The 55,169-nt window shown below is 67.3% G+C and carries 54 protein-coding genes and 1 pseudogene (2 of these 55 running past the window's edge); 27 read left to right on the plus strand and 28 right to left on the minus strand.

Translation table 11 applies throughout. The features are described from left to right. Positions 1–977 carry the 3' portion of a thiamine pyrophosphate-dependent enzyme gene (locus CHB86_RS17745; protein WP_089234422.1) on the plus strand. It extends 97 nt beyond the left edge of the window, so only the last 977 of its 1,074 coding nucleotides appear in the window; its start codon lies off the left edge, out of view; its stop codon occupies positions 975–977. Position 978: 1 nt separating this feature from the next. Next, positions 979–2,688 (plus strand): FAD-dependent oxidoreductase, encoded by a 1,710-nt coding sequence (locus CHB86_RS17750; RefSeq protein WP_089234423.1) that lies wholly within the window; start codon positions 979–981, stop codon positions 2,686–2,688. Between the two features lie 54 nt (positions 2,689–2,742). On the opposite strand, the gene CHB86_RS17755 is transcribed toward CHB86_RS17750, so the two are convergent. The 5 genes from CHB86_RS17755 to CHB86_RS17775 form a co-directional block, all read right to left on the minus strand. After that, positions 2,743–3,351 carry a trimeric intracellular cation channel family protein gene (locus CHB86_RS17755; protein WP_245838119.1) on the minus strand — a complete coding sequence of 203 codons (609 nt, stop codon included), beginning with the start codon at positions 3,349–3,351 and terminating at the stop codon, positions 2,743–2,745. A gap of 10 nt (positions 3,352–3,361) precedes the next feature. Next, a complete protein-coding gene (locus tag CHB86_RS17760; protein ID WP_089234424.1) occupies positions 3,362–4,033 on the minus strand; it encodes a TerB family tellurite resistance protein in 672 nt (223 codons plus the stop codon). A gap of 9 nt (positions 4,034–4,042) precedes the next feature. Next, a complete protein-coding gene (locus CHB86_RS17765) occupies positions 4,043–4,537 on the minus strand; it encodes a GNAT family N-acetyltransferase (protein ID WP_176442926.1) in 495 nt (164 codons plus the stop codon). A gap of 212 nt (positions 4,538–4,749) precedes the next feature. Next, on the minus strand, positions 4,750–6,894 hold the full coding sequence (gene scpA / locus CHB86_RS17770) for a methylmalonyl-CoA mutase (protein ID WP_089234425.1): 2,145 nt from the start codon (positions 6,892–6,894) through the stop codon (positions 4,750–4,752). Next, the gene (locus tag CHB86_RS17775) at positions 6,824–7,729 is read right to left on the minus strand and encodes a hypothetical protein (protein ID WP_141134922.1); all 906 of its coding nucleotides are present in this window, start codon (positions 7,727–7,729) and stop codon (positions 6,824–6,826) included. Before CHB86_RS17775 ends, scpA begins: the two co-directional genes overlap by 71 nt. A 295-nt stretch (positions 7,730–8,024) precedes the next feature. Here CHB86_RS17775 and CHB86_RS17780 point away from each other — a divergent pair, with 295 nt between their 5' ends. Beyond that, positions 8,025–8,471 (plus strand): DUF4174 domain-containing protein, encoded by a 447-nt coding sequence (locus tag CHB86_RS17780; RefSeq protein WP_089234509.1) that lies wholly within the window; start codon positions 8,025–8,027, stop codon positions 8,469–8,471. A gap of 16 nt (positions 8,472–8,487) precedes the next feature. Here CHB86_RS17780 and CHB86_RS17785 read toward each other — a convergent pair whose 3' ends face one another. The 7 genes from CHB86_RS17785 to CHB86_RS17815 form a co-directional block, all read right to left on the minus strand. After that, positions 8,488–10,053, minus strand: a complete 1,566-nt coding sequence (locus tag CHB86_RS17785; RefSeq protein WP_089234427.1) for a hypothetical protein — start codon at positions 10,051–10,053, stop codon at positions 8,488–8,490. After that, the gene (locus CHB86_RS17790) at positions 10,050–12,050 is read right to left on the minus strand and encodes an acetyl-CoA carboxylase biotin carboxylase subunit (protein WP_089234428.1); all 2,001 of its coding nucleotides are present in this window, start codon (positions 12,048–12,050) and stop codon (positions 10,050–10,052) included. The genes CHB86_RS17785 and CHB86_RS17790 overlap by 4 nt, the downstream gene beginning before the upstream one ends. A gap of 141 nt (positions 12,051–12,191) precedes the next feature. Then, complete coding sequence (locus CHB86_RS17795; protein ID WP_089234429.1) at positions 12,192–12,401, minus strand: hypothetical protein; 210 nt, start codon at positions 12,399–12,401, stop codon at positions 12,192–12,194. A gap of 310 nt (positions 12,402–12,711) precedes the next feature. After that, positions 12,712–13,104: a hypothetical protein gene (locus CHB86_RS17800; protein ID WP_089234430.1), complete on the minus strand. Its 393-nt coding sequence runs from the start codon at positions 13,102–13,104 to the stop codon at positions 12,712–12,714. Between the two features lie 40 nt (positions 13,105–13,144). Further along, complete coding sequence (locus CHB86_RS17805) at positions 13,145–13,540, minus strand: DUF6497 family protein (RefSeq protein ID WP_089234431.1); 396 nt, start codon at positions 13,538–13,540, stop codon at positions 13,145–13,147. Then, positions 13,537–13,884, minus strand: a complete 348-nt coding sequence (locus CHB86_RS17810) for a hypothetical protein (protein WP_089234432.1) — start codon at positions 13,882–13,884, stop codon at positions 13,537–13,539. The genes CHB86_RS17805 and CHB86_RS17810 overlap by 4 nt, the downstream gene beginning before the upstream one ends. 114 nt (positions 13,885–13,998) lie before the next feature. Further along, positions 13,999–15,531, minus strand: coding sequence for an acyl-CoA carboxylase subunit beta (locus CHB86_RS17815; RefSeq protein WP_089234433.1), 1,533 nt, complete (start codon positions 15,529–15,531; stop codon positions 13,999–14,001). 191 nt (positions 15,532–15,722) lie between these two features. Here CHB86_RS17815 and CHB86_RS17820 point away from each other — a divergent pair, with 191 nt between their 5' ends. Both CHB86_RS17820 and CHB86_RS17825 read left to right on the plus strand, forming a co-directional pair. Beyond that, positions 15,723–16,943: a multidrug effflux MFS transporter gene (locus CHB86_RS17820; protein ID WP_089234434.1), complete on the plus strand. Its 1,221-nt coding sequence runs from the start codon at positions 15,723–15,725 to the stop codon at positions 16,941–16,943. A 49-nt stretch (positions 16,944–16,992) separates the two neighbouring features. Further along, complete coding sequence (locus CHB86_RS17825; RefSeq protein WP_089234435.1) at positions 16,993–18,378, plus strand: helix-turn-helix domain-containing protein; 1,386 nt, start codon at positions 16,993–16,995, stop codon at positions 18,376–18,378. Between the two features lie 23 nt (positions 18,379–18,401). Here the strand turns inward: CHB86_RS17825 and CHB86_RS17830 are convergent, their stop codons facing one another. After that, complete coding sequence (locus tag CHB86_RS17830; protein WP_089234436.1) at positions 18,402–18,641, minus strand: HP1242/YdcH family protein; 240 nt, start codon at positions 18,639–18,641, stop codon at positions 18,402–18,404. A gap of 149 nt (positions 18,642–18,790) precedes the next feature. Between CHB86_RS17830 and CHB86_RS17835 the strand changes: the two genes are divergently transcribed. From CHB86_RS17835 to CHB86_RS17850, 4 genes are all read left to right on the plus strand, one after another. Continuing rightward, positions 18,791–19,969 carry a cation:proton antiporter gene (locus tag CHB86_RS17835; RefSeq protein WP_089234437.1) on the plus strand — a complete coding sequence of 393 codons (1,179 nt, stop codon included), beginning with the start codon at positions 18,791–18,793 and terminating at the stop codon, positions 19,967–19,969. Between the two features lie 96 nt (positions 19,970–20,065). Further along, a complete protein-coding gene (locus tag CHB86_RS17840) occupies positions 20,066–21,304 on the plus strand; it encodes an aspartate kinase (protein ID WP_089234438.1) in 1,239 nt (412 codons plus the stop codon). A 30-nt stretch (positions 21,305–21,334) separates the two neighbouring features. Next, positions 21,335–23,578: a phosphoenolpyruvate--protein phosphotransferase gene (ptsP, locus tag CHB86_RS17845; RefSeq protein ID WP_425445431.1), complete on the plus strand. Its 2,244-nt coding sequence runs from the start codon at positions 21,335–21,337 to the stop codon at positions 23,576–23,578. 272 nt (positions 23,579–23,850) lie between these two features. After that, complete coding sequence (locus CHB86_RS17850) at positions 23,851–24,153, plus strand: hypothetical protein (protein ID WP_089234440.1); 303 nt, start codon at positions 23,851–23,853, stop codon at positions 24,151–24,153. Here the strand turns inward: CHB86_RS17850 and CHB86_RS17855 are convergent. Next, on the minus strand, positions 24,132–24,662 hold the full coding sequence (locus tag CHB86_RS17855; protein ID WP_089234441.1) for a GNAT family N-acetyltransferase: 531 nt from the start codon (positions 24,660–24,662) through the stop codon (positions 24,132–24,134). The genes CHB86_RS17850 and CHB86_RS17855 overlap by 22 nt on opposite strands. A 60-nt stretch (positions 24,663–24,722) precedes the next feature. On the opposite strand from CHB86_RS17855, the gene CHB86_RS17860 reads away from it, so the two are divergent. Further along, complete coding sequence (locus tag CHB86_RS17860) at positions 24,723–25,328, plus strand: flavin reductase family protein (RefSeq protein ID WP_089234442.1); 606 nt, start codon at positions 24,723–24,725, stop codon at positions 25,326–25,328. A gap of 10 nt (positions 25,329–25,338) precedes the next feature. Here CHB86_RS17860 and CHB86_RS17865 read toward each other — a convergent pair whose 3' ends face one another. The 5 genes and pseudogenes from CHB86_RS17865 to CHB86_RS17875 all read right to left on the minus strand — a co-directional run bounded on the left by CHB86_RS17865 (position 25,339) and on the right by CHB86_RS17875 (position 28,704). After that, positions 25,339–25,686 carry a hypothetical protein gene (locus tag CHB86_RS17865; RefSeq protein ID WP_089234443.1) on the minus strand — a complete coding sequence of 116 codons (348 nt, stop codon included), beginning with the start codon at positions 25,684–25,686 and terminating at the stop codon, positions 25,339–25,341. Positions 25,687–25,822: 136 nt separating this feature from the next. Next, a pseudogene (locus CHB86_RS25355) lies at positions 25,823–25,909 on the minus strand (DUF5765 domain-containing protein); the annotation flags it as partial. 14 nt (positions 25,910–25,923) lie between these two features. Next, a complete protein-coding gene (locus tag CHB86_RS24705) occupies positions 25,924–26,070 on the minus strand; it encodes a hypothetical protein (RefSeq protein ID WP_176442919.1) in 147 nt (48 codons plus the stop codon). A gap of 93 nt (positions 26,071–26,163) precedes the next feature. Continuing rightward, positions 26,164–27,774 (minus strand): SulP family inorganic anion transporter, encoded by a 1,611-nt coding sequence (locus tag CHB86_RS17870; protein ID WP_089234444.1) that lies wholly within the window; start codon positions 27,772–27,774, stop codon positions 26,164–26,166. A gap of 234 nt (positions 27,775–28,008) precedes the next feature. After that, positions 28,009–28,704 (minus strand): hypothetical protein, encoded by a 696-nt coding sequence (locus CHB86_RS17875; protein ID WP_141134923.1) that lies wholly within the window; start codon positions 28,702–28,704, stop codon positions 28,009–28,011. A gap of 21 nt (positions 28,705–28,725) precedes the next feature. Here CHB86_RS17875 and CHB86_RS17880 point away from each other — a divergent pair, with 21 nt between their 5' ends. Then, on the plus strand, positions 28,726–29,595 hold the full coding sequence (locus tag CHB86_RS17880) for an S-methyl-5'-thioadenosine phosphorylase (protein ID WP_089234446.1): 870 nt from the start codon (positions 28,726–28,728) through the stop codon (positions 29,593–29,595). A gap of 111 nt (positions 29,596–29,706) precedes the next feature. On the opposite strand, the gene CHB86_RS17885 is transcribed toward CHB86_RS17880, so the two are convergent. From CHB86_RS17885 to mgtE, 3 genes are all read right to left on the minus strand, one after another. Beyond that, positions 29,707–30,519, minus strand: a complete 813-nt coding sequence (locus CHB86_RS17885; protein ID WP_089234447.1) for a TIGR00282 family metallophosphoesterase — start codon at positions 30,517–30,519, stop codon at positions 29,707–29,709. Between the two features lie 110 nt (positions 30,520–30,629). After that, positions 30,630–31,202, minus strand: coding sequence for a 5-formyltetrahydrofolate cyclo-ligase (locus CHB86_RS17890; RefSeq protein WP_089234448.1), 573 nt, complete (start codon positions 31,200–31,202; stop codon positions 30,630–30,632). Further along, positions 31,199–32,587, minus strand: coding sequence for a magnesium transporter (gene mgtE, locus CHB86_RS17895; RefSeq protein ID WP_089234449.1), 1,389 nt, complete (start codon positions 32,585–32,587; stop codon positions 31,199–31,201). The genes CHB86_RS17890 and mgtE overlap by 4 nt, the downstream gene beginning before the upstream one ends. Positions 32,588–32,694: 107 nt before the next feature. Here mgtE and guaD point away from each other — a divergent pair, with 107 nt between their 5' ends. The 5 genes from guaD to CHB86_RS17920 all read left to right on the plus strand — a co-directional run bounded on the left by guaD (position 32,695) and on the right by CHB86_RS17920 (position 37,968). Further along, positions 32,695–34,074 (plus strand): guanine deaminase, encoded by a 1,380-nt coding sequence (gene guaD / locus CHB86_RS17900; protein WP_089234450.1) that lies wholly within the window; start codon positions 32,695–32,697, stop codon positions 34,072–34,074. Between the two features lie 341 nt (positions 34,075–34,415). After that, positions 34,416–35,969: an acyl-CoA carboxylase subunit beta gene (locus CHB86_RS17905; protein ID WP_089234451.1), complete on the plus strand. Its 1,554-nt coding sequence runs from the start codon at positions 34,416–34,418 to the stop codon at positions 35,967–35,969. Positions 35,970–35,983: 14 nt separating this feature from the next. Then, positions 35,984–36,406, plus strand: coding sequence for an OadG family transporter subunit (locus tag CHB86_RS17910; RefSeq protein ID WP_089234452.1), 423 nt, complete (start codon positions 35,984–35,986; stop codon positions 36,404–36,406). Then, positions 36,403–36,798, plus strand: a complete 396-nt coding sequence (locus CHB86_RS17915; protein ID WP_089234453.1) for a biotin/lipoyl-containing protein — start codon at positions 36,403–36,405, stop codon at positions 36,796–36,798. Before CHB86_RS17910 ends, CHB86_RS17915 begins: the two co-directional genes overlap by 4 nt. 18 nt (positions 36,799–36,816) lie before the next feature. Then, positions 36,817–37,968, plus strand: coding sequence for a sodium ion-translocating decarboxylase subunit beta (locus tag CHB86_RS17920; protein WP_089234454.1), 1,152 nt, complete (start codon positions 36,817–36,819; stop codon positions 37,966–37,968). Between the two features lie 64 nt (positions 37,969–38,032). Here the strand turns inward: CHB86_RS17920 and choV are convergent, their stop codons facing one another. The 3 genes from choV to choX form a co-directional block, all read right to left on the minus strand. Further along, positions 38,033–39,094, minus strand: a complete 1,062-nt coding sequence (gene choV, locus CHB86_RS17925) for a choline ABC transporter ATP-binding protein (RefSeq protein WP_089234455.1) — start codon at positions 39,092–39,094, stop codon at positions 38,033–38,035. Next, positions 39,091–39,927 carry a choline ABC transporter permease subunit gene (gene choW / locus CHB86_RS17930; RefSeq protein WP_089234456.1) on the minus strand — a complete coding sequence of 279 codons (837 nt, stop codon included), beginning with the start codon at positions 39,925–39,927 and terminating at the stop codon, positions 39,091–39,093. The genes choV and choW overlap by 4 nt, the downstream gene beginning before the upstream one ends. A gap of 69 nt (positions 39,928–39,996) precedes the next feature. Beyond that, positions 39,997–40,920, minus strand: coding sequence for a choline ABC transporter substrate-binding protein (gene choX, locus CHB86_RS17935; RefSeq protein WP_089234457.1), 924 nt, complete (start codon positions 40,918–40,920; stop codon positions 39,997–39,999). Between the two features lie 114 nt (positions 40,921–41,034). Here choX and betI point away from each other — a divergent pair, with 114 nt between their 5' ends. Genes betI through betA form a run of 3 tightly spaced genes read left to right on the plus strand, consistent with a single transcriptional unit; the run spans position 41,035 to position 44,785 of the window. Next, a complete protein-coding gene (gene betI, locus CHB86_RS17940; protein ID WP_176442920.1) occupies positions 41,035–41,652 on the plus strand; it encodes a choline-binding transcriptional repressor BetI in 618 nt (205 codons plus the stop codon). Positions 41,653–41,666: 14 nt separating this feature from the next. Continuing rightward, complete coding sequence (betB, locus tag CHB86_RS17945; RefSeq protein WP_089234459.1) at positions 41,667–43,121, plus strand: betaine-aldehyde dehydrogenase; 1,455 nt, start codon at positions 41,667–41,669, stop codon at positions 43,119–43,121. A gap of 5 nt (positions 43,122–43,126) precedes the next feature. After that, on the plus strand, positions 43,127–44,785 hold the full coding sequence (betA, locus tag CHB86_RS17950) for a choline dehydrogenase (protein WP_089234510.1): 1,659 nt from the start codon (positions 43,127–43,129) through the stop codon (positions 44,783–44,785). A gap of 6 nt (positions 44,786–44,791) precedes the next feature. On the opposite strand, the gene CHB86_RS17955 is transcribed toward betA, so the two are convergent. Then, the gene (locus CHB86_RS17955) at positions 44,792–45,715 is read right to left on the minus strand and encodes a hydrogen peroxide-inducible genes activator (protein WP_089234460.1); all 924 of its coding nucleotides are present in this window, start codon (positions 45,713–45,715) and stop codon (positions 44,792–44,794) included. A gap of 212 nt (positions 45,716–45,927) precedes the next feature. Between CHB86_RS17955 and katG the strand changes: the two genes are divergently transcribed. Then, positions 45,928–48,102, plus strand: a complete 2,175-nt coding sequence (gene katG, locus CHB86_RS17960) for a catalase/peroxidase HPI (RefSeq protein WP_089234461.1) — start codon at positions 45,928–45,930, stop codon at positions 48,100–48,102. Positions 48,103–48,162: 60 nt separating this feature from the next. Here katG and CHB86_RS17965 read toward each other — a convergent pair whose 3' ends face one another. After that, positions 48,163–49,071: a LysR family transcriptional regulator gene (locus CHB86_RS17965; RefSeq protein WP_089234462.1), complete on the minus strand. Its 909-nt coding sequence runs from the start codon at positions 49,069–49,071 to the stop codon at positions 48,163–48,165. Between the two features lie 117 nt (positions 49,072–49,188). On the opposite strand from CHB86_RS17965, the gene CHB86_RS17970 reads away from it, so the two are divergent. The 3 genes from CHB86_RS17970 to CHB86_RS17980 are packed head-to-tail and all read left to right on the plus strand — an operon-like array spanning position 49,189 to position 51,270. Next, the gene (locus CHB86_RS17970) at positions 49,189–49,497 is read left to right on the plus strand and encodes a DUF1330 domain-containing protein (RefSeq protein WP_089234463.1); all 309 of its coding nucleotides are present in this window, start codon (positions 49,189–49,191) and stop codon (positions 49,495–49,497) included. Between the two features lie 19 nt (positions 49,498–49,516). Next, positions 49,517–50,476, plus strand: coding sequence for an LLM class oxidoreductase (locus CHB86_RS17975; protein ID WP_089234464.1), 960 nt, complete (start codon positions 49,517–49,519; stop codon positions 50,474–50,476). Positions 50,477–50,487: 11 nt separating this feature from the next. Next, the gene (locus CHB86_RS17980) at positions 50,488–51,270 is read left to right on the plus strand and encodes an SDR family NAD(P)-dependent oxidoreductase (RefSeq protein ID WP_089234465.1); all 783 of its coding nucleotides are present in this window, start codon (positions 50,488–50,490) and stop codon (positions 51,268–51,270) included. An 18-nt stretch (positions 51,271–51,288) separates the two neighbouring features. On the opposite strand, the gene CHB86_RS17985 is transcribed toward CHB86_RS17980, so the two are convergent. Continuing rightward, positions 51,289–51,714 (minus strand): Lrp/AsnC family transcriptional regulator, encoded by a 426-nt coding sequence (locus tag CHB86_RS17985; RefSeq protein ID WP_089234466.1) that lies wholly within the window; start codon positions 51,712–51,714, stop codon positions 51,289–51,291. A gap of 121 nt (positions 51,715–51,835) precedes the next feature. Here CHB86_RS17985 and CHB86_RS17990 point away from each other — a divergent pair, with 121 nt between their 5' ends. The 4 genes from CHB86_RS17990 to CHB86_RS18005 form a co-directional block, all read left to right on the plus strand. Then, complete coding sequence (locus CHB86_RS17990) at positions 51,836–52,885, plus strand: ornithine cyclodeaminase (RefSeq protein ID WP_281251223.1); 1,050 nt, start codon at positions 51,836–51,838, stop codon at positions 52,883–52,885. A 259-nt stretch (positions 52,886–53,144) separates the two neighbouring features. Continuing rightward, a complete protein-coding gene (locus CHB86_RS17995) occupies positions 53,145–53,894 on the plus strand; it encodes a sulfite exporter TauE/SafE family protein (RefSeq protein ID WP_089234468.1) in 750 nt (249 codons plus the stop codon). A 101-nt stretch (positions 53,895–53,995) separates the two neighbouring features. Next, positions 53,996–54,445 carry a DUF411 domain-containing protein gene (locus tag CHB86_RS18000; RefSeq protein WP_089234469.1) on the plus strand — a complete coding sequence of 150 codons (450 nt, stop codon included), beginning with the start codon at positions 53,996–53,998 and terminating at the stop codon, positions 54,443–54,445. Positions 54,446–54,572: 127 nt separating this feature from the next. Further along, on the plus strand, positions 54,573–55,169 hold the 5' portion of the coding sequence (locus CHB86_RS18005) for a GlxA family transcriptional regulator (protein WP_089234470.1). Its footprint extends 393 nt past the window's final position; only the first 597 of its 990 coding nucleotides appear in the window; its start codon is at positions 54,573–54,575; the stop codon falls past the right edge of the window.

A 55,169-nucleotide genomic window follows, 5' to 3' on the forward strand; every position in this document is an offset into this window, starting at 1 on the left:
AGGGCGCCTCGCTGCGCGACCGACAGCCCCGGTTCTGCGCCCTCGAGAGCGGCCACCGGGCCTGCCAGGGCTGCGGCGAAGCGCTGGCCGCGCGGCTGGTGATGGAATGCGCCGGTCCTGACGTGATGGTCGCCAATGCCACCGGCTGCCTCGAGGTCTTCACCACGCCCTGGCCGCAATCGGCCTGGCAGGTACCCTGGGTCCATTCCCTGTTCGAGAACTCCGCGGCGGTCGCCTCCGGCATGGAGGCGGCGATGAAGGCCAGGGGCAAGAATACCAAGATCCTCGCCTTCGGCGGCGACGGCGGCACCTACGACATCGGCTTCCAGGCGCTGTCGGGGATGCTGGAGCGGTATCACAACATCCTCTACGTCTGCTACGACAACGAGGCCTACATGAACACCGGCATCCAGCGGTCGTCCTCGACGCCCCACGCGGCCTCGACCACGACCTCGCCGGCCGGGCCCGAGCGAATGGGCAAGCGGCACCTCAAGAAGGACCTGCTCGGCATCATCGCCGCCCACCACATCCCCTATTCCGCCTCTGCCTCGGTCGCCTATCCGGCCGATCTGCAGCGCAAGGTGCGCTATGCGATGGGGATCAACGGGCCGACCTTCCTTGTGGTCCACTCGCCTTGCCCGCTCGGCTGGAAACACGACAGTCACCTGACCATCGAGGTCGCCCGGCGGGCGGTGGAATGCGGGCTGTTCCCGATCGTCGAGATGGAGCGGGGCGAGCTGGCAAACGTGATGCCGATCCGCGAGGTGCGGCCGGTGAAGGACTACCTCGCGCTTCAGGGCCGCTTCGGCCACCTGATGAAGCCCGACGACCCGCGCGCGGTTGAGGAACTCACCCACCTGCAGGCGCTGGCCGACTACAACATCACGTATTTCAACCTGCGCGGCGAAGGCGAGGATCCGGCCGACACGGTCGGCATCAGCCAGGTCGCACGCGACCGCGCAGCAGGGGAGGCCTGAGATGGTTGTCATCAACCGAGGCGCACATGCCGAACCCGGCACCTCGCTGGAATTCAAGACCGGCAACTGGCGGTCCAGCGAATGCCCCGTCCACGTCCATGCCAAGGCTCCCTGCCACGCCGCCTGCCCCGCGGGGGAGGACCAGCAGGCCTGGTTCGCCTGGCTGCAGGAAGGCCACGTCGAGGAGGCCTGGCGCGAGCTGGTCTCGAAGAACCCGCTGCCGTCGGTAACGGGCCGTGTCTGCCCCCACCCCTGCGAGACCGCCTGCAACCGCACCAGCATCGATTCCGCGCTGGCGATCCACAACGTCGAGCGCTGGCTGGGGGACGAGGCGGTGGCCAAGGGCTGGGCCTATCCGGTGGAGGCCCCGGCCGAGGACGCGCCCTGCGTCGCCATCGTGGGCGCCGGCCCCGGCGGGCTCTCGGCGGCCTATCACTGCCTGCGCAACGGGCTCCGGGCCGAGATCTTCGAGGCGCTGCCCGAGGCCGGCGGCCTGCTGCGCTCGGCGATCCCGCCCACCCGCCTGCCCCGACCGGCGCTCGACGCGGAGCTGAACCGCCTGCTGGCCCTTCCCGGCATCAAGCTCAACCTGCGTTGCAAGCTGGGTCGCGACGTCGGGCTCGACGAACTCAAGCACAGCCACGCCGCGGTGATCCTCGCGCCGGGCTGCGGCCTCAGCAAGGAGTGGAACATCGACGGCGCCGTGCCGACGGACCTGCACGAGGGGCTGCACCTGCTGCGCGAGTTCATGGACCACGGCGAGTTCCCGGAGGCCCGCCGCGTCGCCGTCCACGGCGGCGGCAACACCGCCATCGACCTCTGCCGGCTGATGAAACGTCACGGCGTGGAGCAGGTCACGCTGATCACCGCCTCCGCCCTGCCCGGGCCGGACACCGATCCGGAGGACCTCATCAACGTGGTCCCCCGAGAACTGGAGGAAGCGCTCGAGGAAGGTATCGAGATCATCGAGCACGCCACGGTCAAGCGTCTGATCATGAAGGGCAGCCGGATGACCGGCGTGGAGATTGTCGCCCTCAAGAAGCTGCTCGGCACCGACGGGCGGATGCACCGGGTACAGTTCGAGGGCACCGAGCGCGTGGTCTCGGTGGACATGGTGATCCCCTGCATCGGCGAACGCGTCGACCCTGAAGGCATGCACAACCTGATGAACCGCTGGCACTATCTCGACGCGCGCGACCGCTGGAGCCGCACGCCGCAGGAGAACGTCCACGCCATCGGCGACGCCCGCGGCGACCGTGGCACCGTGGCCGAGGCGATCGGGGATGGGCGGCTGGCGGTGGAGGCTGTCGCGGCGCGGCTGCAAGGCCGGGCCGACCCTGTCGAGGACACGCGCCCGGAGATGCCGGCAAGCGGCCTCAACCCGGTCTACTTCGGCCGCATCTCGCGCACCGCCGTGCCCAAGCTGCCGGTGGCGGAGCGGACGTTCGAAGCCGAGATCGAGGGCGACATCGGCCGTATGGCCGCCCTGCGCGAGGCCACGCGTTGCCTGAGCTGCGGCAATTGCCTGGCCTGCGACAATTGCTGGGTCATGTGCCCCGACAACGCGGTAATCAAGACGGCGGAGCTGGCCTCCGACGGGTCGCATTACGTGTTCGACCTGGATTTCTGCAAGGGCTGCGGCATCTGCGCCAAGGAATGCCCGACCGGCTTCATCCAGATGGCCGAGGACACCTGGCACGAAGGCGATTGAGCCTCGCGGGAGTGCGACAGGGGGCGTTCGGCGCAAGCCGCCGGGCGCCCCGTTCTAGTCCGGACGCTGCCGGGCCAGCACCAGCAGCCGCACGCCCAGCATGGCGGCAAAACTGATCGCCGCTGCCGGACCTTCGGGCGCGACCTCCAGCAGCAGCAGGTAGAGCGCGCCTCCGGCCAGCGAGATCGTGGCGTAGAGATCCTGCTTCAAGACCAGCGGGGTCACGTTGCACAACAGGTCGCGGATCATCCCGCCGACGGTTCCGGTGATGCAGCCGATGATCACCGCGATGATCGCCGAGGTGTCCGCCTGTTGCGCGACCCGAACCCCCATCAGCGTGAAGAGCGCGAGCCCCATCGCATCGAGCCGCATCAGCCACGCCAGCCGCCGGCCATTTCCCGCGGCCATCCGCGTGGCGACGAAATACCCGGCGATGGCGACCGGAACGGTGGTCACAATGAAGGTCAGGTCGTTGATCCAGAACACGGGCAGACGTCCCAGCAGCATGTCGCGCACCGTGCCGCCGCCAAGCGCCGCGGCGATGGCAAGCACCGTCGCGCCAAACAGGTCAAGCTCGTGGCGGACTGCCTGGATTGCGGCCGAGGCGGCCATGACGGCGGTGGCCAGGACCATCAGGCCGAGGCTGAGATATTCGAGCGTCACGAGGCCTCCCTCACGCGGAGATTTCTTCCCAGGCGCGGTTGATCGCGATCAGCCGCTGTTCGGCCAATCGCACGGCCTCCTCCGGCACGCCGCGCGCAATCATCCGGTCCGGGTGGCTTTCCCGCACCGCCCGGCTCCAGGCGCGGCGGATCTCGGCCATCGGCATGTCCGGCGTGACGCCGAGCACGTCATAGGGATCGGGCGCGGCATCGGGCACCGAGCGCGCTCGCAGGCTGCGGAACTCGCGCTCGCTCAGCCCGAAGATCGTCGCAACCTGGAACAGCACCTCGTTCTCGGCCTCGTGGTAGCTGCCATCCGCGGTGGCGATGTGAAACAGCCCTTCCATGAGGTCGTGCAGAACCTCGTGCCCGTCCTCGAAAAGCGAGGCGATCCGCCGGGCGTATACATCGTACCCGGCCACGTCCTGCCGGGCGAGATTGAAGACTCGGGCGGCGTTGGCCTCCTCGCTCTCGGGGATGATGAACACCTCGCGGAAGGCGCGCACCTCGTCGCGGGTCACCGTGCCGTCGGCCTTTGCCAGCTTGGCGCCGAGGGCAATCACCGCAATGGCGAAGGCGACGCTCCGCTCCGGCGGCGTGCGCAGCCGGTCGAAAACGTCGGACAGCGGCTCCCCGGTCGCCAGCGCAGACAGCGCGGCCGTTATGCGACTCCAGATCGACATGGGCGCACCCTATCCGGCCTGTTCGGGGTCCGACAGGAATTTCTGCATCAGCACAAGGTCGAGCCAGCGGCCGAATTTCCAACCGACCCGGGGCAGCCGGGCAACCTCCCGGAAGCCGATCGCGGCATGGAATGCGACGCCCGCGGGGTTCTCGGCGCTGACCCCTGCAAAGATGCTGTGCGCCCCGTTCGCGGCGGCATGGCTCTCCAACGCGGCCATCAGCGCACGCCCGGCGCCGTGACCGCGCCCGCCGGGGGCGAGGGCGATGCTGTGCTCCAGCGTGCGGGCATACCCAGGCCCGTTGCGGAACTGGAAGGAGGTCGCGTAACCGGTGATCCGCCCCTCGTGCTCCGACACCCAGACCGGTCGTCCACCGGCAATCAGTGTGGCGAATTCCTCTGCCGTCTTCTCCTCGGTCGAAAAGGAGATCGTCGTCTCGCGCACGATGGGGTTGATGATGTCCACGATGGCTTGCGCATCGGCCGGCACCGCCGCCCGCACGATCACCGGACACCCCACAGCGCAGGTACCAGCGCCGAAGCGCGGCTATCGGAAGGATGACGCCGGATACATGGCGCGGTTCCGGCCCCGAGCCGGAGCGCCGCAGCCGCGCGATCTTGGAATTCAAGCAAGCCCGCCTCCAAAGCAAGAGGCGCGCCCTTGCCGGGCGCGCCCCTTTCGTTTCTCCGTTTCCCGTGCCGATGGCAAGGGGCGGGTCAGGCAGCCGTCTCCTTCGGAGCGCCGATCAGGTTCAGGATATCCTGCGCGGCGGAGGGAATGTTCGTTCCCGGCCCGAAGATCGCCTTGACCCCGGCGTTGTAGAGGAACTCGTAATCCTGGTGCGGGATCACGCCGCCGCAGATCACGATGATGTCCTCGGCGCCCTGCTTCTTCAGCTCCTCGATCAGCCGAGGCGCCAGCGTCTTGTGACCGGCGGCCTGGCTGGAGATGCCGATGATGTGGACGTCGTTGTCGATGGCGTCCTGCGCGGCCTCTTCGGGGGTCTGGAACAGCGGGCCGACGTCGACGTCGAAGCCGATGTCGGCAAAGGCGGTGGCGATCACCTTGGCGCCGCGATCATGGCCGTCCTGGCCCATCTTGACCACTAGCATCCGCGGCCGGCGGCCCTCCTTCTCGGCGAAATCCTCCACCGATTTCTGGATCGCGGCAAAGCCGTCGTCGCCCTCATAGGCCGCGCCGTAGACACCGGCGAGCGTCTTGACCTCGGCCCGGTGCCGCCCGAACACCTTTTCCATCGCCATGCTGATCTCTCCAACCGTTGCCCGCGCGCGGGACGCCTCGACGGCGGCCTCCAGCAGGTTGCCGCCCTCGCTCGCCCGGCGGGTGATCTCCTCGAGCGCGGCCTGGCAGGCGGCCTCGTCGCGTGCCGCGCGGACCTTTTCGATCCGGGCGATCTGGCTGGCGCGGACGGCCATGTTGTCCACGTCGAGGATGTCGATCTCCTCTTCCTTGGCCAGCTTGTACTTGTTGACGCCGACGATCACTTCCTCGCCGCGGTCGATCATCGCCTGACGCTTGGCGGCGGATTCCTCGATCCGCAGCTTCGGCATGCCGGAGTTCACGGCCGCCGTCATGCCGCCCATCTCCTCGACCTCTTCCATCAGCGCCCAGGCCTTCTCCACCAGCTCGGCGGTCAGGGCCTCGACGTAGTAGGAGCCGGCCAGCGGGTCGACGACCTTGGTCACGCCGGTTTCTTCCTGGAGGATGATCTGGGTGTTGCGGGCGATGCGCGCCGAGAACTCGGTCGGCAGGGCAATGGCCTCGTCGAGCGCGTTGGTGTGCAGCGACTGGGTACCGCCGAGCGCCGCCGACATCGCCTCGTAGGCGGTGCGGATGACGTTGTTGTAGGGGTCCTGCTCGGCGAGGCTGACGCCCGAGGTCTGGCAGTGGGTGCGCAGCATCTTGGATCGCGGATCCTTGGCGCCGAACTCGTCCATCACCCGCGCCCAGAGCGTGCGCGCGGCACGCAGCTTGGCGGCTTCCATGAAGAAGTTCATGCCGATGGCGAAGAAGAAGCTCAGACGGCCGGCGAACTTGTCGACCTCCATGCCCGCCTTGATCGCGGTGCGGACGTATTCACGGCCGTCGGCGAGCGTATAGGCCAGCTCCTGCACGAGGTTCGCGCCGGCTTCCTGCATGTGGTAGCCCGAGATCGAGATCGAGTTGAACTTCGGCATCTCGTTCGAGGTGTATTCGATGATGTCGCCGATGATCCGGATCGAGGGATCGGGCGGATAGATGTAGGTGTTGCGGACCATGAACTCCTTGAGGATGTCGTTCTGGATGGTCCCGGAGAGCACCTTGCGGTCGTGCCCCTGCTCCTCGCCCACGACGATGAAGTTGGCCAACACCGGGATCACGGCGCCGTTCATGGTCATGGAGACGGAGATCTTGTCGAGCGGGATACCGTCGAACAGGATCTTCATGTCCTCGACGCTGTCGATCGCCACGCCGGCCTTGCCGACATCGCCCTCGACGCGGGGGTGATCGCTGTCATAGCCGCGGTGCGTGGCCAAGTCGAAGGCGACCGAGACGCCCTGCTGACCGGCGGCCAGCGCCTTGCGGTAGAAGGCATTCGATTCCTCGGCGGTGGAGAAGCCGGCGTACTGGCGGATCGTCCAGGGGCGGCCGGCGTACATCGTCGCCTTGACGCCGCGGGTGAAGGGTTCGAAGCCAGGCAGCGAGCCCATGTGCGCGAGGCCCTCGGTGTCCTCGGCGGTGTAAAGCGGCTTGACCCGGATCCCTTCAAGGGTGTCCCAGGTCAGGTCGTCAAGAGAGCGGCCGCGCAACTCCTTCGTGGCCAGTGCCGCCCACTCCTGTGGTAGCTGTTTTTCGGTCATCGGGCTGTCTTCCTTCTGTCCTGTCCACCGTGCGCAGCTCGCTGGCGTCTGCGGTCGCGATGAGGGTTGCACGCCCGTTCGCACCGGAGCGCAACCAGGCAAGATCTTCGGCGTAGTGTTCGGCGAAGGCAGCGCGCTGGACATCGTCGAACGGCTGCCATCGGCCGGTCACATCCACCGACAGGGGGCCGGGCAAAGAGCCGCTATGGTCGGATAATACCCTGCCCAGATGCGGTGTAGAAGGGCTCCGGCGATGCCAATCTCGCACGCCTGCCATGTGCCCTGCGACGCCCAAGGGCAAAGGCCGCCCCAGCATTGCGGCAAGCTGTCGCTCCGGCATGCCGGCCAGCCGCTCGAAGGGCAGCACGAGGACCTCCGCATGCGGAAAACAGCTCGCCACTTCTTCCACCAAACGGCGCCAGCGCAGGGGCTGCAGGACCAGCCGGTCGAGCAGCGCGCGCGAAGGCAACGGGTGACCGCAGACCACGGCCTGCGCCATTAGCGAGGCCCAGAACCGGTCGTAGGCGCGGATCGTCAGCACGATCCGGTCGCAACGGTCCTCGAACGCGGGAAGGAAACGGCCCAACCGCTCGCCCGGCCAAGGATAGAGCCGCTCCTGCGCGAAGCATTGCGCCGGCATCCCGATCATCGCCGGCTCGCTGACGATCAGGCGACCGACACCCTGCCGCGCCAACCGCTCCTGCCGCAGGCGCATCGCGCGCAGCGAGCGGCGGCCGATGCGCTCGTCGATGAGCGACACCGCCTCCGGCCTGCGCACAAGGGCGGACATCATGCCGCGGCGCGTATCCGGCGCCAGCCAGGCCGCAACGCCCATCCGGTGCAGGCTCGGCGCATTTCGCCGCAGGAAGTGCTGAAAGGTGGTGACGCCGGTTCGATGCGCACCGAGGTGGAGAGTTACATCCATATGGGACCACTGGCTTGGAACATGCGCCCATCCGGCGCCACCCAGCCATAGCCTGCCACGCATTTCCGGGCCGTTAAGGACGTCGCACCCGCCTGCACGCGGCGATTTTTCCTTAGATTTCCCGAACCCCTCACCTATATCATGATCGACACGAGGAGAGCCCGACTTGCGCCGCAAATCCCTGACAGCCTTGCTTGCCGGCCTGATGCTGGCCGTGGCGCTTCCCGCACAGGCGCAGGAAGCCGCGCAAGCCCCTGCCGCCGAAGCCGCCGCCGAAGGCCTGCAGATCATCGACGCGGCGACGGTCGATATCAGCGAATTCCTGTGGCTGAAGCGCGTCCTCGCCGTGTTTTCCGACACACCCGCCGATCCGCGGTACATCCAGCAGATGCAATTGCTGGCCGAGCGCCCCCGCGACCTGGTGGAGCGCGACGTTATCGTGATCACCGATACAGACCCCGCCGCCCGCTCCGAGGTCCGAAAGGAACTCCGGCCGCGCGGCTTCGCGCTCGTTCTGGTCGACAAGGACGGCGTGGTGAAGCTCCGCAAGCCCTCGCCCTGGTCGACCCGGGAAATCTCGCGCTCCATCGACAAGACGCCGCTCCGGCGCGACGAGATCCGCGAAGGCCGCGGCGGCACACTCACCCAGTGACTGGCCGCCGCACAGGTCATTGATCGGCCTCAGGCTGAGGGATGAAGCGCGCGCCCTCGGGCAGCCCCGGCACCCAGGCCTCAAGCTTGGCGCGCAGGGCTCCGGCGGCCTCGGGGGAGGTGGCGTAGAAGGCGACCTCCGGCTTGGCGGAATAGTGCCAGGGCCCGGAGAGCTCGAGCTGGCCGAGGCGCACCCAGTCCGGGCCGATGTCACCGCCGAACCAGTCGTCGTAGATCATCGCCAGTTCCACGCCATGCTGCTGTGCCAGCAGGTCGACCCAGTGCTCCGGGCCGCCGTTCTGCCGGTAGTCCAGCGCCGCGAGAGAGCCCAGCCCCCAGATGTCGAGCACATAGTCGGGATTGCCCCAGGCCACCCGGCCGAGATCGTTCACCGCCACGGGCTCGCGATGGAACTCCTTCGCAAATCGCGCCATCTGCGCCTGCTGGCGGTCGATGGTGCGCGTGGCGGTGGGGTAATGGTGGACGAAATGCGGGGCATAGACCGCGCCAGCGGCAATTACCGGAAGGACGGCGAGAAACCGTGCCAGCGGGCCAGACCGCGCTGCCAGCGCCAGAAGCCCCGCCGTAGCGGCGGCCAGAACGTAGCCCTCGTAGCGGTTCATCCAGCCGAGTTTGCCGGCAACGGCATGGGCGCCAAGGGCGAGGAACAGGACCAGCAGCAGCCAGCGACGCGGCGATTGGCGCAGTTCCGGCGCGGCGAAAGGCATGGCGGCGGTCGCACTGAGGGCCGCGATCATGATCCAGATATTGTGGCCCTCAAAGGCGCGGATCAGCCCGACGATGACCCCGGCGAGGTCGTTGGACAGCTCGTCGTTGCCGAGCTTCGCCTGGACCGAACTGGGCAACGGGTCGAGCCCGAGGCTCGAGAGAAACCACATGAAGAGACCGACGATGGCCAGCGCGCCCGCAGCGGACGCCAGACCGGTCAGCCACCGGCCGCGCAGCATCAGAACACCGGCTGCGAGAAGCGACAGCGCCAGCCCCTCGAACCGCATCGCGGGTCCGAGCAGGATGCCGAGGATGAGCAGCGGCGAGACGCGGTCTTCATCGAGGAGCACCAGCAGCCCGAATACGACCGCGAGGCTGGCCGCGGCGTGCAGGGAGTGCTCCATCCCGGCAAAGGCCAGCCCCGGCAGGTTGATGACCAGCGGCACGAGGATCGCAAGTGCCAGGCCCGTGCCGCGGCGCAAGTCCTCGTACCCCGCCTGCACAAGGATCCGCCCCCAGAGCCACCCGCAGGCGGCCAGCGCCGCGATATTCCAGGCCAGCGGCAGGAAGCGCTGCGCCTCGGTTCCGGCCAAGGGCACGAGCAGCAGCGGGTAGAGTGGCGAGGAGGCCGCCGAGGCATATTCCCCTGGGTTCACCCCGTAGCCCCCGGCGGCGATCTGCTCGGCCACCGCGAGGTGGATGTAGACGTCGTCCAGCGGGTATTCGAAGACACCGGCATTCAGATAGGCAGCGATCTGGAGGGCGGCGAAGCCCAGCAACACGCTCGCAAGGCTCACCGCCGGCAGCCGGAGCCGCCCGCGCGCCGCGCCCTCCAGTGTCGCCGCCTGGCTCATTCGAACTCCATGATCACGTCATCGACGGCCAGGCTGTCGCCGGGCCCCGCGTTGATCGCGCTGACGACCGCCTGTTTCTCGGCGCGCAGGATGTTCTCCATCTTCATCGCCTCGACGGTGCACAGCGCCTGCCCCTCCTGCACCTCGTCGCCGACCTGCACGTTCACCTTCACCACCAGCCCGGGCATCGGGCAAAGCAGCATCTTCGAGGTATCGGGCGGCAGTTTCTCCGGCATCAGCCGTGCAAGCTCGGCCTGCCGCGGCGTGTAACAGCGCACCTTCACGTCGGCGCCACGGAAGCGGATCCGGAAGCCGGCGGTGATCTTCTGCATCTTGAAGGCGTGCTTGACGCCGTCCACCTTGACCACTGCGAGGCTGTCGCCCGGCGTCCAGTCGCTCTGCATCTTGATGCAGCGGCCATCCTCGAACAGCACGTCGGTGCCCTTGCGATGCGCCTCGATGGCTACCGGGAATTCCTCGCCATCGACCGATACGATCCACTCCTTGCCGACCTGGCGCTTGTGGTTGTCGATGGTGCCGCTGATCCGCGTGCGCCGGATTTCCGCCACGCGGAAGGCGCCCGCCGCGACCGCAGCCACCATCTGCCGGTCCTCCGGCGAAAGCTGCACGCCGCCGAAGCCTTCGGGATATTCCTCGGCGATGAATGCCGTGGTGATGTTGCCCCCGATGAAACGCGGGTGATCCATCACTGCCGACAGGAACGGCAGGTTATGCCCGATGCCCTCGACCTCGAAACTGTCCAGCGCGTCGCGCATCACCTCGATCGCCGCGCCGCGATCCGGAGCCCAGCTGCAGAGCTTGGCGATCATCGGGTCGTAGAACATAGAGATCTCGCCGCCCTCGAACACCCCGGTGTCGTTGCGCACCGCGGCCTCGCCGTTCGCCACCTCCGCCGGAGGGCGATAGCGCGTCAGCCGGCCGATCGACGGCAGGAAGTTGCGATAGGGGTCCTCGGCATAGAGCCGGCTCTCGATGGCCCAGCCGTTGATCCCCACGTCCTGCTGGGCGATCTCGAGCTTCTCGCCCGCCGCCACGCGGATCATCTGCTCCACGAGATCGACGCCGGTGATCAGCTCGGTCACAGGATGCTCCACCTGAAGGCGGGTGTTCATTTCGAGGAAGTAGAAGTTCTTGTCGCCGTCGACGATGAATTCCACCGTTCCTGCAGAACAGTAATCCACCGCCCGCGCCAGTGCGCAGGCCTGTTCGCCCATCGCCTTGCGGGTCTCGGGGTCGAGAAACGGGCTCGGGGCCTCCTCGATCACCTTCTGGTTGCGCCGCTGGATCGAGCATTCGCGCTCGTTGAGATAGATCGTGTTGCCGTGCTTGTCGGCCAGCACCTGGATCTCGATGTGCCGCGGCTGGGTGACGAACTTCTCGATGAAGATCCGGTCGTCGCCGAAGCTGCTGGCCGCCTCGTTCTTGGACGACTGGAAGCCCTCGCGCGCCTCGTTGTCGGTCCAGGCGATCCGCATGCCCTTGCCGCCCCCCCCGGCGGAGGCCTTGATCATCACCGGATAGCCGATCTCGTTCGAGATCCGCACCGCTTCCTCGGCATCCTCGATCAGGCCCATGTAGCCGGGCACGGTCGAGACCCCGGCCTCCTGCGCCAGCTTCTTGGAGGTGATCTTGTCGCCCATCGCCTCGATCGCCCCGGCCGGCGGCCCGACGAAGGCCACGCCCTCGGCCTCAAGCGCCTGCGCGAACTTCATGTTCTCGGAAAGGAACCCGTAGCCGGGGTGCACCGCCTCCGCGCCGGTCTGCCGGATCGCGTCCATGACCTTGTCGATCACGATGTAGGACTGGTTGGCCGGCGGCGGGCCGATATGCACCGCCTCGTCCGCCATCTTGACGTGCAGCGCGTCGCGGTCGGCGTCCGAATAGATCGCGACGGTCTGGATTCCCATCTTCCGCGCGCTCTTGATGACCCGGCAGGCGATCTCGCCCCGGTTGGCAATCAGCAGCTTCTTGAACATCCTCGGTCCCTTCCCCGTTCTCCCATGGGCCGCGCGCGCGGCCCCTCCTGTCTGTCAGGCACGACAAGGGCCACCGGAGCGATCAGCTCCGATGGCCCTGCCATGCATCTTGCCTGGCCGGTGACCCGGCCGAATTTCTGGTCAGTTGATGGCGTCGCGCGCGTCGTTCGAAAGCGCACCGGCTGCAGCGCCGACAGCGACGGACGTGCCGAGATCGGTCCCGGTGAGCGCCGAGACGCCTGCGCCTGCGCCTGCCCCGATTGCGGCATTCTCCAGGTTGGAGTTGCCTTCACACGCTGCCAGGAGCGCGATGCCGGCCAGCAGAGACGCGAGCTTGATAGGTTTTGCCATCTCGTTTTTCCTTTCGAGGATTGTTGTTTCGGCGATCCTAGTCCGCCGAACGCAAAAGGAAATCGGATGCTGGCCCCGACGGCCAAATCCCGCCGATGCCGACTGCCGGAAAAGATCGGCGGCCGGGACAAAGCCCACGGCCGCCGTAAGTGAGAAAGGGTACCTGGATAGATCCCGAAAACGGCGGGTGTGCTGGGATGCGCCGTTCTCGAGACATTCGTGCAGCAAGCGGCCCACAGATCAAAGCACTTGCGCGCGGCGGCCCGGCAATCAGCCACTTCCCGCCGGAATCCGGTAGGGTTCGGCAGGTTCACGCCCATTCTTCGCCGTCCTCGTCGCCGTCTTCGATGATCTCGAAGTTATCCAGCATGTTCGGGTAGCTACGCTGCACCTCCGCCAGGTCGACACGCAGCAGCGCCTCGTAGGACGCCGGATCGAACGGCTCCTCCGCCGGCACCACCTCGCGCCCGAACAGCCAGCTGAGCCGGCCCGCGTCGAGATTGCCGCGCTCGAAGGGCGCGTCGCCGAACTGCTCCAGCAAGGCCAGCAAAAAGCCCTCGTCCGCGCGCCGATCCGCCGGCCTGCGGTCCGCATGACGTTTGCGCGCCTGGAGCGGCGTGGCGCCGGACTTGTTCTCCCGGCGAATGGTGAACTGGTAATCGGTTCCGGCCAGGCGGCTCGGAAATCCTCTGTGCTTCAGCATGCGCTGCCCTTTCCGGCCGCCTCTTTCTCCGGACCCCACCTCATTGCCAGACACATCCCATGTCGGTCAGCAGGTAGGCCCCTATGAACATCGTCGCTTCGGGATCGAACGTGCCCCGCTCGATGGCGCGGTCCATCAGGGTGATGTTCACCTGCTGCACCGCACCCGCTTCCGCCGCTTCGGCGCGCCCCTGCGTCTCGCAGAGCGCATCGAGATCGGCGGAAATCTCGTCATAGCCGACCTCCCCGTCCTCCGCACCGATCCGGGGCGAGATGTAGCGCAAGGTCAGCCAGGTCTCGCCGTCGGACTGGACCTCGACGATCCGGTCATGAAAGCTGACGACCAGCCCCGACGGCAGGCTCACCTCCTGCGCCGCAGCCGCCTGGCCTCCCAGCAGGATCGCAGCCGCCAGCGCGGCCCCGCGCGGATCCATCATCCGGCCCTCCCGGCACAGCGCAACCATCGCGCCCGGTTGCGGGGCTCCGCCAGCACGGCCTCGATCCGCGCCTCCAGCCCGGCCCGGTCGAACCCGCCCGCGGCCACCCTGCCTCCGGCCCGAACCTCGACGAAATCGCCGCGGTCGGTCACCTCAACCACCGGGGAAAAGCCCCGCTGCCCCTGAAGCGCGCGCCAGAGGTCCTGGCGGATCTGCGTCGCAAGCCGCTCCCGGCGCACCGTGGGGAACCGACCGGCCGCCACCACGTCGAACCGCGGCGGAACCTGGCGCGTCAGCACCAGGACCGCGCCATCGCGCAGCACATGCCAGCCGCCACGCCTCATGCGCCTCTCCCCTGCAGGGCCACCCGTCCGTCAGGCAACATCTCGTCCGACACCTTCTTCTTGGCTCAAATACCCCGGGGGTCCGGGGGCAGTGCCCCCGGCCTCGGCCTCATCTCACAACGGGATGTTGTTGTGTTTCTTCCACGGTGTCTCGCGCCGCTTGTTGCGCAGGCTGGCAAAGGCGCGGGCCACTCGGCGGCGGGTCGAATGCGGCTGGATCACCTCGTCGATAAAACCGCGCTCGGCGGCCACGAAGGGGTTGGCGAACCGCGACTCGTATTCCGCGGTGCGCGCCGCGATCTTCTCCGGGTCGCCCAGTTCCGAACGATAGAGGATCTCGGTGGCGCCCTTGGCCCCCATCACCGCGATCTCGGCAGTCGGCCAGGCATAGTTGATGTCGCCCCGCAGGTGCTTCGAGCTCATCACGTCATAGGCCCCGCCATAGGCCTTGCGGGTGATCACCGTCACCTTCGGCACCGTCGCCTCGCCAAAGGCGAAGAGCAGCTTGGCGCCGTGCTTGATGACCCCGCCGTATTCCTGGCCCGTCCCCGGCAGGAAGCCCGGCACGTCGACAAAGGTCAGCAGCGGGATTTCGAAGGCGTCGCAGAAGCGCACGAAGCGCGCCGCCTTGCGCGAGCTGTCGATGTCGAGACAGCCGGCCAGCACCATCGGCTGGTTGGCCACGACGCCGGTGGTCTGCCCCTCGATCCGGATGAAGCCGGTGATGATGTTCTTCGCGTAATCCTCCTGGATCTCGTAGAAGTCGCCCTCGTCCGCGACCTTCAGGATCAGCTCCTTCATGTCGTAGGGGGTATGGGCGTTGTCGGGGATAAGCGTGTCGAGGCTCTCCTCCACGCGGGCGGGCGAGTCGAAGAAGGGCCGCACCGGCGCCTTCTGGCGGTTGTTCGAGGGCAGGAAGTCGAACAGCCGCCGGATCTCGATCAGCGCTTCGACATCGTTCTCGAAGGCCCCGTCGGCGACCGACGACTTCCGGGTGTGCGTCGAGGCGCCGCCCAGCTCCTCGGCCGTGACGACCTCGTTGGTCACCGTCTTCACCACGTCGGGGCCGGTGACGAACATGTAGGAGGTATCCTTCACCATGAAGATGAAGTCGGTCATCGCCGGCGAATAGACCGCACCACCGGCACAGGGCCCCATGATCACCGAGATCTGCGGCACCACGCCGGAGGCCTCGATGTTGCGCTGGAACACCTCGGCATAGCCGGCAAGGCTGTCGACGCCCTCCTGGATCCGCGCCCCGCCCGAGTCGTTCAGCCCGATAACCGGCGCGCCGTTCTGCACCGCCATATCCATGATCTTGCAGATCTTCTGCGCATGGGTCGCCGAGAGCGAGCCGCCGAAGACGGTGAAGTCCTGGCTGAACACGTAGACCATGCGCCCGTTGATCGTGCCCCAGCCGGTGACCACCCCGTCACCGGCGGGCTTCTCGGCCTGCATGCCGAAATCGGTGCAGCGATGGGCCACGAACATGTCGAACTCCTCGAAGGAGCCTTCGTCGAGCAGCAGGTCGATGCGCTCACGCGCCGTCAGCTTGCCCTTCTGGTGCTGGTTGTCGATCCGGCGTTGCCCGCCACCCAGGCGCGCAGAGGCACGGCGGGTTTCCAGCTCTTCGAGAATGTCCTTCATGTCTCCGTCCCCTTGATTTGCTGGTCCAATGCCTATCAAAACGGGAGCCCATTCAGGAAGCGCCATTTTGAAAATTTGCAAAGTATTGGCAGATCAATGAGAGCAAAATGCAAATCTGGAAAGCCCTTGGCGCGGAGCGATTTTCCCTTGCCCCGATAGACTTCGCGCCGGCGAGCAGATAAGGCCCGAGCATGTATACACCGCCCACGGTCCGCATTCTGGACCGAACCACGCCGCCACATATCGTCACACTCGTCTTCCTCGCCGGATTGTCGGCGATGAACATGAGTATCTTCCTGCCGTCCCTGCCCGCGATGACCGAGCATTTCGGCACAGATTACGCGATCATGCAGCTCTCGGTCTCGCTGTACCTCGCCACAACCGCGGTCATGCAGCTGCTGATCGGGCCGATCTCGGACCGCTACGGACGCCGCCCGGTGGTGGGCATCTCGATCTCGGTGTTTCTGATCGCCACGCTGGGCTGCCTGCTGGCACCGAACGTGACCGTCTTCCTCGCCTTCCGGATGCTGCAGGCCATTGTCGCGGTGGGCATGGTGCTGTCGCGCGCCGTGGTGCGGGACATCTATCCGCAGGACCAGGCGGCCTCCCGCATCGGCTATGTTACCATGGGCATGTCTTTGGTGCCGATGTTCGCGCCGATGATCGGCGGCACGCTGGAGCAGCTCTTCGGCTGGCAGGCGATCTTCGTCTTCCTGATGCTGGCGGGCGGGCTGATCGGCTGGCTCGCCTGGGCCGACATGGGCGAGACCGCCACCAATACCGGCACCAGCTTCGCCCGGCAGGTGCGCGACTACCCCGAACTCCTCGCCTCGCCGCGGTTCTGGGGCTACGCGCTGGCGACCGCCTTTGCCTCCGGCGCCTTCTTCGGCTTTCTCGGCGGAGCGCCCTACGTGGCGGACGAGATCTTCGGCCTCTCGCCCTTCTGGACCGGGGTCTGCTTCGGCGCGCCCGCCATCGGCTACACGCTGGGCAATTTCATCTCCGGCCGGTTCTCCGCGCATTACGGCATCAACCGGCTGATCCTCTGGGGCACGCTGGCCACCACCGCTGGCATGGGGCTGTCCCTGCTGCTGGGATTTGCCGGGCTGCACGAGCCGATCATCTTCTTCAGCCTCGTCACCACCCTGGGGCTTGGCAACGGCATGGTCATTCCCAACGGAACCGCCGGGATGCTCTCTGTCCGGCCGCAACTCGCCGGCACGGCAAGCGGGCTCGGCGGGTTCATCCAGATCGGTGGCGGCGCCGCGCTTTCGGTGATGGCCGGGCATGTGCTCGAAGGCGCCACCACGCCGATGCCGCTGCAATGGCTGATGGCGGGCACATCGCTGGTGTCGCTGCTCTGCATCCTCTACGTGCGCCGCCGGGAGCGGATATTGCAGCTTGCCAGCTGATCTTTGCAAAGATTAGATCGGCTCAAACGCGAATTTGCAAAGAGCCCCGATGGCCCAGAAAAAGCTCTATGCCGGCGCCAAGCTGAACGAGATCCGGTCCAAGCTGGGACTGACGCAGAAGGTCTTTGCCGCCAAGCTGGGCGTCTCGCTTCCCTACCTCAACCAGATGGAGAACAACCACCGGCCGATCTCCACCTCGGTGGTGCTGGCTCTGGCGCAGGAGTTCGGGCTCGACGTGACCGAACTCAGCTCGGGCGATACCGAGAGGCTGGTCAGCGATATGCGCGAGGCCTTGGCCGACCCGATCTTCTCCGGCACGCCGCCACTGGCGGACCTGCGCCTCGTCGCCTCGAACGCCCCCGCGCTGACCCGCGCCTTCCTGGAGCTTCACAGCGCCTATCGACGGACCCAGGAACGGCTGATCTCGCTCGACGCCGCCCTCGGCCAGGACAGCGCCCGCATGGCCCGCACCCCCTGGGAGGAAGTGCGGGACTTCTTTCATTACATCGACAACTACATCGACGCGGTGGACCGCGCCGCGGAGCATTTCGCCGGGGACGACCCGATGGCCGCCGCCCGCGCCGCGCTCGACGACCGCGGCATCGGCATCCGGGTCGGCGAGGCAGCCAGCCTTCGCGCCTACAACGCCGATGCGCGGGTCCTGAACCTTTCCGCCCGCGCCAGCCCGGCGACGCAGAACTTCCAGCTACTGCACCAGGTCGCGCTGCTGACCCAGAACGACCTGCTGGAAGCGACGCTGGATCTCGCCCGCTTCCAGACCGAGGAGGCGCGCGCCATCGCCAAGATCGGCATGGCCAACTACTTCGCCGGCGCGGCGCTGCTGCCCTATGGCCGGTTCCGCGCCGCCGCCCGCGAGACGCGGCATGACCTCGAGCGGCTGGCCCTGCGCTTCGGGGCCTCGATCGAGCAGGTGGCGCACCGGCTCTCGACGCTCCAGCGTGGCGGCGACAAGGGCGTGCCGTTCTTCTTCGTGCGGGTGGATCAGGCGGGCACGATCACCAAGCGGCACTCGGCCGCGCGGATGCAGTTCGCCCGCTTCGGCGGCGCCTGCCCGCTGTGGAACGTGCACCGCGCCTTCGAGACGCCGGGCCACTTCCTGCGCCAACTTGCCGAAACGCCCGACGGCGAGCGATACATCCTGCTGGCGCGCGATGTGTCCAAGTCCGGCGGCGCCTGGGGCGAGCCCGACCGGCGCTTCGCCATCGCGCTCGGCTGCGACGTGGGGTTCGCGCCGGAACTGGTCTATGCCGACGGGCTCGACACCGGAAATCCGTCCGCCTTCGAGCCCATCGGGACGTCGTGCCGGATCTGCGAAAGGCGCAACTGCCACCAGCGATCGCTTCCGCCGCTGGAACACAGCCTCCGTGTCACGCCCGACCGGCGCGGCACCTTGCCTTACGAGATCGGCGAATAGGGCGGCTTACCGCCCGGGCCGGCTCACGCCTCCGCCAGCCTTCGGTTGATTTCGTCCTTCAGAAACGCGCGGCGCTTCTTCAACTGGTGCTCCGCCAGTTCTTCCATAGGCTTCACATAGGTGTCGGCCTCGTGGACGCGCTGGTTGAGCTTCATGTATTCCGCGGCCATCTCGGCAAACTCGGGATCTTCGCTCACGAGTTTGCCGATCAGGGCGATCTGCGACGGAAATTCCTCCGAAAGCTCATGGGGGACGTGGGACATGGCGTCTCTCCTCTCTTCTTATTCGAACAATTCTTGACGCCGCGACTCGGACGGCGTCGTTGACCTGCGTCAAACGCTGTCGAATTCGCCGGATGTGACGGGGAGCCGCCGTTACAGGCGGCCGATCTACATCCTAGACTGGCCGCGTCATGGAGACCGCCGTCACCTTCATCACCCTCGGCGCGCTGTTTCTCGCGGGCCTGCTCGCCGACCAGATCGGGCGGCGCACACGGCTGCCCCGGGTCAGCCTCCTGCTCGGCTGCGGCATCCTGGTCGGGAGCGGCGGGCTGGACCTGCTGCCGGACGAGGTCAAGGCGCTCTACGAGCCGCTCTCGATCATCGCGCTCACGATGGTAGCCTTCCTGCTCGGCGGCGCGCTGACGCTGGGAAACATCCGGGAGCACGGCACCGTCATCATCGCGATCTCCCTGACGGTCGTGGTGGCGACACTCCTCGTGGTCGGCGCCGGCCTCTGGCTGATCGGCGTCCCGGCCGGCCTGGCGTTCGTGCTGGCTGCGGTTGCCACCGCCACCGATCCCGCCGCGACCAACGACGCGCTCGACCAGTCGGGGGAAACCGGCGGATTTGCCGCCACCCTGCGCGGCATCGTGGCGATCGACGACGCCTGGGGCCTGATCGCCTTCAGCCTCGTGATGGTGGCGGTTGTTCAAGGCACCGGCGCTACCGAGACGGGGATGGTCTCGGGCGCGCTCCGCGAGATCGCGGGTTCGGTTGCGCTCGGCCTGGCCGTCGGCCTGCCCGCCGCCGCGCTGACGGGCCGGCTCAAGCCGGGCGAGCCCTCGCAATCCGAGGCGCTGGCCATCGTCTTCCTGACCGCGGGGATCGCGATCCGCTTCGAGCTGTCCTACCTGATCGCCGGGATGACGGCGGGCGCGATCATCGTGAACGCCGCCCGGCACCACGAGCGTGCCTTCCACGAGATCGAGGGGTTCGAATGGCCGTTCCTCGTGCTGTTCTTCATCCTCGCGGGGGCCACGCTCGACCTCGGCGCGCTCTGGCAGATCGGAACGCTCGGGCTGGCCTACGTCGCCCTGCGCGTCGCGGCTCGGCTCGCCGGAGGCTGGGTCGGGGCCTGGCTGGCCGGCGCCCCGAGGGAGCAGCGGCCGCTGATGGGTCTGTCGCTGCTGCCGCAGGCCGGCGTGGCGGTCGGCATGGCGCTGGTAGCCGCCGAGGCCTTCCCGGAATGGGGCGAGACCCTCACCGTCCTGGCCGTCGGCACCACCGTCGTCTTCGAGCTCGCAGGACCACCGGCAACGCTCTGGGCCGCGCGCCGCGCAAACGCGCCAAAAGGCCCCACCGACACGTGACCGTTCGCCCCTGCCCGCGTCCACGGCTACCCTTGCGTCTGCTGCGCCCTTCCCCTATCCCCGCTCGCGGACAACACGAAGGGATAGGCGGGCACCATGCCGCTTCTGGTGATGAAATTCGGCGGCACCTCGGTCGCCACACTGGACCGGATCCGGCGCGCGGCGAAGCGTGTCGGCCGCGAGGTCGCGAATGGATACGACGTCATCGTGATCGTCTCGGCCATGGCCGGCAAGACCAACGAGCTCGTGGGATGGGTCGAGGAGACCTCGCCGCTGTTCGACGCGCGCGAATACGACGCCGTCGTCAGCTCGGGCGAGAACGTGACCGCCGGCCTGATGGCCCTGACGCTCCAGGAAATGGACATCCCCGCCCGCTCCTGGCAGGGCTGGCAGGTGCCGCTCAAGACGACGAGCGCCCACGCCTCCGCCCGTATCGAATCGATCCCGACCGACAACATGAACGCCAAGTTCGCCGAAGGCATGAAGGTCGCGGTGGTCGCCGGCTTCCAGGGCATCTCGCCCGAGGGGCGGATCACCACGCTCGGCCGCGGCGGCTCCGACACCACCGCCGTCGCCTTCGCCGCCGCTTTCGGCGCGGAGCGCTGCGACATCTACACCGACGTGGACGGCGTCTACACGACCGACCCGCGGATCAGCACCAAGGCCCGCAAGCTCGACAAGATCGCCTTCGAGGAGATGCTGGAGCTCGCCAGCCTGGGCGCCAAGGTTCTGCAGACCCGCTCGGTCGAACTCGCAATGCGCTACAAGGTGCCGCTGCGGGTCCTGTCGAGCTTCGAGGAATATGACCCCACAGCAGGCACGCTGGTCTGCGACGAGGAGGAAATCATGGAAAGCAATGTCGTCTCGGGCGTGGCCTACAGCCGCGACGAAGCCAAGGTCACGCTGCTGTCGGTCGCCGACCGTCCGGGCGTGGCCGCCGCGATCTTCGGGGCTCTCTCCGAGGCCGGCGTGAACGTGGACATGATCATCCAGAACATCTCGGAGGAGGGTCGCACCGACATGACCTTCTCCTGCCCGACCAACCAGACGACCCGCGCCGACCGCGCCGTCCAGGAAGCCCGCGAGAAGGGGCTGATCAACTTCCACGGGCTGGAAGTGGACAGCGATGTGTGCAAGGTTTCGGTCGTCGGCATCGGGATGCGCAGCCATACCGGCGTCGCAGCGCAAATGTTCGAGGCACTTTCCTCGGAAGGTATTAATATCAAGGTCATTACAACATCGGAGATCAAGATCTCCGTCCTGATCGACCGGAAATATCTGGAACTGGCGGTTCAGGCGCTCCATGATGCCTTCGGGTTGGAGAAAGCGGGCTAACGCCGCCCCGCCACCCGCAGGGGATAGGGACTGGTGAGCGACAGGCAGACTTCAAGCAGGCGGCTGCTGGGCCGGCTGAAGCAGGCTCTTGCGGAGCCGGCCGAGGGCCAGGAACGTCTCGACCGCATCACCCGGCTGATCGCGGAGGAGATGCACACTCCGGTCTGCTCGATCTACCTGTTCCGGGACGAGGAAACGCTGGAACTCTGCGCGACCGAGGGCCTGAAGGCCGAGGCCGTGCACAAGACCCGGATGCGGATGGGCGAGGGCCTCGTCGGCCGCGTCGCTGCCTCGACCAAGCCGATCAACACCGGCAACGCGCCCTCCGAGGCCGGCTTCCGCTACATGCCGGAGACCGGCGAGGAGATCTATTCGGCCTTCCTCGGCGTGCCGATCCAGCGGCTGGGCGAGAAGCTCGGCGTGCTCGTCGTCCAGTCCAAGGAACAGAAGGCCTATGTCGACGACGAGGTCTATGCGCTCGAGGTCGTGGCCATGGTGCTGGCCGAGATGACCGAGCTTGGCGCCTTCATCGGCGAAGGCGCGGCCATGGCGGCGCCGCACCAGCACCCGGTGATGGTGCGCGGCAACGTCGGCCAGGAAGGCGCGGCGATGGGGCAGGTTTTCCTGCACGAACCGCGCGTCGTGGTGACCAACCCCTTTGCCGACGATGCGGAGGCCGAACTCAGCCGCCTCCAGCAGGCCGTGGACAAGCTGCGGATCTCGGTCGACGAGATGCTGACCGGCGCCGACGACGCCGACAAGGATCAGCGCGACGTGCTGGAAGCCTATCGCATGTTCGCCAATTCCAAGGGCTGGATGCGGCGCATGGAGGCCGACATCAACCGCGGCCTGTCGGCCGAGGCCGCCGTCGAGAAGGAACAGACCGCCGCGCGGGTCCGGATGCAGCAGGTGCCGGACCCCTATCTGCGGGAACGGCTGCACGACCTCGACGACCTCAGCAACCGGCTCCTGCGCCTGCTAACCGGCCAGGGGACCGACAGCGGCGTCGAGATGCCCGAGGACCCGGTGCTGGTGGCGCGCAACATCGGCCCCGGCGAGCTGCTGGCCTATGGCCGCGGGCTCAAGGCGATCGTGCTGGAGGAAGGCTCGGTCGGCAGCCATGCCGCCATCGTCGCGCGGGCCCTTGCGATCCCGCTGGTCATCAACGCCGAACGGATCACCACCGAGGCGCTGAACGGCGATCGCGTGCTGGTCGATGGCGACCAGGGCATCGTCCACCTGCGCCCGGAGGAATCCGTCACCGCCGCCTTCCGCGACAAGATGGCGATGATGACCAAGGCGCAGGAGCGCTACGCCTCGATCCGCCGCGTTCCGGCCACCACGGTCTACGGCCCGACGATCCGGCTGGACATGAACGCGGGCCTGATGGCCGACCTCCCCTCTCTGCGCTCGTCCGGCGCCGAGGGGGTGGGCCTGTTCCGCACCGAACTCCAGTTCCTCGTCCGCAGCAAGCTTCCGAGCCGGGGCGAGCTGGCCGCGCTCTACAGCCGCGTGCTGGACGCCGCCGAGGGCAAGCGCGTGGTGTTCCGCACCCTCGACATCGGCTCGGACAAGGTGCTGCCCTACATGAAACCGCAAGACGAGCCTAACCCGGCGCTCGGCTGGCGTGCGATCCGGGTCGGGCTCGACAAGCCCGGGGTCATGCGGATGCAGCTTCAGGCGCTGATCCGCGGCGCCGCGGGCCGGCCGCTGACCATCATGTTCCCCTTCGTGGCGCAGTTCGAGGAATTCCTCGCCGCCCGCCGCGCGCTGCTCGCGGAGATGGAGAGGGAGGACAGGCTCGGCCATGTCCTGCCCCAGAAGCTCGAGATCGGCGCCATGCTCGAGACCCCGAGCCTTGCCTTCGCGCCGAAACAGTTCTTCGAGGAGGCCGATTTCGTCTCGGTCGGCGGCAACGATCTCAAACAGTTCTTCTTCGCCGCCGACAGGGAGAACGAACGCGTCCGCCGCCGCTACGACACGCTCAACGTCTCCTTCCTGACCTTCCTCGAATGGATCGTCATGCGCTGCCGGGAGACCAAGACGCCGCTGAGCTTCTGCGGCGAGGATGCCGGCCGGCCGGTCGAGGCATTGTGCTTTGCCGCCATGGGGTTCCGGGCGCTGTCGATGCGGCCGGCGTCCATCGGGCCGGTCAAGCATCTGCTGCGCCGGTCCAACCTGGCGGAGGTGCGCGAGATCATCGACGAGGCGCGCGCCACCGGCATGCAATCGGTGCGGCCCGCGGTGATGGACTGGCTTCGCCAGCAGGGGTGACCGGGAAATCCGGCCCTGCCCGCGGCGCCTCGACTCAAACCTATCTAAAAAGCCAGTACCTCAACCCGCCCCGCACGGTTGAGATCGATCGCATCCCGCTCTAGTTTCCGCGCAGGAGCAGGATGCGCCGGACCGTCCGACCACCGGACACCGGCCCCTCATCCCCAGCCTGGTCCGAATAAAAAGAAGAACCGCGTCTGAAGCCATTTCGGACGTAGGGACGGACATTGGCCGAGAGGAACGGGGCGAGCATCCCCGAACATGACATTCAGATGACGAACGTGCTTGAGATCGAGATCCCGAGGAGCCGCAGCGAAACGGCGCGCCAGGTCCTGGAGCGTATCGCCTGGCGCGGCTACATCCCGCCCGAAGCGGGCCAGGACAGCACGGTCTGCTGGCACCTGCCCGCAGACCAGATCGACCTCATCCGCTCGGTCCTGCGCCGCAATCGCCGGCTCGCGGGGGAGTCCCCTGTACAATGGGGCTCGATCGATCGGGTCTGCGAAACCATCGAGGCCGAGTCCCGACGCACCGGCACCCGGCCGCACTACGGCTACGACAGCTTCAAGCCCTGATGGGACGGCGGCGTGCTGGCGCCCGCGACCCGCAGCACCTGGCCACTGATCCCGTTCCAGTCGCCGACGCCCAGCACCCTGTCCGGGTTGGTGGGCGGCGGCATCTCCACACCGTCGAGCCGGGTGAATCCGAACCGCCCGTAATAGGGCGCGTCTCCCACCAGCATCAGCCGCTCCCAGCCGATATGGTGCGCGCGGTCGATCACTTCGCGGATCAGCATCCCGCCGAGCCCTTCGCCCTGGTGCGTCGGGTGCACCGCGACCGGCCCGATCAGCGCCACCGGCCGCCCGGCAACGCGCACCGGCCAGACCCGGATCGCACCGGCCAGGATGCCGTTCTCGCGCGCCAGCAGGCAAAGCTGTGACACCGGGGCGACACCGTCGCGCAGGCGATAGGAGGAGAGGGCCTCCCGCCCCGGAGCGAAACACAGGTCGAAGAGCGCTTCGACCTCCCACCAGTCCGCGGCCTGCTCCTGTGTAAGGTTCACCTCTTGCACAGTCCTGCCCATCATTCATGCTGGAAACGGTACCGGAGCAGCGTTAGACCACTCGCAGAGGAGACTCCAGACATGTTCTACCGCCCCGAGGACGGCCACGGCCTGCCGCACAACCCTTTCAGTGCCATCGTTTCCCCGCGCCCGATCGCGTGGATCTCGACACGCGGGGCGGACGGGTCGGAAAACCTGGCGCCCTACTCCTTTTTCAATGCCGTGGCCTACGTGCCGCCGCAGGTGATGTTCGCGACCACCGGCAAGAAACACGACCGGGAGGGGACGAAGGACACGCTCGCCAACATCCGCGACACCGGGGTCTTTGCGGTGAACATCGTGGAATACGCGCAGCGGGAGATCATGAACCTCACCTCCGGCCCCTGGGACAAGGACGTGGACGAAGCCGAGATGGCAGGCATCGAGCGCGCGGAGTGCGAGACCATCCCCTGCTCCCGCGTCGCCAACGCTCCGGCCACGCTGGAATGCCGTCTGACCCAGATCGTCGAGCTTGGCGGAAGCAACAACCTCGCCGCCTTTGGCGAGGTGACCGGCATTCACCTGCGCGACGATTGCCTGCGCGACGGAATCTTCGACGTGACGCGCTACCAGCCCCTCGCCCGCCTCGGGTATCGCGACTTCACCCACGTCGCCGAGGTTTTCACGATGAAGCGCCCGGGCGAGTGACGCCGGCCGGTCAGGTTCCGGCCGGAGATGCCGGGCGGTTGGCCCGCATCACGCCGTAGCGCACCGTCGGGCTGAGCACAATCAGCAGGATGCCGATGGAGAACAGGCACCAGACGGCCGGCATTTCGCGCGGATCGCTGGTGGTGAGCATGGCCAGCACCGGCCCGGCCAGCGCGTGCAACAGCACGAAGCGCCAGGCGCCGTAGAACAGCGGAAACAGAAAGACCGCCACGAGATAGGCAGGAAACTGGACCTCGAACCCGGGAACGAACGCCAGCGGCTGGACCTGCGTGGTCAGCGGCAGCTCCCACCCGATATGCCACTCGCCCGACACCAGGCAGAGGCGCGTGCCGCACATGACGTCGACGCCCGGCCTGCAATTCCCGAGCGCCTCCAAGGGCAACAGCCGACCAAGCATCAGGAGCGTTGCGCCCCCCTGCCGCGACGAAGATCCACCGCTTCAGCCGGCGCGGGACAGGCTGCGGTGCGATCTGCATCGCGAAGGCGTTCAGCACCAGTGGCTGGAAGGCGAAATGCAGGTAGGAGAGAAGCGTCAGCCCCGGTTCGTCGGCAGCCCGCATTGATCCACGACCGTCTAGCCGGTGGCCTGAAGGGCTTCGATCACCGTGAAATAGGCCAGCGTGCCCCAGATCGCGAGAGGCTCGTTGCGGCTCCAGGCCAGGGTCGCGGCGGCACTGCCAACCACGACCATGGCCACCGATGCCGACGTGTTCCAGCACATCGCGGCCTCCGGGATCTTCCTGGCGGACCAGCCTAGCCTTGCAATGGCCTCGCCGTGAAGAAGGCAGGAGCCGAACGGCTCCTGCCCTTCACCTCAGTGGCCGGCGTGCAGCACGCCGGTCCGAACCTGGTAGTTGGCCGCGATCGCGTAATCCGGGTCGTCGTCGGAATCGACCATGAGCTGGCCGGCCTTCTTCAGAAGCTGGTGGCAATCGGGGCTCAGGTGGCGCAGCTCCAGCTTCTTGCCGGCATTCTCGTATTTCGTCGCCAGCGCCTCGATGGCGGTCAGCGCCGACTGGTCGGCCACGCGGCTCTCTGCGAAGTCCACCACGACCCGGCGCGGGTCGTTGGCCGGATCGAAAATTTCGCCGAACCCCTCGACGGAGCCGAAGAACAGCGGCCCCTGCACCTGGTAGACCTTGGCGCCTTCCGGGGTAACGTAGCTCTTGGCGTGGATGCGCGAGGCGTTCTGCCAGGCATAGGCCAGCGCAGAGACGATCACGCCGACGACCACGGCGGTCGCGAGGTCGGTCGCCACGGTCACCACGGTGACGAGCACGATCACCACCGCATCGGTAAGCGGCACCTTGCGCATGATGGTCAGCGACTTCCAGGCGAAGGTGCCGATGACGACCATGAACATCACCCCCACCAGCGCGGCCAGCGGGATCTGCTCGATCAGCGGCGCGGCAAAGAGGATGAACGACAGCAGGAACAGCGCCGCCGACACGCCGGAGAGCCGCGTGCGGCCGCCGGACTTCACGTTGATCATCGACTGGCCGATCATCGCGCAGCCGCCCATCCCGCCGAAGAAGCCGGTCACGGTGTTGGCAAGGCCCTGCGCCACACATTCCTGGCTGGCGCCGCCGCGCTCGTGCACGATCTCGCTGACGAGGTTCAGCGTCAGCAGGCTTTCCAGCAGGCCGATGGCGGCGAGGATCAGCGCATAGGGCAGGATGATCTGCAGGGTTTCCCAAGTGAACGGCACCATGGGAATGTGGAACTGCGGCAGGCCACCCTCGATCGAGGCCATGTCGCCCACCCGAGGTACGTCGATGCCGAAGGCAATGACGATGCCCGCCACAATGGCAATGCCCGCCAGCGGCGCCGGAAAGGCGTTGGTGAGCTTCGGCATGGCCCAGATGATGGCCATCGTCAGCGCGACCAGGGCGAGCATGACCACAAGCGGCCAGCCGGTCAGCCACTCGCCGCCCGACATTCCGTGCCCCGATGCCTCGGCCGTGCCCGGCACCTGGAACTGGCTGAGCTGCGCGAGGAAGATGACGATGGCGAGCCCGTTGACGAAGCCGAGCATCACCGGATGCGGGACCAGCCGCATGAACTTGCCCAGCCGGAAGATGCCGGCGAGGATCTGGATGATCCCCATCAGCACGACGGCCGCGAACAGGTACTCGACCCCATGCTCGGCCACCAAGCTGACCATGACCACCGCAAGAGCGCCCGTGGCGCCCGAGATCATGCCCGGACGGCCGCCGATCAGCGCGGTGATAAGTCCGACGATGAAGGCCGCGTAGAGACCGACCAGCGGATGCACCCCGGCGACGAAGGCAAAGGCGACCGCTTCCGGCACCAGCGCGAGCGCCACGGTCAGACCCGACAGGATCTCGGTGCGCAGATGGGTGGATCCGTCCCGTTCTCCGGCGGAGAACTGCGCAAGGTAGTTGCTGTCAGCCAGGGCTGCCATGATGGTTCGGGTCAAGAGGTGCCTCTTTCAAAAACATCGGGCGGACCAGGATGGCCCGCCAGCTTGGCGCGACCGGCGATCCGGTCGGCGGGGCATCGCCCGTCTCGGCAGCGCCGATGGCGCGCGGGGGCAACGCGGTTCGATGTTGGCGTTACCAGAGACCTGCGACTTTCAGAAGCAACCCTAACGGGAGGCCGCTATGCAAAAATTGCATAGCTGGTTTCCCTTTCGGTGTCACGGCTGGCGCTCGTTGTGGCGATTCACAAAGAGATACAACAAGATGATCCAGTTCGTCAGGAAGTCCGCGGCGATGCCTCCGACCGAGACGAAGAGCACCCACAGCGCCGGCTCTCCGGCCACGACCAGAAGCCAGGCCCCGACCGCCCGCAGCGCAAGGGAGACCGCCACGATCAACAGCGCGTCGGACGCCCCCTGCCCGCTGCCGGACCAGATCGAGGGGATTCGGTCAGTCAGGTCCGGTGCGAAACGCAGCACCACGAGGATTCCGAGCGCCAGACCAAGCAGCAGAATGGAAACGCCTTGCTGCACGACCTCGGGCGAGGGCGCGAACAGGACCAACGGCGCGAGAATACCGCCGACACCCCAGCCGACCGGCACGTCCACCGGAAGGACCTCGCGGCGGAGGAGCAGGATGTTGCGCATCAGGAAGACAAACAGCGCCGTCGCGACGGCGATATTCAGGGGCGCGACCGGCTGGCCGAAAGCCAGGACGTCGCGCCCGTTGAAGGCAGCGAAAACTGCGAGCAGCGCGAGGCAGGGGGCAATCCCTGCGAGGTCGGGCCGCGGAACAAGAACGATTGTACGAAATACCCACATGCGGCGGAGGTTGCCCCTGCAATCGGGCGAAAGTGCGGAGATTTCAGGAGCTTTCCACGCCCGGATTGCTGTCATAGGCTCCGCCCCGGACATGGATGTTATCGGAGCGTTAAGATGGAGACAATGATCGGCGTGATCGGAGGCAGCGGGCTCTACGAGTTCGAAGGGCTCGAGGACGCGGCGTGGCAGAGCGTCGACACCCCGTGGGGCGCTCCGTCGGACGAGATCCTGACCGGCCGGGTCGGCGGCGTCGCCATGGCCTTTTTGCCGAGACACGGCCGCGGCCATGTCCATTCGCCCTCGTCCGTCCCCTACCGGGCCAATGTCGACGCACTGAAACGGCTCGGCGTGACCGACGTGATCTCGGTCTCCGCTTGCGGCTCGTTCCGCGAGGAGATGGCGCCGGGCGATTTCGTGATCGTCGACCAGTTCGTCGACCGGACCTTCGCCCGCGAGAAGAGCTTCTTCGGCCCGGGTTGCGTGGCGCATGTGAGCGTCGCCCACCCCACCTGCCCCCGCCTCGGCGCGGCCTGTTTCGAGGCGGCGCAGGCGCAGGGGATCACCGTACACCAGGGCGGCACCTACCTGGCGATGGAGGGGCCGCAGTTCTCGACGCTCGCCGAATCGAGGATCTACCGCGAGCAATGGGGCTGCGATGTCATCGGCATGACCAACATGCCGGAGGCCAAGCTCGCCCGCGAGGCAGAGCTCTGCTACGCCTCCGTGGCCATGGTGACCGATTACGATTCCTGGCACCCCGACCACGGCGAAGTGGACGTGACACAGATCATCGAGACATTGATGGGCAATGCCGAGAAGGCGCGCGGCATGGTGGCCCGTCTGCCGGCCCTGTTGGGCGCCGAACGCCTGCCCTGCCCGCATGGCTGCGACCGGGCGCTGGAATACGCGATCATGACCGCGCCGGAGAAACGCGATCCGGCCCTCGTGGCGCGGCTCGATGCGGTGGCCGGGCGGATCCTCTGAGGCACCCCGTTCTGAGCGCGAGGATGACGCCGGGGCTCCCGCCCGTCGTCACGGCATCCGGGGATGCCACTCCTCCAGTTGGGCCGGGCCGCGGGCAAGGCCCGCGGCGCGTCAGGGCCCGGCCGGTGCGAGCCTGCCGCCCTGGCGCACCATCTCGACGCGGGTGGCCTTGCCGGTGGCATCGTCGGTCTCGACATAGAGCCCGCTGACCGTCGCCTCCCCGAGAGCCGGCGTGAACCGCGCCTTGGGCATGCCGGTGACGAAGCGGCGCATCGGTTCGGTCTTTTCCATCCCGATCACGCTGTTGTAGTCGCCGCACATGCCGGCATCGCTCTGGAAGGCGGTGCCACCCGGCAGGATCTGGGCATCGCCGGTGGGCACATGGGTATGGGTGCCGACGACAACGCTCGCCCGGCCATCGCAGAAATGGCCGACCCCCATCTTCTCGCTCGTCGCCTCGCAGTGGATATCGATCAGGCTGGCCGCCACCTGGCCACCGCGCGGATGCGCCCGGAGCACCTGGTCGAGGGCGGAAAACGGATCGGCGAAGGGACGTTTCATGAAGACCTGCCCCAAGACCTGCGCCACCAGCACCCGGCGCCCGCTGGCCGTGCGGAACACCGCCGCGCCGCGTCCGGGAGCGTCCTTGGCGAAGTTCATCGGCCGCAGGATCCGCGGCTCCGTCTCGATGAACTGGAGCATGTCCTTCTGGTCGAAGGCATGATCGCCCAACGTCACACAATCTGCGCCGGCGTCCAGCAGCGCCTTGGCGTGGGCGCCGGACAGGCCCATGCCCGAGGTCGCGTTCTCGCCGTTCACCACGACGAAATCCAGTTTCCAGTCGAGGCGCATCCGGGGCAGGCGTTCCGCGACCGCACTGCGCCCGGACCGCCCCATCACATCGCCGAGAAAGAGTATCCGCATGCGTCTTCCCTAGGCCTCCGGGCGGGGCTTCACAAGGGCATGCGCGATACGCCCGACCTCCGCTTGCCCACGCGCCGAAGGCGCGCCCGGCCCCAATGCGCCGAGACGCGTCAGCGTCGAGGTGCGAGGGGAACCGCCCCCGCCTCGGTCACGACCTCGTCGAGAGGCTGGTCGGTCGGCTCCAGCGGCAGCGCTTCGGCGCGTTGCGCGCCATAGGCAAAGCCGACCGCCCGGATCGGCCCGGCGGCACGCAGGGACTGGAGCGTCCGGTCGTAGAACCCTCCGCCATAGCCCAGCCGGTGGAATCGCGGATCGAAGGCCAGCAGCGGTACGATCAGCACTTTCGGCACCAGCCAGTCGCCATCGCACGGCACCATCACCCGGAAAGGGCCTTCCTCCAACGCACATCCCGGCCGCCATTCCTTGAAGACAAGCGGCTGCCCCGGCCCCTGGATCACCGGCACGCAGATCCGGTTTGCACCGGCGAGCGCCTCCATCGCGGGCAGCGGGTCCGCCTCGGTGCGGATCGGGAGGTAGCCGGAGAGCACCTGCCCCCGAATGCTCCCGAGAGCCCGCGTCAGCGCCTCCGACGCCGCGGCCCTGTGTGCCGCGTGGGCCTCGGCCCGCCGTGCCGTCGCGTCGCGCCGCGCTTGCGCCTTTTGCTCCGCGAGGGTGGGCGTCACAACAGGACGACGGCGGCGAGGCCGAGGAATGCAAAGAACCCCACGACATCCGTGACCGTGGTCACGAAAGTGCCCGAGGCGAGCGCCGGGTCGACGCCCAGCTTCTCCATCGTCACCGGCACCAGGATGCCCGCCAGTGCCGCGACCGCGAGGTTCACCACCATGGCGACCGCGATCACCGCGCCGATCTGGCCGGAGCCGAACCAGAGCAGGGCCACGATCCCCATCACGACGGCGAACACCAGCCCGTTCAGCAGCCCCACCACGAGTTCCCGTCCGACCACGCGCCAGACGTTGGAGCCGGTGAGGTCCTTGGTGGCGATGGCCCGCACCGCGACCGTCAGCGACTGGGTGCCCGCGTTGCCGCCCATCGAGGCCACGATCGGCATCAGAACTGCCAGCGCCACGACCTCGGCAATCACGTCGTCGAAGAGCGCGATCACCAGCGAGGCGAGAATGGCCGTCGCGAGGTTCACCGCCAGCCACGGAAGGCGCAGTTTCGTCGTTTCCATCGCGCTGTCGGAAAGCGAGCTGTCCTCGGCGACACCGGCGAGCAGCAGGATGTCCTCCTCGTGCTCGTCGTCGAGCACCGCCATGGCGTCGTCGATGGTGATCACGCCCACGAGGCGGTCGTCATGGTCGACCACCGGAACGGAGATCAGGTGGTACTGGTTGAACGCATAGGCAACCTCGCCCTCGTCCATGTCCACCGGCACGGTGCGGAACGAATGCTCGGTGATCGATTTCAGCGGCAGCTTGCGCGAGGAGGACAGCAACTTTCCCAGCGTAACGTAGCCCGTGGGCGTCATCGTCGGATCGACGAGGATGACGTGGTAGAACTGGTCCGGCAGGCGGGCGTCCTCGCGGCGCAGGAAGTCGATGGCCTGGCCCACCGTCCAGTGCTCTGGCGCCGAGACCACCTCGCGCTGCATCAGTCGGCCGGCGGAATACTCGGGCCAGCTCAGCGCCTGTTCGACGGCGATCCGCTCGGCGGCGGGCAGCGAGCCCAGGACGATGTCCTTGCGGTCGTCTTCCAGATCCTCGACGAGATCGACGATGTCGTCCGACTCGAGATCGAGGACCGCCTCGCTCAGGACCGAGTCGGGAAGCGATTCGATCACCTCGGCACGCACGCCCTCGTCGAGCTCCGACAGGATCTCGCCGTCGATGTCTCGGCCCCAGAAACGCAGCAGCAGCTGCCGCGTCTTGTCGCCCACCTGCTCCATGAGGTCGGCGACGTCGGCGGGGTGCATTTGGTCCAGCAGCTTGCCGAGACGCGCGGAATCGCCCGCGTTGATCGCGAGCAGGACCTGCTCGACGCGGTCGCGCTGCAGGGCATATCCTTCGTCGTCGCGTGCCGCCGGTTCGACGGTGTCTTCCGCCATCCCAAGCCCCCTTCCATCCTGTTCGGCCGCAGCATAAGCCCGCGTACAGCCGGTGCAACCTGCGGATCGGCGTTGCGGGCCCTGCGGCGGACACCTAGGTTGGATCCATGAACGAACCCTCCACTCTCGTGCTCGGCCAGATCCTCGATCTGCACACCAATCCGTTCGACGTCCCGCCGGACGAGGCGGCCCGTTATCTGCGCCGCGGCGGCATCCTGATCGAGAACGGCAAGATCGCGGCGACCGGCGATGCCGACGGCCTGCGCGCCGCCGCCCCGCAGGCGCGGGTGATCGACCATGGCGACGGGCTGATCCTGCCGGGCTTCGTCGACTCGCACGCCCATTACCCGCAGACGGCGATCATCGCCTCCTGGGGCAAGCGGCTGATCGACTGGCTCAACAGCTACACCTTCCCCGAGGAAATGCGGTTCGGCGACCCGGCCTATGCCGCCGAGATCGCGGAGCGGTACCTCGACCTTCTGGTCTCCCACGGCACGACCTCGGTCGCGAGCTTCTGCACCATCCACCCCTCCTCGGTCGAGGCGTTCTTCGCCGCGGCCGAGGCCCGCAACATGGCGGTGGTCGCCGGGCGCACCTGCATGGACCGCAACGCCCCCGACGGGCTGCGCGACGATGCGCAGACGGCGCATGACGAGAGCAAGGCTTTGCTGGAGACCTGGCACGGCCGGGGGCGCGCGGTCTATGCGATCACGCCGCGCTTCTCTCCGACCTCCACGCCGGAGCAGCTTGAGGCGCTCGGCGCGCTCTGGGCCGAGCACCCCGACTGCCCGATGCAGACCCACCTGAGCGAGCAGACCGACGAGGTCGACTGGGTCCGCGACCTGCACCCGCACCGTCGCGACTATCTCGACACCTACGAGGCGCACGGGCTGCTGCGCGAGGGCGCGATGTTCGGCCATGCGATCTGGCTCACGGACAGCGAGCGCGCCCGGCTGCGCGATCACGGCGCGGCACTGATCCATTGCCCGACCTCCAATACCTTCATCGGATCGGGCCTCTTCGACACCGCGCGCGCGATGGCAGAAGGCCAGCGCGTGGGGCTGGCCACCGACACCGGCGGCGGGTCGTCCTTCTCGATGCTGCATACCATGGCCTCGGCCTACGAGATCGGCCAGCTTTCCGGCACCGCGCTGCACCCGGCGCAACTTCTGTGGCTCGCCACTGCCGGCTCCGCCCGGGCGATGCGCATGGACGACAGGATCGGCACGCTGGCGCCCGGCTCGGACGCCGACCTCGTGGTGCTCGACCTCGCCTCCACCCCGGCGATCGCCCAGCGGCATGCCCGCTCCGAGACGATCTGGGAAGCGGTCTTCCCGACCATCATGATGGGAGACGATCGCGCCATCGCCGCGGTCTATGTCGCGGGCACCCAGATCGCGGCCGGCGGCAGCCAGCCGGACCACTCGCACAGCCGGCCCGTAAGCCCGCTGATCGCGGACAGCCTGGGGCTTCAGGGCGGCGCCTGAGCCGGCCGGAGCCAGATCCGCCGGATCTGCCAAACTGCGGCAAAACAGCACCCAAAACCGCGAAAATGGCCCGAAATCGCGGCAAAACGCCTCTTTTGCACGCATCTCGCTCATACCGAGCGGTCCGTATTTGCATGACCTTTGGTCTTTATATCGAGGCCGGATGGGAGTTTACTCGCGGCATCCAGGGAAACCGTGATCGCGGGTCGGTTTCTCGAGATCGCCGAGGCGATTCCGGGGTTCCGCGCGAGCGACGACTTCCCGCCGGGAGGACGGTTGGGCCATCCCCTCGGGCAACGCCGCTTCCTTCCCGGCTGCGGCCCTAACAAAGCAGTATGACCATGGCGATTTCCAAAGCTCTTGCGGACGAGTTGGAGAAACGGCGCGCCATTGCGCTCGAAGGCGGCGGGGCGGCCAAGGCCGAGGACCGACACGCCAAGGGACGCATGACCGCGCGCGAACGGCTGGACGAGCTCTACACCAAGGGGACGTTTCAGGAATTCGGCCTGCACGCGCAGCACAAGACGCGCCACTTCGGCATGGAGAAGAAATCCATCCCGACCGATGGCGTGATCGCTGGCTCCGGCTTCATCGACGGTCGGCCCGTCGCCGCCTTCAGCCAGGATTTCGGCGTCGCCGGCGGCTCGCTCGGCGAGATCCACGCCAAGAAGATCTGCCACGTGCTCGACCACGCGGTGAAGGCCGGTATCCCGGTCGTCGGCTTCAACGATTCCGGCGGGGCGCGCATCCAGGAGGGCGTCGGCTCGCTCTCGGCCTATGGGCAGGTGTTCTATCGCAACGTGCAGCTCTCGGGCGTGGTGCCGCAGATCTCGGTCATCGCCGGCCCCTGCGCCGGCGGCGCGGCCTACAGTCCGGCGCTCACCGACTTCCTGATCATGACCCGCGAGAACGCGCAGATGTTCATCTGCGGACCGGAGGTGATCCGCTCTGTGACCGGCCAGGTCACGACGATGGACGAGATCGGCTCGGCGCAGGCCCACGCCAGCGTGTCGGGCAATATCCACTTCATCGCCGAGGACGACGCCCACGCCGTGGCCATCGTGCACCGGCTGCTGTCGTTCCTGCCGTCGAACAACATGATGGACCCGCCGCACAAGATCGAAGCGGATCTCTCGGTCGAGGAAGATCCGACGCTGGACGAACTGGTCCCCGAAGATCCCAAGATGCCCTTCGACTGCCGGGTGGTGATCCGGCAGATCGCCGACGGCGGCGATTTCATGGAGGTGATGGAGAGCTTCGCGGCCAACATCGTGATCGGCTTCGGCCGGATCGGTGGCATCGTGGTGGGCTTCGTTTCCAACCAGCCGACGGTCAAGGCCGGCACGCTCGACATCGACGCCTCCGACAAGGCGGCGCGGTTCGTGCGGTTCTGCAACGTCTTCAACATCCCGCTCGTCACCCTGGTCGATGTTCCGGGCTTCCTGCCCGGCGTCAACGAGGAGCGGCGCGGCATCATCCGGCACGGCGCCAAGATGCTGTTCGCCTATGCCTCGGCCACGGTGCCGAAGATCACGGTGATCATGCGCAAGGCCTATGGCGGTGCCTATCTCGCCATGTGCAGCGAGGACATGGGCGCCGACCGGGTGCTGGCCTGGCCGACTGCCGAGATCGCCGTGATGGGTGCGGAAGGGGCGGTGAACATCCTTTACCGCAAGGAGCTGAAGGAAGCCGAGGATCGGGCCGCCAAGGCCAAGGAACTGGCCGACGAGTACCGCGCCGAGTTCGCGACGCCCTATCTCTCGGCCGGAGAGCTCTTCGTCCATGACATCATCCAGCCGCGGCAGACCCGCAGCGCCCTGGCGCTCACCCTGCGCGGCCTGATGTCGAAGCGCGAGACCCGGCCGCCGAAGAAGCACGGCAACATTCCCCTGTAGGCGGAGGCCAGAGCATGATCGACAATCTGGAACTGATCGGCACCGGCTTCGCCGTGGTGATGATGGTCCTGGCGGCGATCTGGGGCGCTTGCGCCCTGGTGGGCAGCTTCTTCATCCGCGCCGACAAGGCACGCGAGAAGGCAGCCGCCGATGCCGCCGCCAAGGCTGCCGCCGCCACCCCGGCGGCCCCCGCCGCCCCGGTGGCCGAAGGCGTGCCGCAGCACCACCTGGCCGCCATCGCGGCCGCCGTGGCCCATACCCTGGGCGCCGGGTATCGCGTGACCCATGTCGCGGCACCTGCACATCTGGTCTCCAACTGGCCGCTTGAAGGCCGGATCGAGACCTTCTCGAGCCGCCGCATTCGCAAGGACTGGGGTCCGACCCGGCCCACGCTTGGCGGCGAGACCCCCAATATCCTGAGAGGACAGAAGCAATGAAGCGCTTGCGGATCACTGTGGAAGGCGTCGCCTATGACGTGACAGTCGAGGACCTCGACGCGGGCGCCACCCCCGCCCCTGCGGCCGCCGCACCGGCCGCCGCCGCGGCCCCTGCCCCGCGCCCGGCCGCAGCGCCGGCTCCGGCCCCTGTCGCAGCAGCACCCGCCGCCGCCGCCGGACCCGGCGACGTGGCCAGCCCGCTGGCCGGCACTGTCGTCAGCGTCGACGTCTCCGTCGGCCAGGCGGTGAAATCCGGCGACAGCCTGCTGGTGCTCGAAGCGATGAAGATGAACACCAACATCGGCGCGCCGCAGGACGGCACCGTCGCCGCCATCAACGTGACCCCCGGCTCCACCGTGACCGAGGGACAGGTCCTTATCACCCTATCCTGACGAAGGGGGGCTCCTTCCATGGAAGGCACCGTATCGGAGACCTCCAAGCTCGAGCAGCTCTGGCAGCTGACCGCGATCAACGACGTCACGCTCCAGATGGTCGTGATGTGGGTGATCATCGCCGGGCTGTTCTACCTGGGGGTCTACAAGAAATTCGAACCGCTGCTGCTGATCCCGATCGCATTCGGGGCGCTGCTGGCGAACCTGCCCACCGAGGGCCTGATCAACGCGCCGGCGGGCGACCATGCCGGCGGCCTGTTCTACTACATCTCCAAGGGCGTGGAATACGAGATCTTCCCGCCGCTGATCTTCCTCGGCGTCGGCGCGCTTACCGACTTCGGGCCGCTGATCGCCAACCCGCGCACCCTGCTGCTCGGCGCGGCGGCGCAGTTCGGGGTCTTCGCGACCTTCCTCGGCGCCACGATCATCGGCTTCTCGCCGATGGAAGCCGGCGCCATCGGGATCATCGGCGGTGCGGACGGCCCGACCTCGATCTTCCTCGCCAACAAGCTGGCACCGCACCTGCTCGCGCCGATCGCCGTGGCCGCCTACAGCTACATGGCGCTGGTGCCGATGCTGCAGCCGCCGATCATGCGCGCGCTGACCACAGAGGAAGAGCGCAAGATCCGCATGAAGTCCCTGCGCACCGTGTCGCGCCTGGAGAAGCTGATCTTTGCCGGCATGGTCACCATCGTCGTCATCCTGCTTGTCCCCGCCGCGGCGGCGCTGATCGGGATGCTGATGCTGGGCAACTTCCTGCGCGAGAGCCTCGTGACGGAACGCCTGACCAAGGCCGCCCAGAACGAGCTGATCAACATCGTGACGATCTTCCTTGGCACCTCCGTCGGCATCACCATGACCGGCGAGCGGTTCCTGAACCTGGACACGATGAAGATCCTCGGCCTCGGCGTGGTCGCCTTCGGCATCGCCACCGCCTGTGGCGTGCTGATGGCCAAGGCCATGAACGTGTTCAGCAAGAACAAGATCAACCCGCTGATCGGTTCGGCCGGCGTCTCCGCCGTGCCCATGGCCGCCCGGGTAAGCCAGGTCGAAGGCCAGCGCGCCGATCCGGGCAACTTCCTGCTGATGCATGCGATGGGCCCGAACGTGGCCGGCGTGATCGGCACCGCCGTGGTCGCGGGCTACTTCATCGCCTGGTACGCCGGCTGACACCTTACCACTCCGGAAGACCCGCCGCCCGCCTCCCCGAGAGGCGGGCGGTTTCCGTTTCAGGTCAGCCCTGCCAATGGTTTTCGCCGGTAGTCTCCCCGTCGCGCGGGTCGAGCACGCGGCGCAGCACCGTGTCCTTGGTCACCTGGCCGATCACCTGCCCGCCGTCCTCGACGGCGATGGTATCCGGGCCGTCCAGAAGGATACGCATCACCTCTTCCACCGGTGTCCTTGCGGCGATCCGCGGGCCGGAGGCCTCGCCCACCGCCGGTTCCATCACGTCGCGGGCCCGCAGCACACCGAGCGGGTTCATATGGGCCACGAAATCCGCCACGTAGTCGTTCGCCGGGTTGGAGAAGATCTCCTGCGGCGTCCCGCACTGGACGATCCGTCCGCCCTCCATGATCGCGATGCGGTTGCCCAGGCGGAAGGCCTCGTCGAGGTCGTGGCTGACGAAGATGATCGTCCGGTGCAGCCGCTCCTGCAACTCCAGCAACTCTTCCTGCAGGTGGTTGCGGATCAGCGGGTCGAGCGCGGAGAAGGGTTCGTCCATCAGCAGGATCGGCGCTTCGGTGGCAAAGGCCCGCGCCAACCCCACCCGCTGCTGCATCCCGCCGGAGAGCTCGCTCACCTTGTTGTCGGCCCAGTCGCTCAAGCCCACGAGTTCGAGCTGTTCCTCGACCTTGGCCGCCCGCTCGGCGCGCGGCATTCCGGCCAACTCCAGCCCGAGCCCGACGTTTTCGCGCACGCTGCGCCAGGGCAGCAGCCCGAATTGCTGGAACACCATCGCGACGCATTCGCGGCGGATGCGGCGCAGGTCCGCCGGAGAGGCGCCGACCACCTCCGAGCTCCAGTCGCCGTCCCGGATCGTGACCTGGCCACGAACCACGGGGTTGAGTCCGTTGACAGATCTCAGGAGCGTGGATTTGCCCGAGCCGGACAGGCCCATCAGCACCAGGATCTCCCCCTGCGCGACCTCCAGCGAACAATTGTGCACGCCCAGCACCTGGTCGGTCTCCGCCTGGATATCGGCGCGCGACTTGCCCGCATCCATCAGCGGCAGCGCCACCTCCGGCCGGTCGCCAAAGACGATGGAGACGTTGTCGAACGTAACAGCCGCGCTCATCCGCGCCTCCCGGTCTGCAAAACCCTGTCGAGCATGATTGCAACGACCACGATCACGAAGCCGGATTCGAAGCCGAGCCCGGTGTTCACCTGGTTGAGCGCACGCACCACCGGCACGCCGAGCCCGTCGGCGCCGACCAGCGCCGCGATCACCACCATCGAGAGCGACAGCATGATCGTCTGGTTCAGCCCGGCCATGATCTGCGGATAGGCATAGGGCAGCTCGACCTTGAGAAGGGTCTGCGTCGGCGTCGCGCCAAAGGCCGTGGCCGCCTCGAGCAGGGGCTTGGGCGTCCGCGACACCCCGAGATGCGTCAGCCGGATCGGCGCCGGCAGAACGAAAACGACCGTGGCGATCAGGCCGGGCACCATGCCGATACCGAAAAAGACGATCGCGGGGATCAGATAGACGAAGGTCGGCAGGGTCTGCATCAGGTCCAGAACCGGGCGCAGATAGGTATAGAACCGCGGGTGATGCGCCGCTACGATCCCGATCGGCACCCCGATCGCCATGCAGACCACGCAGGCCGACAACACAAGCGTCAGGCTTTCCGTCGTCTCCTCCCAGTATCCCTGGTTGAGGATGAACAGGAACCCGAGGAAGACGAACAGGCAGGTCTTCCAGTTGCGCTGCAGCAGGAACGTCAGGGCGACGAAGCCGAGTACGACGGCCAGCGGCGGCGGGGTCTGCAGGACATACAGAATGCCGTCGATCAGCGCCTCCAGCATGTCCGACAGGCCGTCGAAGAACCACTCGCCGTGCAGTTGCAGCCAGTCGAAGACATCGGAGGCCACCTTGCCCACCGGGATCTTGTTGTCGGTCAGCCAGTCCATGCGTGCCCTGCTCCTCCGTGTCGTGAGAAAGAATGGCCCCGGCGATGCGCCGGGGCCGGTGCGCCCGGATTACATGCCCAGGGCCGACTTCACGGCCGCGACCGCGTCGCCGCCGTCGAGCGTGGTCACGCCATCGAGCCAGGCCGTGAAGACATCCGGGTTGGCCGCCAGCCAGGCCGTGGCCGCATCCGCGGGTTCCTCGCCGCCGTCGAGGATCGCGCCCATGATCTCGTTTTCCATCTCGAGGCTGAAGACGAGGTTGGAGAGCAGCTTGCCCACGTTCTCGCATTCGCCGACATAGCCGGCGCGGGTGTTGGTGAAGACCGAGGCGCCGCCGAGGTCCGGACCGAAGAAATCGTCGCCGCCGGTCAGGTAGCCCATGTCGAAATTGGCGTTCATCGGGTGGGGTTCCCAGCCGAGAAAGACGATGGGCTCGTCCCGCTTCGTGGCCCGCTCCACCTGCGCCAGCATCCCCTGCTCGGAGCTTTCCTTGACCTCGAAGCCGGAGAGCCCGAAGGCATCGGCGTCGATCATCGACTGGATCAGGCGGTTGCCGTCGTTGCCGGGCTCGATGCCGTAGATCTCGCTGTCGAGCGCGTCTGCGTGGGTCGCGATATCGGCGAAATCCTTGATCCCGAGATCCATCGCCGCCTTGTTCACGGCCAGCGTGTATTTCGCGCCGCTGAGGTTCTCGCGCACGGTGTCTACGGTGCCAGCCTCGCGATAGGGGGCGATGTCGGCCTCCATCGTCGGCATCCAGTTGCCGAGGAACACGTCGATGTCGCCTTCGGCCATCGAGGTGTAGGTCACCGGCACCGAGAGGACCTTGATGTCGGTCTCGTAGCCGAGCGCCTCCAGCACGACGGTCGTCGCGGCAGTGGTGGCGGTGATGTCGGTCCAGCCGACATCCGAAAAGGTCACGGTTTCGCAGGCGGCGTGGGCAAAGGTCCCTGCCGAGATCGCGATCGTGGCAAGCAGCATCGTCTTCTTCATGGTTCGGTCTCCCCTGTTGGCATGTTCGATCGAGCGTTGTTGATTGACGAGTCAATCAAGCTTCTTCTATTCTCTCCCGTGTTTCAACCATAACCTTGGAGCCAGGGACCGGCTATGCCCAGGATCGGAATGGAGCCCATCAGACGCGCCGCGCTGGTCGAGGCCGCGATCCATGAAATCGGCGCCTCCGGAACCCTCGATGTCACCGTCAGCCAGATCGCCAAGCGGGCCGGCGTATCGGCGGCACTGGCGCATCACTACTTCGGCAACAAGGAGCAGCTTTTCCTCGGCGCGATGCGGCACATGCTTTCGCTCTACGGCACGCAGGTCCGCGAGGGGCTCGCCGTTGCCGACGGACCGCGCGCGCGGCTCGAGGCGATCGTCCGCGCCGGGTTCACCGCCGAGAACTTCCAGCAGGAGACCATCGCCGCCTGGATGAACTTCTACGTCCTGGCCCAGATTGCCCCCGGCGCGCAGAGGTTGCTGTCGGTCTACCACCGGCGGCTCCACTCGAACCTCGTGCACGACCTGCGCCCGCTTGTCGGCGACACCGCGCCGAAGGTCGCTGCCCACATCGCCGCGCTGATCGACGGGCTCTACCTGCGTCACGCCCTGAAAACCGACCTGACCACCGGCACCGGCGCCACCGCCGAAGTCCTGCGGGCGCTCGATACCGAACTGGCCGCGCTCGGCACCTCCACGCCGCTGCCCGGCACCAGCCCAGACATCTGACCGAAAGTTTCCCCATGACCACCGCCCCCACAGCCAGCCATTACATCGACGGCAGCTACGCCGAGGACGCAGCCGGCACGGCCATCGACATCATCTATCCCGCGACCGGCGAGACCATCGGCCGGGTCCACTCGGCCACGCCGGATATCGTGGAACGCGCGCTCGCCAGCGCCCGCCGGGCACAGCCGGAATGGGCGGCGATGACGGGCATGGAACGCGGCCGCATCCTCCGCCGCGCCGCGGACATCATCCGGGACCGCAACCGGGAGCTGTCGATCCTCGAGACCTACGACACCGGCAAGCCGCTGCAGGAAACGCTGGTCGCCGATGCGACCTCGGGCGCCGATGCGCTGGAGTATTTCGGGGGCCTCGCCGCGAGCCTAACCGGCGAATACATCCCCCAGCCCGGCGGCGATTTCGTCTATACGATCCGGCAGGCGCTCGGTGTCTGCGTCGGCATCGGCGCCTGGAACTACCCCACGCAAATCGCCTGCTGGAAGGCCGCCCCGGCGCTCGCCTGCGGCAACACGATGGTGTTCAAGCCGTCCGAGACCACGCCGCTCTGCGCCCTCAAGATCGCCGAGATCCTGACCGAAGCCGGCGCGCCTCCCGGGGTCTTCAACGTGGTGCAGGGCCTGGGTGATGTAGGGGCCGCGCTGGTCAACGACCCGCGTGTCGCCAAGGTCTCCCTCACCGGCTCCGTGCCCACGGGCCGCAAGGTCTATGCAGCCGCGGCGGCGGGGATGAAGCACGTCACGATGGAACTCGGCGGCAAGTCCCCGCTGATCGTCTTCGACGACGCGACCCTCGACGACGCCGTGAGCGGCGCGATCCTCGGCAATTTCTACTCCTCCGGGCAGGTCTGCTCCAACGGCACGCGGGTCTTCGTGCAGAAGGGGATCCGGGACGCCTTCCTCGCTCGCCTCTGCGAACGGCTCGCGACCGCGAAGCTCGGCGACCCGCTCGACGAGGCCACCAATTTCGGCCCGATGGTCTCGGAGGCGCAGCTCTCCATCGTGGAGCGTTACATCGCCAAGGGCATCGAGGAAGGCGCGACACTTGCCTATGGCGGCAAGCGGCAGCCCGGCCCGGGCTTCTTCCTGGAGCCCACCGTCTTTGCCGGCGTCACCGACGAGATGACCATCGCCCGCGAGGAGATCTTCGGCCCCGTCCTGTCGCTGCTCGAGTTCGACGACGAAGAGGAGGTGATCTGCCGCGCGAACTTCACCGAGTTCGGGCTGGCCGGCGGTGTCTTCACCAATGACCTCACCCGCGCCCACCGCGTCGTGGCGCGGCTGGAAGCCGGGACCTGCTACATCAACACCTACAACCTCGCACCCGTGGAAGCGCCCTTCGGCGGGGTCAAGGCCTCCGGCGTCGGGCGGGAGAACTCCAAGGAGGCCATCGCCCATTACAGCGAGGTCAAGACCGTCCATGTCGCGATGAACGGCGTGGAGGCGCCGTTCTGATGACCATGCAGGCGGAATACGTGGTCGTCGGCGCGGGGTCGGCGGGCTGCGCCATCGCATACCGGCTGGCCGAGGCCGGCAAGCGCGTGCTGGTGATCGAGCACGGCGGCACCGACCGCGGGCCGTTCATCCAGATGCCGGCGGCGCTGTCCTATCCGATGAACATGCCGGTCTATGACTGGGGCTTCAAAAGCGAGCCGGAGCCGCACCTCGGCGGCCGCAGCCTCGCCACGCCGCGCGGCAAGGTGATCGGCGGCTCCTCCTCGATCAACGGCATGGTCTATGTACGCGGCCATGCCTGCGACTACGACCACTGGGCCGAGAGCGGCGCGGATGGCTGGGCCTTTGCCGACGTGCTGCCCTATTTCAAGCGGATGGAGAACTGGCACGACGGCGGCCACGGGGGCGACGAGGCATGGCGCGGCCACGACGGTCCGCTGCACGTCACCCGGGGCGAGCGGGCGAACCCGCTGTTCGACGCCTTCGTGCAGGCGGGCCGGCAGGCGGGCTATGAGGTCACGGACGACTACAACGGCGAGAAGCAGGAGGGCTTCGGCCCCATGGAACAGACGGTCTGGAAGGGCCGTCGCTGGTCCACCGCCAACGCCTATCTCCGCCCGGCCCTGAAGCGCCAGAACTGCGAGCTGATCCGCGGCCTCGCGCTTCGTCTCATGATCGAGGAAGGCCGCGCCGTGGGCGTCGAGATCGAGCGGGGCGGCCGGGTCGAGACCATCCGGGCCGAACGCGAGGTGATCGTCGCCGCCTCTTCGATCAATTCGCCCAAGTTGCTGATGCTCTCCGGTATCGGCCCGGCCGCGCATCTTGCCGAGCACGGCATCACCCCCGTGGCCGACCGCCCGGGCGTCGGGCAGAACCTGCAGGATCACCTGGAGGTCTATCTCCAGATGGCGTCGAAACAGCCGATCACGCTCTACAAATACTGGAACCTGTTCGGAAAGGGGCTGATCGGGGCACAATGGCTGCTGACGGGCCGGGGCCTCGGCGCCTCCAACCAGTTCGAGAGCGCGGCTTTCATCCGCTCGCGTCCCGGCGTCCGCTACCCGGACATCCAGTATCACTTCCTGCCCATCGCCGTGCGCTACGACGGCAGGGCGGCGGCGGAGGGGCACGGGTTCCAGGCCCATGTCGGCCCGATGCGCAGCCCCTCGCGCGGCGCGGTCACGTTGCGGTCCGCCGATCCCAAGGAGTCGCCGCGGATCTTCTTCAACTACATGTCCACCGAGCAGGACTGGGAGGATTTCCGGGCCTGCATCCGCCTCACGCGGGAGATCTTCGCGCAGGAGGCCTTCGCGCCCTTCGTGAAGTCCGAGATCCAGCCGGGCGCTGCTCTGCAAAGCGATGACGAGCTCGATGGGTTCATTCGCGAGCATGCCGAGAGCGCCTATCACCCCTGCGGCACCTGCCGAATGGGACGGCGCGACGATCCGATGGCGGTGGTCGACCCGGAGACGCGGGTGATCGGCGTGGAGGGCCTCCGGCTCGCCGACAGCTCGATCTTTCCCCGGATCACCAACGGCAACCTCAACGGCCCCTCGATCATGGTGGGCGAGAAGGCGGCCGATCACATCCTGGGCCGCACCCCGATGGCGCCGGAAAATGTCGAACCCTGGATCCACCCGCACTGGCAGATCGCGCAGCGCTAGGCCACATCAGGCGCCGGCGAGCGGCGAGGCGTCCTCCCGGCTCGCGGTCCCGGCCTGCCGGACGATGGAGGCGACCTGGCGGAGCTGGTCCGACAGCGGGTTAGACTTGCGCCAGACCATGCCGATCGTGCGCGTCGGGCGCGGCCGCCCGAGCCGCGCCAGCGACACGGCGGCCGAGCGGGTCTCGATCGGCACGGCCATTTCGGGGATCAGGGTCACCCCAATGCCCGCCCCGACCATCTGCACCAGCGTCGACAGCGAACTGCCCTCCATCAGCTCCCGCGGCGCCGAGGAAGAGAGCTTGCAGAAGGACAGCGCCTGGTCGCGAAAGCAATGGCCCTCCTCCAGCAGCAGGAGGCGCATCTGCTGCAGCATCTCGGGCTTCGGGACCAGCTTGTCCGCATCCTCCAGCGGGCGCACGAGCACGAATTCTTCCTCGAAGAGGGCAACCTCCTGCAGCACCGGCTCCGAGATCGGCAGCGCGATGATCGCCGCATCCAGTCGCGCTTCGAGGATGTCGGACACCAGCGTTCCGGTGATTGCCTCCCGCGGGCGCAGGTCGAGCCCGGGATAGGCCGCGGAGAGATCGCCGATCAGCCGCGGCAGCAGGTAGGGCGCGACCGTCGGGATGACGCCGATTCGCAGCCGGCCGGCGAGCGGGCTTTGCGAGGCGCGGGCGAGGTCGCGCAGGTCGTCCACCGCGCGCAGGATATCCCGCGCACGGGCCGCGAACTCCTCGCCAAGGCCGGTCAGGCGGGTCTGCCGCCCGCCGCGTTCCACCAGAGGCGCACCGATCAATTCCTCCAACTCGCGGACCTGAACCGACAGTGCAGGCTGGGTGATCGCGCAATCCTCCGCGGCGCGCCCGAAATGTCCGTGACGGGCCAGCGCCTCGAAGTAGCGCAGGTGTTTCATCGACAATCCATTCATATGGTTTTCTTATGACATCGGTTAGAAAATGCAATTACACTTTATCGACGACGCCTGCTATTGGATGCCTGCGATTGGAACAAGCCACGCAGTTCCGGGGGGACCAGGAAGGCAAATCGACCGGGCCACAGCGCAGCCATTCCCGGCTGAGGCGCGCCCCTGTCATTGCCGGAGATCCCCGCCGAAGCTGCACAGCACAGAGGAACCTTGAAATGGACGGAAACGATATGGAATCGGGCGGCAAGTGCCCGGTCATGCACGGCAGCAACACTGCCAGCGGCAAGTCGGTCATGAGCTGGTGGCCCAACGCGCTCAACCTCGAGATCCTGCACCAGCACGACACCAAGACCAACCCGATGGGCAAGGACTTCAGCTATCGTGAGGCGCTGAAGGACCTAGACGTCGAGGCGCTGAAGAAAGACCTGCACGCGCTGATGACCGACAGCCAGGAATGGTGGCCGGCGGACTGGGGCCATTACGGCGGCCTGATGATCCGCATGGCCTGGCATTCGGCCGGCTCCTACCGCCTCGCCGACGGCCGTGGCGGCGGCGGCACCGGCAACCAGCGTTTCGCCCCGTTGAACTCCTGGCCCGACAACGTCAGCCTCGACAAGGCCCGTCGCCTGCTGTGGCCGATCAAGAAGAAGTACGGCAACAAGATCAGCTGGGCCGACCTGATGATCCTGGCCGGCAACATCGCCTACGAGTCGATGGGCCTGAAGACCTTCGGCTTCGCCTTTGGCCGCGAGGACATCTGGCATCCCGAGATCGACACCTACTGGGGCGCCGAGAAGGAATGGCTCGCGCCGTCCGACGAGCGCTATGACGACGTGTCGAACCCCGCGACCATGGAAAACCCGCTGGCCGCGGTGCAGATGGGCCTGATCTACGTGAACCCCGAGGGGGTTAACGGCAAGCCCGACCCGATGAAGACCGCCGCGCAGGTCCGCGAGACCTTTGCCCGGATGGCCATGAACGACGAGGAAACCGTCGCGCTGACCGCCGGTGGCCACACCGTCGGCAAGACCCACGGCAACGGTGACGCCGCCCTGCTGGGCGCCGATCCGGAAGCCGCCGGCGTCGAGGCGCAGGGCATGGGCTGGGAAAACCCGAACATGGGCGGCAAGGCGGCCAACGCCGTGACCTCCGGCCTCGAGGGCGCCTGGACCAGCGAGCCGACCAAGTTCGACATGGGCTTCTTCGAGATGCTGTTCGGGCACGAGTGGGAACTGCGCAAGTCGCCCGCGGGCGCCTGGCAGTGGGAGCCGGTGGACATCAAGGAAGAGGACAAGCCGGTCGACGCCAGCGACCCGACCCAGCGTCACAACCCGATGATGACCGACGCCGACATGGCGATGAAGGTCGACCCGATCTACAACGAGATCTGCCAGAAGTTCATGGCCGATCCGGCGTACTTCAAGGACACCTTCGCCCGGGCCTGGTTCAAGCTGACCCACCGCGACATGGGCCCCAAGGCCTGCTACATCGGCCCCGACGTGCCTGCGGAAGACCTGATCTGGCAGGATCCGATCCCGGCCGGCCCGACGGGTTACGACGTCGCGGCGGTCAAGGCGAAGATCGCGGCCAGCGGCCTGAGCATGGGCGACATGGTCGCCACCGCCTGGGACAGCGCGCGCACCTTCCGCGGCTCCGACAAGCGCGGCGGCGCCAACGGCGCCCGTATCCGGCTGGCTCCGCAGAAGGACTGGGAAGGCAACGAGCCCGAGCGTCTGGCCCGTGTGCTCTCCGTCCTCGAGCCGATCGCGGCCGAGTCCGGTGCCAGCATTGCCGACGTGATCGTGCTGGCCGGCAACCTCGGCGTGGAGCAGGCGGCAAAGGCCGCGGGCTTCGACATCGAGGTGCCCTTCGCGCCGGGCCGCGGTGACGCGACCGACGAGATGACCGATGCAGAGTCCTTCGAACCGCTGGAGCCGCTGGCCGATGGCTACCGGAACTGGATGAAGAAGGACTACGTGGTCAGCCCCGAGGAGCTGATGCTCGACCGCACCCAGCTGATGGGCCTGACCGCCCCCGAGATGACCGTCCTGGTCGGTGGGATGCGGATGATGGGCACCAACCACGGCGGCACCAAGCACGGCGTCTTCACCGACCGCGAAGGCGCGTTGACCACCGACTTCTTCGTCAACCTGACGGACATGGCCAATGTCTGGAAGCCGGCCGGCAAGGGCACCTACGAGATCCGCGATCGCAAAACGGACGCGGTGAAGTGGACGGCGACCCGGATGGACCTGGTCTTCGGCTCGAACTCGATCCTGCGCTCCTACGCAGAGGTCTATGCCCAGGACGACGCCGCCGAGAAGTTCGTGACGGACTTCGTGGCCGCCTGGACCAAGGTAATGAACGCCGATCGCTTCGATCTGGCCTGATCTCCTCGCCCCGCGCGGTCGCCACGACTGCGCGGGGCACCCCTGCCCGGGGCTCCCGCCTCAGCCCGCGCGCCAGGGCGGCGTCCGACCGATCCGGTCTATCAGGAAATCCATGAAGACCCGCACCTTCGGCGACAGCACGTTGGCCTTTGGATAGACCAGCCAAAGAACCGAGCCGTCCGCGACCTCGATCTCCGGCAACACCCGCACCAGTTGCCCCTCCACGAGCTCCCGATACACGCTCCAGAGCGAGTTGACCGAGATGCCGGCCCCGGCCAGCGTCGCGCCCCTCTGGCTCGCCCCGTCGTCCATCACCAGCCTGCAACGCTCCGGCCTCGGGTCGAACGCGCCCGCCGGCTGGCCATTGCGCATGAGCGGCCGGGGCACCCTGTCCCGGAAGGCGACGAGGCGATGGGTTTCCAGATCCTCCACCGTCTCCGGCGTGCCGTACTCCGCGAGGTATCCGGGCGAGGCGCAGAGAATACGGGTTTCATCGGCGAGCTTGCGCCCCTTCAGGGCGGTCTCGGCCAGCGGCGCGCTGCGCAGCGCCAGGTCGAAACTCCCCTCGATCAGGTTGAACTGCGTATCCGAGAGCCGCATGTCGAGTGTGATGCCGGGCTGCGCCTCGAGGAACTCCGTCACCAGCGGCATGATGTAAAGTTGCGCGAAACTGCTGGGGGCCGCGAAGCGGAGGGTGCCGGTGGCCGCGACACCGCGCTGGCCGAGCGCCGCGCGTGCGGCGGCTTCCTGGGCGAGGATCTCCCTGGCGAAGGGCAGGAACTCCGCGCCGTCCTGCGACAGCGAGACCCGGCGCGTCGACCGGTGCAGCAGATCGGCGCCGACGCTCTTTTCAAGCCGCGCCAGACGCGCGCTGGCCACGGCTGGGGCCAGCCCCAGATCGCGCCCCGCCGCCCCAATGTTGAGCTTTTCCGCCGCGAGCACGAAGAGGCGCAGGCTTTCGATGTCCATCAGGATTATGTCCGATTTCCGAATTCTGAACCGGCATTATCTCCGTTTATAAGGATATCGGCAAGAAATAGGTTCGGCCTCACACCGCATGGTACCGCCCAACCCGGAGGCCCCAACATGACTGCCTATTCCGTTCTTGAAGTGACGCCGACCCGCGAAGACTGGATCCCCGACTACCTGCCCACCGCGAACCGCCTCGTCGAAGCGCATGGCGGCCGGTATCTCGCCCGGACGACCAAGCACCGCCAGCTCGAAGGCGGCGACCGGACCAACGCCCTGCGCATCGTGATCGAATGGCCCTCGCAGGAGGCGGCGGAGCGCTTCATGGCGGATCCGAAATACCGGAGCCACCTCGCTGCCCGCACCGCCGGATCGACCAGCTTCCACTTTCTGATCGACGGCAAGGACGACCTCGCCGGACTCTGAGAGGCAACTGGAGAGAGACATGCCCGACACCATCCCGACGTTCGGCCCGCTCAACCGGGCCTATGACGCGGCCTTCCGGCCCGGCCGTCTGAGCCTCGGGCTGGTGGTGCCGCTCGAAGCCTATCCCCAGAGCGCGGTGCCGACGATGCAGGACCATCTGCGGCGCGCGCAACTGGCGGAGGAACTGGGCTTTGCCGCGCTCTGGCTCCGCGACGTGCCCTTCAACGTTCCCTCCTTCGGCGACGCCGGGCAGACCTTCGACCCCTTCGTCTATCTCGGCCTGCTGGCCGGACGGACCGAGCGCATCGGGCTCGGCGTGGCCAGCGTGATCCTGCCCCTGCGCCATCCTGCGCATGTCGCCAAGGCCGCGGCGAGCGCCGACGTGCTCTCGCAGGGTCGGCTGCTGCTCGGAGTCGCCTCGGGCGACCGACCGGATGAATACCCGGCGATGAACATGGGGTTCGAGGATCGCGGCTACCGCTTCCGCGAGGCGATGGGCTACATCCGTCAGATGGCGGCCTCCTACCCGGCCTTTGCCTCCGGCCACGGCAGCCCGCGCGGAATGGACATGCTGCCCAAACCCACCGCCGGCCGCCTGCCGCTTCTGATCACCGGCAACAGCCGGCAGCACCCGGATTGGGTGGCGGAGCATGCCGACGGCTGGATCACCTATCCCCGCCCCGCCGCTGCCCAACGCGAGGCCGTCGCGGACTACCGCAATCGCCTGCAGGCCGCCGGCCAGCCCGACAAGCCGGTGATACAATCGCTCTATATCGACCTTGCCGAGGATCCCGACCTGCCGCCGCAGCCCATCCACCTCGGCTTCCGATCCGGCGCGCGCGCCCTGCGCGACTACCTCGCGGCGCTGCGGGAAATCGGCGTCAACCACGTCGCCCTGAACCTGCGCTTCAACCAGGCCGACATCGAAACAACCATGGCGCGGCTGGCAGAGGACATCCTGCCCGATTTCGCCGCCTGAAAGGACTGACCATGACCAAGACCATTCTGATCACCGGCGCGACGGACGGCATCGGCCTCGAGACCGCAAGGCAGCTTGCGCAATCTGGGCACCGGCTCCTGCTCCACGGCCGCAACCCGGAGAAGCTCGAGGCTCTGCGCGCCGAGATGCCGGAGGGCACACGCGGCTTCCTCGCCGACCTGTCGCGCCTCGACGAGGTCGTTCGCCTCGCCGAGGAAGTGGCCGCGTCGGAGGAGCGGATCGACGTGTTCATCAACAACGCCGGCGTCTACAAGATGGCCGACCCGATCACCGAGACAGGGCAGGACGCACGCTTCGTGGTGAACACCCTCGCACCGCTCCTGCTGACCCGCCGTCTGCTGGACCGGATGCCGAAAACGGGGCGCGTCATCAGCCTGTCCTCGGCCGCGCAGGCGCCGGTCGATCTCGACGCGCTGAGCGGCACACGGCGCGTTGGGGACATGGACGCCTATGCACAAAGCAAGCTGGCGCTCGTCGTCTGGACCCAGGCCCTCGCCCGTGAACACCCCGAGGGGCCGGCCTTCATCGCGGTCAACCCGGGTTCGCTGCTGGCCACCCGGATGGTGCGCGAAGGCTTTGGCGTTTCCGGCAACGACATCGGCATCGGCGCCGACATTCTCAGGCGCCTCGCGGTGTCGGAAGAGTTCGAGGGCTGCTCCGGCATGTATTTCGACAACGATGCCGGGCGCTTTGCCTCGCCGCACCCTGCGGCCGCAGATCCCGCGCGCTCGGCCGCCGTCATGGCGACGCTGGAACGGCTCCTGCCCGCGTGAACGCTTGGCCGGAGGGGGTCAGACCGAGCTCAGCAGGATCGACGTCTCGCTGTTGGTGATCCCCTCCACGCCCCGCACCTCCCGCAGGACACGGTCGAAATCCGTGAGGCTGGCCGCGCCGAGTTCCGCGACGAGGTCCCACTTTCCATTGGTCGAGTGGAGCTGCAGCAGTTCCGGAATCCCGCGCAGCCGCCTGATCACGGCGGTCGTCGACTGCCCGGTGACCTCGATCATCATGATCGCGCGAACCCCGCCGTCCGCGCGGTCCTGCCGCGCGCGGATAGTGAAGCCCAGCACCGCGCCGCTTTCCAGCAACCGATCGAGCCGGTTCTGCACCGTCGCCCGCGACACCCCGAGGATCGTCGCCAGCTTCGACACCGGCGCACGCCCGTCTTCGCGCAGGATCGCGATCAGCGAACGGTCGAGGTCGTCGAAGACATGCATGACAGATTGTCAATCCAGGCTGCGCAATTTGCACAAGCTATACCGGCAAATCGCTCAGGCTGACAATGCAATCCATCACCGTTTGATGGCTAGAAAGGATATCCCAGTCCGGAGTCATCCTTTGTCCAAGCCCCCTTCCAGCCGCGCCTACGTGCCTTTCGTGTCGGTCGAGAACATGATGGCGCTGATCCATCACTTCGGCATCGAACAGGTGCTGACCCTGCTGGCCGACGAGATCGAGGCCGACTTCTGGCGGTGGGAGCTGTTCGACAAGACGCCCCGCGTCGCCTCGCATTCCAGCGTCGGGGTGATCGAGCTGATGCCGACCTCGGATGGTGAAACCTACGGGTTCAAATACGTCAACGGCCACCCGAAGAACACGCGGGAAGGGCTGCAGACCGTGACCGCCTTCGGCGTGCTGGCGGATGTCGATTCCGGCTATCCGATCCTGCTCAGCGAGATGACCCTGCTCACCGCCCTGCGCACCGCCGCCGCTTCCGCCATGGCGGCCCGGCACCTTGCCCCCAAGGGCGCCCGCAGCATGGCGATGATCGGCAACGGCGCGCAGTCCGAGTTCCAGTGCCTTGCCTTCAAGGCGATCTGCGGTATCGACACAGTACGGCTCTTCGACATCGACCCGGAGGCCACCGCCCGCTGCGCCCGCAACCTGGCGGGACGCGGGCTCGAGGTGGTGCAGTGCCGGTCGGGTCAGGAGGCCGTGGAGGGCGCCGAGATCATCACGACCTGCACCGCCGACAAGCAATATGCCACGATCCTGACCGACAATATGGTCGGCAGCGGCGTCCACATAAACGCCATCGGCGGCGACTGCCCCGGCAAGACGGAGCTGCACCGCGATATCCTGCTGAGGTCCTCGATCTTCGTCGAATACCCGCCGCAGACCCGGATCGAAGGCGAGATCCAGCAGCTCGAGCCGGACCACCCGGTCACGGAGCTGTGGCAAGTGATCACCGGGCAGGTCGCCGGGCGGACCTCCGAGCGGCAGATCACCCTCTTCGACAGCGTCGGCTTCGCCATCGAGGATTTCAGCGCGCTGCGCCTCGTGCTCCGCCTCATCGAAGGCACGGAGTTCTACACGGAGCTCGACATGATCGCCGATCCCGACGATCCGCGCGATCTGTTCGGCATGCTGGAACGCGCCAAACGGTAACGCGGCCGGGCTTGACTTGCGCGCCATCCGGACGCTACCGCTTGCCGGTACGCGGCTCGTGCGGCACGGAGATCATTGTGAACACCCAGTTTTTCGCCGAGGCCGGCCTGCCGACCCCACCCTGCCACATCAGCCGGAGCGACGCGGCCTAGGCCGCCGGATCGCCCCGGATGGATCATCTGAACACACCTTTCGCGCCAGCGCGTGCCTGCCGAGCCGCCCTTGGAAACGGTCGGTGCCCGTCCACCGGCGTGACGCAATGAACGCAGCGGATATCTGGAGTTTCCTGCCTCTGGCGATGGCGGGTGCGCTCTGCGTGGGTCTCGCCAAGGGGGGCCTGCCCGCCGTCGGCATGCTGGCCGTGCCGCTCCTCGCCTTCCGCATCGACCCGCTGACCGCGGCCGCGCTGCTGCTGCCGATCTACCTGATCAGCGACTGGGTCGGCGTCTGGCTCTACCGGCACCATTTCGACCTTCGAAACCTGAAGATCCTGATCCCGGCGGGCCTCTGCGGCGTGCTGGTGGGCTACCTGCTGGCGCCGCATCTCTCGACCGACGGCATGAGCATCGCGGTTGGGGTCATCGGCATCTTCCACTGCCTCCGCCACTGGTTCTTCACGCCGAAAAACGCGGCGCCGCGCCCGGCCCGCGTCGTGCCGGGCCTGTTCTGGGGCACGATGTCGGGCCTCACAAGCTTCATCAGCCACGCCGGCGCTCCGCCTTACCAGATTTACGTGCTGCCACAGCAATTGCCGAAGCTGGTCTTTGCCGGCACGACGCAGTTCGTCTTTACCGCGGTCAACATCGCCAAGCTGCCGCCCTACCTCGCTCTCGGCCAATTCCCGGAGATGGACCTCAAGGCGATCGCGCTGTTGGCGCTGACCGCGATCTTCGGGGCCTGGGGCGGCTCCAGGCTGATCCGGATCATTCCCGACGGCATCTTCTTCTCGGCGATCCGGCTCGCCCTGTTCGCATTGTCGATCAGCCTGATCTGGCGTGCCGTCACCTGATTGCCGAAGATCGACCGCGCGCTATTTTCCTCCAACACAGCTTGACCTTCCGGTTGGTGAAGGTTGCAGAACAGGGGAGCAACAAGATCGTGAGACACCAGATGAATCGCAGACATTTCATGCTCGCCACAGTCGGAACCGCGCTCCTGGCGCGCCCGTCGCTTGCCGCCACGCCGCAACTGGAGGTCTTCAAGTCGCCGACCTGCGGATGCTGTTCGGCCTGGATCGCGCATATGCGGCAGTCCGGGTTCGAGACCGTCGCCAGCGACATCGACGACGATGCCCTGTGGCTGCTCAAGGAGCGCACCGGGATCACCCCCGAACTCGCTTCCTGCCACACCGGGTTTATCGACGGCTACTTCATCGAAGGCCACGTGCCCGCCGCGGATGTGCAGCGCCTGCTGAGCGAACGGCCAGAAGCGCTCGGGCTGACCGTGCCCGGCATGCCGATCGGATCGCCCGGAATGGAGATGGGCGATACGCGCGAGCCTTACGACACCCTGCTCGTGCTGAAGGGCGGCGCTGCGGAGGTCTTTCAGAGCCACGCCTGAGCAACTGTTGCCCTTGGCAGAAAAGGTGGGGTCTTTGTCCTAACGGTCAGCGGGATGGTCGGGCTAGTGTCCGACCATGACGAACGACTCGACATATCGGACAGAACAGCGCGCGCGCAGCGTTGTGATGGTGACCTATCCGGACGCCCACATCCTTGACGTGGTGGGCCCGCTGGAGGTGATGACCGGCACCAAGTTCTTTCTGCCGGAAGGGCCGGATCCCTACGACGTCACGGTCCTCGCCACGTGTGCGGGCCCCGTGCGGACAACCTCCGGCCTCACCCTCACCGCCGATCGCGCCTTTGCCGACGCCATGCCGGAAACCGGCGAGATCGACACGCTGATCGTCAGCGGCGGCCACGGCACGATGGCCGCGCTCGAGGACAACGCCCTGATGGACTATGTCCGTGCCGCGGCCGGGCGGGCACGCCGGATCGTCTCGATCTGCACCGGGGCGATGATCCTCGCCGAGGCCGGACTGCTCGACGGCCGCCGCGCCTGCACCCATTGGTGGTGGTGCCCGGTGCTTGAGAAGCGCCATCCGAAGGTCACGGTCGACCGCGACGCGATCTTCGTGCGCGACGGCAACGTCTGGACCTCGGCCGGGGTGACCGCCGGCATGGACCTGGCGCTCGCGCTCGTCGAGATGGATTGGGGCCACGACATTGCCCTGCAGGTCGCCCGCTATAACGTGATGTACATGATGCGCCCCGGCGGCCAGTCG

This window comes from Tropicimonas sediminicola (assembly GCF_900188335.1).
Classification (GTDB): Bacteria; Pseudomonadota; Alphaproteobacteria; order Rhodobacterales; family Rhodobacteraceae; genus Tropicimonas; species Tropicimonas sediminicola.

What these genes read in the sequence shown, in the direction of transcription:
- CHB86_RS17830 (WP_089234436.1), bottom strand. Translation starts at nt 18,641, where the DNA reads ATGTCCCACGTCCCCCATGAGCTTTCGGAGGAATTTCCGTCGCAGATC.
- betA (WP_089234510.1), top strand. Translation starts at nt 43,127, where the DNA reads ATGCAGGCGGAATACGTGGTCGTCGGCGCGGGGTCGGCGGGCTGCGCC.
- CHB86_RS17880 (WP_089234446.1), top strand. Translation starts at nt 28,726, where the DNA reads ATGGAGACAATGATCGGCGTGATCGGAGGCAGCGGGCTCTACGAGTTC.
- CHB86_RS17865 (WP_089234443.1), bottom strand. Translation starts at nt 25,686, where the DNA reads ATGTGCGGCACGCGCCTCTGCCTGGTGTCGGGCGAGTGGCATATCGGG.
- CHB86_RS17910 (WP_089234452.1), top strand. Translation starts at nt 35,984, where the DNA reads ATGATCGACAATCTGGAACTGATCGGCACCGGCTTCGCCGTGGTGATG.
- betI (WP_176442920.1), top strand. Translation starts at nt 41,035, where the DNA reads ATGCCCAGGATCGGAATGGAGCCCATCAGACGCGCCGCGCTGGTCGAG.
- CHB86_RS17835 (WP_089234437.1), top strand. Translation starts at nt 18,791, where the DNA reads ATGGAGACCGCCGTCACCTTCATCACCCTCGGCGCGCTGTTTCTCGCG.
- CHB86_RS17905 (WP_089234451.1), top strand. Translation starts at nt 34,416, where the DNA reads ATGGCGATTTCCAAAGCTCTTGCGGACGAGTTGGAGAAACGGCGCGCC.
- CHB86_RS24705 (WP_176442919.1), bottom strand. Translation starts at nt 26,070, where the DNA reads ATGTGCTGGAACACGTCGGCATCGGTGGCCATGGTCGTGGTTGGCAGT.
- CHB86_RS17995 (WP_089234468.1), top strand. Translation starts at nt 53,145, where the DNA reads ATGAACGCAGCGGATATCTGGAGTTTCCTGCCTCTGGCGATGGCGGGT.
- CHB86_RS17850 (WP_089234440.1), top strand. Translation starts at nt 23,851, where the DNA reads ATGACGAACGTGCTTGAGATCGAGATCCCGAGGAGCCGCAGCGAAACG.
- CHB86_RS17860 (WP_089234442.1), top strand. Translation starts at nt 24,723, where the DNA reads ATGTTCTACCGCCCCGAGGACGGCCACGGCCTGCCGCACAACCCTTTC.
- CHB86_RS17795 (WP_089234429.1), bottom strand. Translation starts at nt 12,401, where the DNA reads ATGGCAAAACCTATCAAGCTCGCGTCTCTGCTGGCCGGCATCGCGCTC.
- CHB86_RS17825 (WP_089234435.1), top strand. Translation starts at nt 16,993, where the DNA reads ATGGCCCAGAAAAAGCTCTATGCCGGCGCCAAGCTGAACGAGATCCGG.
- CHB86_RS17975 (WP_089234464.1), top strand. Translation starts at nt 49,517, where the DNA reads ATGCCCGACACCATCCCGACGTTCGGCCCGCTCAACCGGGCCTATGAC.
- CHB86_RS17980 (WP_089234465.1), top strand. Translation starts at nt 50,488, where the DNA reads ATGACCAAGACCATTCTGATCACCGGCGCGACGGACGGCATCGGCCTC.
- CHB86_RS17965 (WP_089234462.1), bottom strand. Translation starts at nt 49,071, where the DNA reads ATGGACATCGAAAGCCTGCGCCTCTTCGTGCTCGCGGCGGAAAAGCTC.
- CHB86_RS17775 (WP_141134922.1), bottom strand. Translation starts at nt 7,729, where the DNA reads ATGGGCGTTGCGGCCTGGCTGGCGCCGGATACGCGCCGCGGCATGATG.
- CHB86_RS17810 (WP_089234432.1), bottom strand. Translation starts at nt 13,884, where the DNA reads ATGAGGCGTGGCGGCTGGCATGTGCTGCGCGATGGCGCGGTCCTGGTG.
- guaD (WP_089234450.1), top strand. Translation starts at nt 32,695, where the DNA reads ATGAACGAACCCTCCACTCTCGTGCTCGGCCAGATCCTCGATCTGCAC.
- CHB86_RS17875 (WP_141134923.1), bottom strand. Translation starts at nt 28,704, where the DNA reads ATGTCCGGGGCGGAGCCTATGACAGCAATCCGGGCGTGGAAAGCTCCT.
- CHB86_RS17800 (WP_089234430.1), bottom strand. Translation starts at nt 13,104, where the DNA reads ATGCTGAAGCACAGAGGATTTCCGAGCCGCCTGGCCGGAACCGATTAC.
- CHB86_RS17815 (WP_089234433.1), bottom strand. Translation starts at nt 15,531, where the DNA reads ATGAAGGACATTCTCGAAGAGCTGGAAACCCGCCGTGCCTCTGCGCGC.
- CHB86_RS17785 (WP_089234427.1), bottom strand. Translation starts at nt 10,053, where the DNA reads ATGAGCCAGGCGGCGACACTGGAGGGCGCGGCGCGCGGGCGGCTCCGG.
- CHB86_RS17985 (WP_089234466.1), bottom strand. Translation starts at nt 51,714, where the DNA reads ATGCATGTCTTCGACGACCTCGACCGTTCGCTGATCGCGATCCTGCGC.
- CHB86_RS17870 (WP_089234444.1), bottom strand. Translation starts at nt 27,774, where the DNA reads ATGGCAGCCCTGGCTGACAGCAACTACCTTGCGCAGTTCTCCGCCGGA.
- CHB86_RS17920 (WP_089234454.1), top strand. Translation starts at nt 36,817, where the DNA reads ATGGAAGGCACCGTATCGGAGACCTCCAAGCTCGAGCAGCTCTGGCAG.
- choW (WP_089234456.1), bottom strand. Translation starts at nt 39,927, where the DNA reads ATGGACTGGCTGACCGACAACAAGATCCCGGTGGGCAAGGTGGCCTCC.
- CHB86_RS17760 (WP_089234424.1), bottom strand. Translation starts at nt 4,033, where the DNA reads ATGTCGATCTGGAGTCGCATAACGGCCGCGCTGTCTGCGCTGGCGACC.
- betB (WP_089234459.1), top strand. Translation starts at nt 41,667, where the DNA reads ATGACCACCGCCCCCACAGCCAGCCATTACATCGACGGCAGCTACGCC.
- CHB86_RS18000 (WP_089234469.1), top strand. Translation starts at nt 53,996, where the DNA reads ATGAATCGCAGACATTTCATGCTCGCCACAGTCGGAACCGCGCTCCTG.
- CHB86_RS17805 (WP_089234431.1), bottom strand. Translation starts at nt 13,540, where the DNA reads ATGATGGATCCGCGCGGGGCCGCGCTGGCGGCTGCGATCCTGCTGGGA.
- CHB86_RS17750 (WP_089234423.1), top strand. Translation starts at nt 979, where the DNA reads ATGGTTGTCATCAACCGAGGCGCACATGCCGAACCCGGCACCTCGCTG.
- CHB86_RS17820 (WP_089234434.1), top strand. Translation starts at nt 15,723, where the DNA reads ATGTATACACCGCCCACGGTCCGCATTCTGGACCGAACCACGCCGCCA.
- CHB86_RS17885 (WP_089234447.1), bottom strand. Translation starts at nt 30,519, where the DNA reads ATGCGGATACTCTTTCTCGGCGATGTGATGGGGCGGTCCGGGCGCAGT.
- CHB86_RS17970 (WP_089234463.1), top strand. Translation starts at nt 49,189, where the DNA reads ATGACTGCCTATTCCGTTCTTGAAGTGACGCCGACCCGCGAAGACTGG.
- CHB86_RS17840 (WP_089234438.1), top strand. Translation starts at nt 20,066, where the DNA reads ATGCCGCTTCTGGTGATGAAATTCGGCGGCACCTCGGTCGCCACACTG.
- katG (WP_089234461.1), top strand. Translation starts at nt 45,928, where the DNA reads ATGGACGGAAACGATATGGAATCGGGCGGCAAGTGCCCGGTCATGCAC.
- mgtE (WP_089234449.1), bottom strand. Translation starts at nt 32,587, where the DNA reads ATGGCGGAAGACACCGTCGAACCGGCGGCACGCGACGACGAAGGATAT.
- CHB86_RS17855 (WP_089234441.1), bottom strand. Translation starts at nt 24,662, where the DNA reads ATGGGCAGGACTGTGCAAGAGGTGAACCTTACACAGGAGCAGGCCGCG.
- choV (WP_089234455.1), bottom strand. Translation starts at nt 39,094, where the DNA reads ATGAGCGCGGCTGTTACGTTCGACAACGTCTCCATCGTCTTTGGCGAC.
- CHB86_RS17790 (WP_089234428.1), bottom strand. Translation starts at nt 12,050, where the DNA reads ATGTTCAAGAAGCTGCTGATTGCCAACCGGGGCGAGATCGCCTGCCGG.
- choX (WP_089234457.1), bottom strand. Translation starts at nt 40,920, where the DNA reads ATGAAGAAGACGATGCTGCTTGCCACGATCGCGATCTCGGCAGGGACC.
- scpA (WP_089234425.1), bottom strand. Translation starts at nt 6,894, where the DNA reads ATGACCGAAAAACAGCTACCACAGGAGTGGGCGGCACTGGCCACGAAG.
- CHB86_RS17915 (WP_089234453.1), top strand. Translation starts at nt 36,403, where the DNA reads ATGAAGCGCTTGCGGATCACTGTGGAAGGCGTCGCCTATGACGTGACA.
- CHB86_RS17780 (WP_089234509.1), top strand. Translation starts at nt 8,025, where the DNA reads ATGCTGGCCGTGGCGCTTCCCGCACAGGCGCAGGAAGCCGCGCAAGCC.
- CHB86_RS17955 (WP_089234460.1), bottom strand. Translation starts at nt 45,715, where the DNA reads ATGAATGGATTGTCGATGAAACACCTGCGCTACTTCGAGGCGCTGGCC.